The organism is Terriglobia bacterium, from assembly GCA_020072645.1.
Lineage (GTDB): Bacteria > Acidobacteriota > Terriglobia > Terriglobales > Acidobacteriaceae > Angelobacter.
The window spans coordinates 1-50849 of sequence record JAIQGK010000026.1 but is presented as its reverse complement, the minus strand read 5'-3'; the positions used below and the strand labels follow the sequence as shown (position 1 = coordinate 50849).

The window sequence follows — 50849 nt, the reverse complement described above, 5'->3', positions numbered from 1 at the left end:
CACGCCCGGCGTGGTGGTGATGCCAAAGCCCGGCAATGCGGACACTGGACCTCGATTTTCAGTTCCGGCCCGGGCGTGATCTTGTTGAGAAAAGCAGTGATCTCGGATCGGGTGCGCAGTGGCAGTTCACGCGCCGCGGCTTCACTGAGCGATTCGCGGCCCAGCTTCTTCACAATGCGCGCGAACAACTTTGTGTTGGCCATCGCCGGATTCACGTCTTTGCAATCCAGAATGGCTTCCAGGTCGAGTCCCGTAGGCAAACGCAGCGTGACGTGCCCCGATTTTGGATCGTCTTTCCGCAACGGCGTGGAAAGCTCGAACTCATACTGCTGCTGCACAGTCTTCAACCGCCGCACCGGAAGCTCGCTGATGAGGAATTCCACATCCGCTTTCTGCCCGCAGGCTGCGGCGGGGCACCGCATCACCTGGTGCACCTGGTCACCCAGGGAAATTTGCCGCAAGCGCAGCAGCAGGTAGTCGCGGTCGCCAATGAGCATCTCTGAGATCAGTTCCTTGCTCACCGGCTTGTCCAGCCCTGGCACTTCCACTAGCACCTGCGCCAGAAATTCCGAAACCTGTTGTGCGGCATTTCTGTACCGGCGGTCGGCGAGCAGTTCTTCGTCGCGCCCGGTCAGAGGCCGCACCATCACGGTCTTGAAACACTGGCCGCGGCTGTCAAGCACGCCGCCCGGCAGCTCCAGGCGGCCGGCCGCCCAGTCTTCACCGGGCAGCGCCGCTGCGGAAGTTATTTGCGGTTCCATGGCGATGGCTGCCATAAGCGATTACGCCGCGGCGCCTCCGATCGGTGTCAGCAACTGAATGCCTTCGTTCTGCAGTTCCAGCGTGTGGATCAGCACATCGTTGGAGTTGGCATCGAGGTCGCCCACCGAATATTTCGAAACCCAGCAGTTGTAAACGCGATAGGCTTTCACCATCTCGTTCTTCAGGTTGTAAATCTCTATGTCGATGTCTTTGCGGAAATCATCCGGCGTTTTCTCCGCATCGCTGCCCTTATTACCCAGGTAGTTGCTCATGGCAGTCGCCCATTTTTCAAAGACCGGGTTGTTCGTCATGCCCTGCTCGAGCGTGATGTGCTCGAATGAGACCTGGCCGGGCAGTTTCTGCTTGAAGCTGTCGATATCACCCGTGCGGAAGTCCTGGTTGGCAACACTGATCGTAATAGCCGAGCACTTGGTAAGCCCGGCGACTACTTTCTGGTCCACCTTGATGCGAAATTTGAACTTCCTAAACGGATCTGCTGATGATGCTCTTGGCGGCATTGAAACTCCTTTCTGGTTGTCTAAATCACCCGTTCCCAGCCTTCATGGCGTAGGGTGACACTTTGGATTCCAACGCCGCCTGAGCTTGCGTCCAGCTCGGGCAGCGCCGTGTACTTTGTGATCCAGCAGCGGTTCAGCTTGTAACTTGCGATTGGCTGGCTCTGCCGGTCTGTCGGATTTCCTTTCAGGTCGAACACATCGATAAAGATCGTGCGCTTGAAGCCTGAAACAGAACCCGGATCGGATTGCAACTGCACCACCGCGTTGGCCCATTCTTCAAACGAATTGTTCATGCTCAGGCCCTTTTCCAGCGTGACGTCTTCATATCGGACTCCGCCCGGGTTGTTGCGCGGCGACAACAGGTCGCCCGCCTCTTTCAACTCGTTGGGGGTCACGGTGCGGGTAAGCGCCGATACTTTGGTGATGCCCGCTACCGTGGTGTCTCCGAACCGCACGCGAAACTTGTATGTGCGATAGGGATCGAATTGTGACGCGCGCGCCATTGCTTACGACCCCGGTGTCTGCACTTTCTGGCTGATGCGGATGATCACGAACTCCGCCGGCTTTAAGGGCGCGAACTTCACTTCCATATTCACGCGGCCTGCGTTCACTTCCGAATCAGGATTCAGGTCGGCATCGCATTTCACTGCGAATGCCTGCTGTGGTGTTGTGCCCGCCAACGCGCCCTGCCGGAACTCACCCATCATGAAGTCTGAAATGTTGGCTGTCAGCGCAGCCCACAGCCGTTGATCGTTCGGTTCAAAAACGGCCCACTGCGTGCCCCGATAGATGCTTTGCTCCAGGTAAATCGCATAGCGCCGCACCGGGATATACCGCCATTCCGGATCAGAGAGCGTACCCATCGTGCGCGCGCCCCAGATAATGAGGCCCGATGCCGGGAAGTGTCGGATGCAGTTCACGCCGATAGGGTTGAGAATGTCCTGCTCGGAATCAGTGACTGAATATTCGAGGTCCAACGGCCCGATCACGTTCGCTTCAGTGCCTGCCGGCGCTTTCCAGACGCCGCGCGTGTTATCGATGCGCGCATACATGCCGGCCACAAATCCTGAAGGCGGTACAAAGCGTGTGGGATTCTTTCCCGCTCCCACCGGATCATTCACCAGCATCCACGGGTAATAGAAAGCGCCGTAGCTGGTTTTTGTGGTGATCTTGTTTGAGAGGAAATCCGCGACGTGCGAAGGATCAGTGATGGGTGTATCTTTCGTGGTTTTGCCTGGTGAGTCGGCAATCATCACGCAATCGCGCCGGATGCTGCAATAGCCCACCGCTTGGCTGATCACTCCCGGACTGGCAATGCCGGGAATTGCTACAAAATTCACGTCCGTAACATCATCAAGAGCATGTAGTCCGGTTTTCAGGTCTGCGCTGCCAATGTAATCTGTATCGCCGACTGGCGGACCGTCGTCGCCGCCAAGCAGCTGCCATGGCTGGATCACGCCCAGGCCATCAATGTTCGACGCTGGCCGCAGATACGGCGAACCTTCATCGCCCTCTGCATATCCCGAGTTTCTTGACGCGTCAAACTTCAGGCGGATGTTGGGAGATTTCAATCCATCTGCAACTTGCAGAGTATAGAAGTTGCCCTTGCGTGGCTGGGTAATCACTACGCGATTGGCCACCACGGTAGCGATAGTGCCCTGAGGCGTGACGGTATTGGGCGGTAGCTGCAGGATCGCGTTTGCACTGGCTGCATTGATCGCCGCCGCGATCTCAGTGGCCGTGGCCTGAGCCAGGTTGGCGATATTCGCTGCGCCCAGTGGTACCGTCACAACTACATTCGGGTTCGTCAGCGTTCCATTGTTCAATGTAATGGTGAAATTCGATCCGTCGGCCAGCGCAAACGGACCGGGTGCGCTCTGCACGAAAGCCGCTTCACTGCGGCCCTGGCCAGTGGTTGTGGCCGCCGTACGGTCCAGATTCAGGAATTGCAACTGGGCCGCTGCGGTTCCGCTCAATGCCAGTGAAGTGTCAGCGGCGCCCCTGTTCACCGTGGAAATCACCACGCGGTTGCCTTGTGTGCTTACCGCAAGCAGGCCGTTGGCGGTGGAAGCGAGAGCAGTATTGATTTCAGACGCCAGCGTGGTCGCGGTATGCGTGGCGCTCGGCGTGAGCGTGATGACAGGTAGAGCGTCACCGTGCGCGCTTATGTTGAGAAGGTTGTTGCCACCGGTTGTATCGAAGGTTGCTTGCGCCGCACTCTTCACCGTGGCCCCAATGGCCGGGCCCGTGCCCGCGGCAAAACCTGCCAGGCCCACCAGCGGACGCGCCGCCGCCGTGGCTGCGCCTCCCAGAATGAAATATTTGTCGAAGCCCGCGCTGATGCTCTTGACCACCAGGTGATTGGTAGCATCAAGCGAAGCCGAAACATTGAATGCCGCCCAGGCTGTGTTGAGCTGCGTGAGCACCGTCGCCCGGGGGACATTGCCGGTAAACGTTACGGGGGTGACCGTGCCGTCAGGGGTTTCCAGGGTAATAGCTTCACCGCCGCCCGCAAACGGTACCGGATCGGCCAGGGGGTTGGTTGAGACTTTTTGCGCAAAACCTACGATCTCCGAAGCACCCAGATCTTTTACCGTAATGTAGTCTGAAATATCATTGATGGCCGTCTCTACGTAATCGGCGGACGTTGGATCCATCGAGAGACTGTCAAACAGCTCCACAACGTTTGCCGGATCATCCTGTGCGATCACCAGCTTGAATTCGGTGGTCGGGTTGTTGGTAGCGTTCTGCACCGTCACCAGCAGGCCATTGCCCCAGGAACCCGCACCCTTGGCCGTTACGCGCAGCGTGTTGCGCGGCGCCGCGGTTTCCTGGTCTGCCAGATCGCGGCTGGCCGCAATCGAGCTGACCACATTGAGCGCGCGCACGATGTAGCAGCGCTTGCCGCCATTGTTGAAGAACTGTGAGACCGCATAGGGCAGGTAGCTGCTCGGGATCAAGTCGCCGAATGCCCGGACGAACTGGGCCCAGCTGGTGATAAACGTCGCCTTATTGGGGACGCCTTTTGCGGTCACCCCAATAAAAGCTGCTGTCGAAGTTCCAACGCCTTCAATAGGGCGGACTCCGCTCGATTTTTCTTCAACAAATACTCCCGGATGCAGGTACTCTGCCATATTTCCTCCTGTTCACGATCTTTTTGATATTGCCAATTTCTAAATACCGCTCTGTTTCTTTTGCCGTGCGCCTTCTCGGGAGCACTCTGTTTCTGCCGCTCAAATGATGCTTGCCCCTCTCCTGCTCTTTTCTTCAAGGGCTTGTGCCCAGGGCTTTTCCACTCTTTACTTGGGCGCTTTTCGAGACCGCTTTGGACTCTTTTCTTCTTCGTCGCCGGCCTCATTTCCACCGTCGTCATCGTCTGTCGCTGCCTTTGCTGACTCTTCTTCTGCCGGCGCTTTTTCAGACGCAGCCGGTTTTACTTTTGCAGGATGTCCCGCGGCCCGCGCTTCGTGCTCCAGCACGTCCGCCATTTTGGCGTCGATGCGGCGCACCAACCCCTGGGCTTCCCATGCCGCCAGGTGTACGTTGTCGTAGAGCAGTTCTTCCCGCACTGGCGCAGAAATCTGGTTGGACTGCACATACATCACACCGCCGCCGCGCAGGTCCACAGCCAGCTTGTGTTTGCCCAGGTTTTGAATTCGACATGCCATCGTTGCTTCTCCTCTTCTTTCAGAACAGCCTGGTCGTTGCGATTCTCATTTCCGCTTCGGGACCCGGCTCCAGCAGTCCCGAATAGGCCCCAAATTCTTCTTTCATGCAGCGCCGCCCGATCTTTTCCAGTTCGCGGCGCGTGGCTCGTATGCAGTGCCGCATACAGATATCCGTGCCTTCTTCTGAAGCCAGCAGTGCCGCCCACAAAACGATGTTGGTGATGTGCCCGCCGGCCAGTTCGAATTGCCGCGCCAGGAAGTTGAAATCCACGTCTGGATCGAGCGGCGCTTTTTGCGGGAAACTCTGCCGCCAAATGGACACTCTGTCCTCGTAAGCCGGCATGGGGAATTCCACCACCACCTGGATGCGGCGGAGAAAAGCTTCGTCCAGATGCTGGCGCATGTTGGTGGCCAGCACCACCACGCCTTCAAAACTTTCAATTTGCTGCAGCAGATAGTTAATTTCTATGTTGGCGTAACGATCGTGCGCGTCTTTTACTTCTGACCGTTTACCGAACAGCGCGTCGGCCTCGTCAAAGAACAGGATCGCGTCAGAGTATTCCGCCTCGCGGAAGATGCGCGAAAGGTTTTTTTCCGTCTCGCCAATGTATTTACTGACCACGCCCGCCAGATCGATGCGATAGAGGTCCATCTGCAGCGCGTTGGCAATTACTTCAGCCGCCATGGTCTTACCCGTGCCCGGTGGGCCTGAGAACAATACAGTCAGGCCCTTGCCCCGGCTCATGAGCGAATTGAAATTCCACTCTTCCATCACCCGGCGGCGCTGTTGCACGTGGCGCACCACGTCACGCACCAGTTCCTTTTTCTTTTCCTGCAGCACCAGTTGCGGCCAGTGATACAGCGGTTTGATTTTTTTGGCCAGAGCGCCGAGCCTGGGCGCGGAAATCTGGGCTGCTTCCGTGTGCAGCTGCGCGCGCCATGTGGACGTGTCCGGATCTTTGCCGCCCAGCACGTGGGCGCAACGCCGGAATGCTATGGCGATCTGGCCCGCCGAGAGCCGGAATTTCACCGCCAGGGCTTCGGCGATTTCATCAACTTCCCCGGCGGCCAGCGGCGAGAACTCCGTCAGAAGCGCAGCCCAAAGGTTTTTGCGCGCATCATTCGAAAGTTCGGGGACATGGATGGCGACATGACGATGGCGCGGAAACCAGGCATTGCCTAATTCCTGTTCTTCACGCAATACAAAGACAATCCAGCCACGCTCTTCGATCTGCTGCTCCAGCGCGGTCCGGAATTCCGCGCCTCGCTCCACGTTTTGCAGCACGGCTTCAAAATTGCCCAGCACCAGCGGCGAAGCATGCAGGAGCGAATCCCGAAACGCCCGCCTGATCACCTGCTCCAGACGGGGATGTTTGATCACGCGTGCGCAATCGAGCGCAATCACTCCCAGGCCCGCCTGCCAGCAGGCTGATTCCACGGCATGGCGGCGGCCTGAGCCACTGCGCCCGATCACGGAAATCACCAGCCGCTCGCGCTTGATGGTTTCCTGCTGCCGATAGCGTGTGATATGAGAGTTTATGCTGCGCGCGGTATCGGTATGTGTTGACCACAGCGCGTTGGCTTCCGCCGGATAATCCCGCTCCAGCCACACTGATTCCAGTTCCGCATCCAGCTTGTAATCCTGAAACAAAAATTGCACGATCGCTGGATCAACTTTTAGGCAACGTGACAGCGGCGAACCAGAGGCTTGCTCTTCAACCCAGACCAGCAACCCATCGCGTAACAGGGGTGAGGCGGGCGTAAGCCGCGAACGGCAAGCGGCCGATTCATCCGGCGTGCTCAGCAGCCGAAGCAGCAGATCGACCGATGGATATTTCTGCGTGACGTCGTCATTCACGTAACCGAAAATTTTCTGGTAGCGCACTTCCAGTTCCGGGGCGATGCACACCAGCATGCACTCCACCTCGAACGGGCTCAAGCCAAACCGCTCCTGTACGGTGGCCAGCGGAAGGTTCGCGCTCTGAATCTGGCTGCCGGCTCTGCGTTCCTCTGTCGCCTGCCACAACAAGCCGGATCTAAACCGCGCGGATGTCTGCTCGCGCCGTCCCAGCAATTCCTTGGCTTCCTTGTCGGAGACCACCATTCCGCTCAGACTGAAATCGTTGCGCTGACGGGCCGCAGGCATTTCTTCCACAAGATCCATCAGACGCTCGTCCAGGAGCTGGCAGAGATGTTGCAGCAGTTCCATGCCGTTCGCGTAAGGGACCGCCCCGTTCTCCGCCATGTCTTTCTGCTCCTGTACCATCGTTGTGCTCATCGCAGTTGCCTCACCTTGAGGACTCGCTCGTCAACGCGAGTCACGTTGCGGGTCACCGCGCTATCCACCAGAGCTACGCAAACTTCATATGTCATCGAGAGGCGATAGTGTCTCTGCCCAAAAACCCGCGCCAGTTCAGTCATCAGATCGAGCGTGAGCATGTGTGGAATGACTTTGAGTTCCTCAATCACATTGGTCAGGCTGGGATCGTAATTTGCCGGCGGAATAAAAGGCGTGTCATTGAAAACCTTGATGACTTCTCCCAGCGTGACCTGAATATCGAGCTGGGTTGGGCCATACGGCGTGACCAGGTAGAAGAGATTCAAGCCCACTGGTGGCCCGGTAAGCACTGAAGGCGACGTTACGATCTCGTCGCCGTTGGTGAAAAACGGGTTGTACTCCACCCGGTAGAGATACAGGTGGATGAGCGGATTAGAGTCTGAAATAGTGTCCGACGGCGCTTTCTGGTTCTCGACATCGACACCCGTCTGCGCCTTCAAAAACGCAGCGAGACTTTTTGTTATTCCGCTGATAGCCCGGAAATCGCTCATGATTCTTGATCAGTCGTCCTTCTCAAAAACTCTTTGGCCCGATCCAGCACAGCTTCTGCAACTCCGTAGACCACTGTCTGCTTCACGAGCGCGTACTTCACCAGCCAGCCCCATCCTGTCAGTGTGTCCAGCGCTTCCTGCAACTCCACTGACGTATAGCTGCTGCCCGGGGGCAACCACCAATCGCGAATACCTGACACCGTGTCCCGTGCTTCCGGGTGCTGCGTCATGTATTGCACGATCTCGTGAATCGCCCGCCTGACCGTCTTCGGTAGGTCATGGAATTCGGGCATCGATTTCTGATTTAAGCAATCAGCGTTCCATCTGTTGCGCAGGCAAATGGGACGCTGCCATTCGCTCGCCAACAGCGGGCCTTTTGAATTTGTGATTGTTCGGGGATGGAGCCACGGCGGTGCAGGTGTGACAACTAGACCGCACCTGAGCAGGACAAGTCTGTGCGAAAACTGCAAAATGGCGTTCAGGCAGATGGTGCGGCAGACTTGTCGCAAGCGATGCGCGCACCTTAGGTTATAAAATCATTTGGTTTGAGCGATTGCTTTCCCTGTGGGGTTTGCAACTATGTTCAGCGGCTCCTGCTTACCTTCTCGAGCATTCCTGCTCTGGAAATATCTCTTGCCAACATTTTCTTAATTTTTCCAACAGGGAAAAATGATAAGATTGCGTCCTTCGCTACATAATGAAATCAGGTAAGCGGCGATGAAGCGCGAACGCGTTTTATTCATCGATCTGGGTCAACGCACCTGCTCCGGCGGTAATTGCGGCGTCTTGTCTTCCAGAGTCGGTAGATGGCTTGAAAGTGAGTGCCTCTCTGCGACCACGCCCAAACAAGCAAGCCAACCGCCTCATCTGGTAATCCTGCGCACCCTGGGCATTGAGCGCTTGCTCGAAAGCCTGCGCACGTTGCGCGCTAACTGGAAGCATGTACCAATTCTGGGAGTGCTCTGCGGCGCATCCAATACGCCGGGCCAGCTCCTGGAATGTTTTGCTGAAGGTCTTGACGATTTTGTGGAATGCCCCGTCCGCGAAACAGATATTGTGGTGCGCTCTCGGCGCCTGATGCTTAATACAAAACTGAATGAACAGGCATCGCCTCTGCCGAATTCCCGGCTGCATCTGGATTTCCTGGTGGGTGAGAGTGAACCATTCCTTCGTCTGCTCGCCAAAGTACCGCAAATCGCGCGCTCCATGATGACAGTGCTGCTTACGGGAGAAACCGGCACCGGCAAAGAGCTTTTCGCGCGGGCCATCCACTACAGCAGCCCACGCAAGGGACATCCATTCATTCCGGTGAATTGCGGCGGCCTGCCCGATCATCTGCTGGAAAATGAACTTTTCGGACACGCGCGGGGCGCCTACACGGATGCCCATAGCAGCCATGGCGGCCTGCTTTCAGTTGCCGAAGGCGGCACACTGTTTCTGGATGAAATCGACGCGCTCAGCCTGTCCGCCCAGGTCAAGTTGCTGCGCTTTCTTCAGGACCATGAATACCGCCCTCTAGGCTCAAGCACCACTGTGACCGCCGATATCCGCATTATTGCCGCGACCAACGCCAACCTGCGGGAGTTGGTACAAGCGCATCGTTTCCGCGAAGATCTCTTCCACCGTCTCAATGTCCTCCATCTCGTTATTCCGCCGTTGCATGAACGTCTCGACGATGTCCCGCTGTTTGCCGGACATTTTCTCCTGAAGATCGCCAAGCAGGAAGGACTGGAAGCAAAGACCTTGACCCTGGCCGGCTTGCGGAAATTGCAGAATTACAGCTGGCCCGGAAATGTGCGCGAACTTGAAGGCGTGATTCAGCGCGCTGTTGTCATGTCGACTGGTTCCGTGATCGACGCTGAAGATCTTGAGCTTCCCACAGATGCCTCTTCCTCATCAGCTGCAGCCGTGCCCATGGTTCGGTCTCTGCGCGAAATCAAGAATCAGATCATCGTTAAATTCGAGCGCGCTGAGATCGTGAGCCTGCTCCTCGCCCATCATGGCAACTTGAGCCGCGCTGCCCGCGAAGCAGGAACTAACCGCCGTACCCTGCAACGGTTAATGAGGAAATATGAGTTACAACGTATGCAATTTGAAACCCGGTGAGGAAGAAACCACTCTTCATTTGCATCACTGTCGTGTGGGCAGAACGCTATGCTGATCACCGTTTCGCCCATTGCACTAGTCATTGCCATTCTTGCAGTATGGCGAGTTACGCACCTGCTCTGGGGTGAAGACGGGCCGTGGGACTTGCTTGTGCGACTGCGTCGGCTGGCTGGAAACAGTGTCTTCGGCAGCGTGCTCGATTGTTTCTATTGTCTGAGCTTGTGGATAGCCGTGCCAATGGCCTGGCTGATGGGGCATGGATGGCAGGAACGGATATTGCTCTGGCTGGCTTTTTCCGCAGGGGCAATACTTCTGGAACGCGTTTCCGCGGAGCAGACTGAATTGGAAAAAGGGCATAGCATCCCGATGTGGAACCCTTCGGAATTGCAGTCACGGCCCAATGCTCCTCCGCCAGCTATCTGGCATGAGGAACCACTGTCCGCCCAGGCGCAAAAGGAGGATTAGAGGCCATGGCTTGCTGTGGAAAGAAAAGGGCTGCTGAGAGGCTGGCACGAACGGAAAGTCAAATTCCGGCTCGACTTTCTTCTGCACCCAGGTCAGTTCCGCATCCAATAGCGCATCCAGTAAAGCCACAGCCGGTGGCGAATCCAGTAAAGCCGCAGCCGCCGGCACCCAACCCGCAGCCGATACCCGGGTACTTCGTTTCACCCCTGCCGATTGCGCCCGCCCAATCTCCGTCCCCGCACCCTGAAGTTGCGCGGCCAGAACCGAGCCGATTGGAAGATCTTGTTGATGCCGAGTTTCAATACACCGGCAGCGGCCGGCTGACCGTCACTGGACCTATTACGGGTAAGATTTATTACTTCAGTCAGACCGGAGAAATCATTTCCGTGCATGGCGCGGACGCGGATTCGCTGATCTCGGTCCCGGGGCTCAAGATTGTCGTTTGAACGAGGGCGCACACGCGGACAGTTCGGGTTCTCAGATCGAGAGCTACTTCGACCACCGATCAGCGCAGCACCATCCAAAGAATGGCCGTTGCGCGTGAGCCAAAGCCAGTAGCTGCAAAACTAACTGCCGGTAATCTGAAAGCAATCATGGCGTAAGTATCGGGTATGTCTTCGCGGAGCTGATCGCCACGCAAGGATTTTTATCCCGTCGTAATTTATTTGACAACTACTCCAGAGAGTCAGTTAGAACAAGTTCCTGTAGGAAAGTCGCTCAGAAATGACGCTGTCAGAGCATATACACCTAACGATCCGAAAATCACGACGCCAGCCGTAATCAACGAAGCTGCCACGAGCCCGACTGGCGTGAAGGCCAAGGTTAGCCCTGCGGTAATGACCAAGCCACCCGCGGCTGATACAATGCCGGCTAGATCGCCACTATATCGCAAACCGCATGGAGGTGGTGGGTCTCCCGGACCGTTGCCTGGACCAGCACCAGGACCGTTTCCAGGACCATTGCCAGGGCCGTTGCCCGGACCGCCGCGCCCAGGGGATTTGGCGCTGGGATCCAGACCTAGCGGGTCTACGAAAGTAAGCGGATTATCTCTGGCGTATAAATAAGGATTTGGATCATCTTGATAGCCTTTTGGATCCTGGGACAAGAATCGCTGGAACTCCGGGCTGTAATAGCGGGCGCGGTATGCGTACAGTCCGTTCCCTTCATTTTCCCGTCCTGTGAACTGGAGAGCATTGGCGCCGCTCTGGCCGGAAACCAGCGTTGTTCCAAACGGATCGTATGTATAGGCAGCGGAAATGGAGCCGCTCACATCGGCAAGGGCAACAGTGCTGCCCAGTGCGTCTTTGAGCTGCGATAAGGAACCGGAAGAATCGGTACGACTGAAAATTTCATCGATGCCACCAGCCAGCAGGTTGGCTGTAACCGTCGATCCGGAAAGCTCCTGTACAGGGTTCAAACCGTCATAAACAAACGATGTTCCCTGAAGGTTTTGCGCGCGGCGTCCAACGGCGTCATAGGAAAGACTTGTTCCATTGGCACTGCTGAGCTGATTGCGCGCGTCCCAGCTAAAGGTATTCGCGCCGTCAGAGAGCACGTTTCCGTTCGCATCATAGCTAACAGGGGTTCCGTTCCAGTTCGTGACCTGGTTTGCGGCATCATAGGTGGCCGAAACCACGGTTGCGGGCAGCGCGGTGCGGGCAAAGCTGCCACTTACCTGCGTGCGATGTCCAAGCTGGTCATACGTATATGTGAGTCCGCCAAGATTATTGGCGCCAAGCTGATAGCTAATTCCAGCCACATGCGACGCCTGATCATAAGTGTATGAAACCGTCACGCCGTTGGGTAATACAAGTGAAGAGCGGCGATTGGCATCGTCATAGCTGAATCCAACACTGGAGGTGCCCTGGCTGATCTGCGTGAGGCGGTCGGCGTTGTCATAAGAATAAGAGATGGCAGGCTGGCCGTTGACCGTCATGCTTGTGCGGCGTCCTGCCAGATCATAGGTGTAGCCGATACTTCCCTGTGGCGTGGTTTCAGAAAGGAGACGATCGAGACCATCGTAGCTTCGCGTAATGTTACCGGCAAGGCTGTCACTGATTTGCGTAACGCGATTGCCCGCATCGCGAGTGTAAGCAACCGTGCTCTGGTAGCTGCTCACACCACCCGATACCGTCACGCCGAAACCGGCGAGGGTCCGGCGATTTAAACCGTCATAAGTAAAGGCTGTAACCTGGCCCTTACGGTCTGTGTGGCTCGAAAGATTCCCGTTCAGATCATAGGTGAATGTCTCATGCCGGTTCAGCGCATCTGTTTTGCCGGTCTTGCGGTCCAAGCTGTCATAGGTATAACTGGTTGTATGGCCCGCAGGATCAACCAGCGTGAGCAGGTTGCCGTTCCCGTCATAAGTATATGAGGTGCTATTTCCCTGAGCGTCAGTCGCCCCGGTTACAAGGTTATAGCCGTTGTATTGGAATTTCGTGGTGTTGCCCTGGGCATCAGTAGTTGAGGTCAGCCGTCCCGCAAGATCGACAAATCGTGTCGCCGTGTTCCCCAGAGGATCAGTAATACGGATAAGATCGCCGCTGAAGTAGCCCATCTCCACGGTATTGTTCAACGCATCTGCAATCGTGGCGATCTGGCCGTTCGCGTTATATGTTAAAGAAGTCTGATGATTTAGCGGATCGGTAACGGACGTTAGATTTCCGGATGCGTCATAGCCGAATGTGCTGGTGTGTCCCAGCGGGTCCGTGACCGTGGCCATCCCCTGAAACAATGGCTCATAAGTGAAGGTCGTTGTTGAAGCATCAGGAGTGCCATCCAGGCGGGTGGTCCGAATCCTGTTGCCGAGCGCGTCATAGTCATAGCTGGTCGTTCGTCCAAGGGCGTCCGTCACCGACTTGAGAGAATTGTCAGCATAATAGGAATAGGTGATTGTTTGCTGCTCCGGCTGGCCAAGGGCGTGCGTATCGCTGGTCTTATAGCCGGATGACCCGAACTGGACACGGCGAACATATCCGCGCGGGTCGGTTATATCCACCTGCGTTACAAGCGGCTGATAACCTTCCTGGCAGCCTGGATCATATCGATTGTAGCTGGTGCCGTTCCAGCAATTTGTCTGCTCAAATAGCGTGCCTGAGGTAACAGTGCCGTTCTCGTAATAATGGGTCTGGTTGGCATTGCTGGAAAGTACCCAGGAAAAGAGGTAGGTGCTTCCATCCCCCTGGGTTTGCTGCACCACCCGGCCATTGGCGTCATACTGATTGCTCAGATATGTGATGCCGCGCGCGTCGGTGATCGTGGCCAGCTCATTCTGGTCGGTATAGGTATAGGTGGTAACTCCGCCATTGAGATCAGTAACGGTGAAAAGCCTGCCCACAGGGTCATACGTGTATTGCGCTGTGCGCCCAATATTATCCGTGGCGCTGATGACGCGATTGGACGAGTCATACTGGAGCTGAATGTAACGCCCATTGGGAGAGGTGATCTGCGTCAGGTTACAGCCAGAGCGATCCAGAGTTACCTTGTTCCCATAGCGGTCCACAATCTGAATCACAGCCTGGCATTGCGCCTTTGTCTGACCAAAAGATTCCGGGAACACATACACCGTTCCATCTTTGCGCGTAATGGTCCAGGTGTTATTTGGATTGAAATGCAAAGTGGCCCCATAGAAAAGCGGATCAGGGCTTGTGCTGATATATACCGCATCGGTCCAACTGGTTCCGGCCGAGATGCGGTCAAAGCGAATGCGCGATCCACTGGGCAGAATCATCTCCTGATATGTATAAGGGAATGTGTCCCCGACGATGAAAATGTCATAGGACTGGGTGAAGCCAATGCCAAAGGCGCGAGAGAGACTGTCATTCGCGATATACGTGCGCGTCAAATTGATGGGCACAACGTCCGGAAGCGACATATCAGTCTTGCTGTAGATGAATTGCCCAGTTGAGAGGTCCACGGGATCACCATCCTGCGAGCCAGGTCCCGAGCCTGCGGGTGGACCAACCGGTGGAGCATCGCCCGGAGCGCCAACCATTGCGCCGGTAAATTCATACAGAACAACTCCGGGATCGGGAATTACGCTGATGCCATCCGGGCTTACAGTGCCGTTGCCGTAGACGAACCAGCCTTTCACATCTGCGTCATAGTTCCAGAAATTGAACGGTGTTCCCGGCTTAAAGTTGAATGTATTAGGATAGATAAGGCGCGCCCCCGCAGGGCCATTCCCTGCATTCAGCACCTTGATATAAGCTCCACCTGGCTGGACCGTAAAGTAGATTGGAACCCTGACTCCCGCGGGCAACGGGAAGGGCGGTTGATTCAGCGGAATGGGAGTGATGCTGATCTGGCGGACAGTCTTGCCTGCAGCATCGGTAATCACAGTGTTCGGCGGCAGATGCAGTTCCAGACCAGGCAACGCCGGGTTGGTAATGACCGTCTCCTTGCTTGTGGGAGATGGAATGGTAACCGCGTGGGCCATGTCCAGCTGCGTCATCCAAATCGTATAATTCAGAACATTGGTCTTGTTTGGCAACACGGTAATGCCCACTTCATAACGGCCATAAGCTGCATTGGAGCCGGTGGCGGTTTGTGCATCAATTACCAGCACGTGATGACCCGCGGCAAGACCCCTTAAAAGAAACCGCCCGGTGCCGTCGGTTTGGGCGCGCTTGTTGCCCATTTGTAATGTCACGTGCTCGAGCGGCCAGCCATTCAACTTCAACACCTGGCCGGACAAAGCAGTATCACCAGCAGCAGACTGCAAAGGCGGCATGCTCTGCCATTTGGTTGTGGATGGCCCGTTGTTGCTGGAGCCCTGGTCTAAGCCGGAATTAGCTTCGCCTTCCGTAGTAAAGGTAATGGACGATTCAACCACGGAATTTCCGCGAATATCCGATGCATTACGGATCTGCAAAGTGTAAGTGCTTCCTGCTTGCAGAGAGGCTGACGGCATCACGAAAACGAGCCTGCCCTGTTCGGCAGCAGTAACTCTGGCCGCCACCGTAACGCCGTTCAAATCTGTTAGCGTGAAACTGGCGCTGCTGGCAGTGGTAACGTTCAGGGGCACAGTCAAACGAACGGCAAGAATACTCTGAACATCCACGCCGCTTGCCCCGTCCTCGGGAATTGAAGCAGCAATCCGAGATATGCTTTGATCTTCTACCGTTGGTTCATTCGGAATTGCGGACCGAAACTGATTACTTGCGGGATCGAAAATCTCATCCACCTGCGCCGGCCTGCCGAATACATCAGTGCCGCCGGACAGACGCACCGTGCCATCTGATAGCAAGGCTGCGGTATGTCCCTCACGAGGAACTGCGAGAAGAGCATCAAAGCTTGTTACTGTTCCTTTCCGATAGTCCCATCTCTGGATATCAGCAGGAAACGCGTGGTTCTGCACAGCTCCGCCAGCAATCAGGAGCGTTCCATCCGTCAAGAGAGTCGCAGAATGGAAAGCGCGGGGTATCAGACGGGTTGAAATAGGAGCAAAAGTCCCGGCAATCGGATCGTACAGTTCTGATGTGCTTACAATGTCTCCGGAAGCATTCACGCCGCCAAAAACCAAAACGGTTCCATCCGGCAGGACAGTTGCTGTATGCCCTGCGCGCGGCACCTGCAGCTGCGCCGTGATTTTTTTTGTTTTTCCGGACCGATCTACCAGATATGCGTCCGCTACGGGCTTGCGGTCGGCGCCGAAGCCACCGAGCAGTAAAATTTGGCCGTCTGGCAAAAGCGTACTTGATTGCGATTGCTTCACGATCGACGGCGTCTCTTGCGTCCGCGAATTGGCCGTTGATGTTGGAGCTTGTGGTGGAGACTGAAGCCGGGCCGAGAGCTCAAGAATTCCAGAGGAGAGATTCCCTGTTGGAGCTTTTACGGGCATGGCTGAAGCATGCGGCGCGGATAGAGGGATTTGACCAGCAAAAGGCAGCGTGATGGGCGAAGATTGCGCCATGTCCGGCTTCTGCACCACGAGGTTCCCCAGATTGGATACCTGTGCCTGAAACTGGACAGTCAAGATCAATACGACAGAGACAACACCCTTTATATATCCTTGCGCTTTCACAAAAGATCTCCTTCTGCAACTTCACTCATGCTCTTGTCTGCCAAACAAATCCTTTTCACAGCAGTCCCCGCAAAACACTTGTTACTCGGCGGAGACATCAATTCAACGTCATCAATTCAACGTCAGCGCAACAGTAAGGCTACCGGTGGTTGTCCCTTGCGGATTCACCAACACGGTATATGTGCCGGTGGATGGAAGAGCGACGGACGCTATAGACCCGGAGCCGCCAGTACAGAGGCCCGTTGAACTTAATGTGCTTCCATCTGGCTTCAAAATGCTGACGACCACCGCATTGCAGCCGGAATATGTATTTCCCGTCAGGCTTGCACTCACTTGCTGGGCCGCTATCCCGCTGAATGTGTAACGCGCATTCTGCCCAGCAACAGTAGTAGTGGCAGTAAGCGGCGTTCCTGAGGCGATTGTGCCTGTGACGTCTGCAAAATTATTCAGCAGAACAGTAACGCTGCCGGTGGTTGTTCCCTGCGGATTGACCAGAACCGTATAAGTACCGGCCACCGGCAACGTAATGGAATCCATGAAACCTGTGCCGTTTGTGCAGGCGCCAGCCGAGCCCACAGTGGCTCCGCTGGGTTGCAGTATGCTCACCACAACCGCATTGCAGCCGACATAACTATTTCCAGTCAGATTCATGCTCATCTGCTGGCCAGCCGTTCCGCTGAATGTGTATGACGCGTTCTGCCCGGCCGTGGTGGTGGTTGTTGTAAACGGCGTTCCTGCTGTAACAGCTCCGCCAGCTATGTCAGTAAACGTATTCAACAGGATCGTCACACTGCCGGTGGTGGCGCCCTGGGGATTGACCAGTGTTGTGTAGGTTCCGGTGACCGGCAACGTAATGGAATCCATGAAACCTGTGCCGCTCGTGCAGGCGCCGGCTGAGCCAACGGTTGCTCCGCTGGGCTGCAATATACTCACCACCACTGCGTTGCACCCCGTATAAGTATTGCCGGTCAGGTTCATGCTGATCTGCTGGCCTGCCGTTCCGCTAAAGGTATAGCGTGCGTTTTGTCCGACGCCGGTTGTGGTAACCGTGAGCGGCGTTCCCACAGTCATCGTGCCGCTGAGATCTCCGAAAGTATTGATCAAGACAGTCACGCTGCCGGTGGTTGTTCCCTGAGGATTGACCAGCAAGGTATATGTTCCAGTGACCGGCAATGTAGTGGAATCCATAAAGCCTGTGCCGCCGGTGCAGGCGCCGGCGGAGCCCACCGTTGCTCCGCTGGGCTGCGATAGGCTCACCACCACCGCATTGCAACCCGTGTAGGTATTGCCGGTCAGGTTCATGCTTACCTGCTGGCCCGCTGTCCCGCTGAATGTGTACAACGCATTTTGTCCTGCCGTGGTGGTGGTTGCAGTGAATTGTGTTCCTGCAGTGACGGCCCCGCCAGCTATGTCTGTAAACGTATTCAGTAGAACTGTCACACTGCCAGTGGTGGCGCCCTGGGGATTTACCAGCACTGTATAAGTGTCGGAGGCTGGCAATGTAATAGAATCCATGAAGCCGGTACCGCTGGTGCAAGCGCCGGCAGAACCCACTGAGGTTCCATTTGACTTCAGTATGCTGACAACAACTGCATTGCAACCCGTGTAAGTATTGCCAGTCAGATTCATGCTCAACTGTTGGCCAGATGTTCCGCTGAACGTATAGCGCGCATTCTGCCCGGCAACCGTGGTAGTCGCCGTGAGCGATGTTCCAATAGTGATAGTCCCTGTTACATCAGCGAATGGGTTGAGCAGCAGCGTAACGCTGCCGGTGGTTGTCCCTTGCGGATCTACCAGCACCGTATAAGTGCCTGTGACCGGCAAAGTAATGGAGTCCATGAAGCCGGTGCTGCCATTGCAGATGCCGGTGGATCCCACTGAAGCCCCGCTCGGCTGCAACACGCTCACCACGACTGCATTGCAGCCAACATAAGTGTTGCCGCTCAAGCTCATGCTTAGCTGTTGGCCGGAAGTTCCGCTGAACGTATAGCGAGCGTTCTGTCCGGCAACTGTGGTGGTGGCGGTAAGCGGCGTGCCGATGCTGATGGTTCCCGTTACATCCGCAAAGTTATTGAGAAGCATTGTGACGCTGCCAGTAGTTGTTCCCTGCGGATCAACCAATATGGTGTAAGTGCCCGCGGTCGGCAGGGTAATGGAATTCAGAGATCCCGTGGTTGAGTTGCATATCCCGGCGGAGCCCACAGAAGCCCCACTAGGTTGCAACACGCTGATCACAACGGCATTGCATCCCACATAAGTGTTGCCGCTCAGATTCATGCTCATCTGCTGACCCGCGGTCCCGCTAAACGTGTAGCGAGCATTTTGTCCGGCAACCGTTGTAGTGGCTGTTACCGGTGTGCCGACGCTGATCGTTCCCGCGACGTCTGTAAACGTGTTGAGCAGAAGCGTAACGCTGCCTGTGGTAGTCCCCTGGGGATTGACCAACACTGTGTAAGTGTCGGCGGCCGGCAAGGTAAAGGAATCCATAAATCCGGTGCTGCCATTGCAGATTCCCGTGGAAGCCAGCGAACTTCCGTCCGATTTCAACACGCTCACCACAACCGCATTGCAGCCTGCGTATGTGTTGCCGCTCAGATTCATGCTTAACTGCTGTCCTAATGTTCCGCTGAACGTATAGCGGGCATTCTGTCCAGCCACTGTGGTGGTGGCCGTAAGCGAAGTTCCTACGCTGATTGTTCCCGATATGTCTGTAAACGTATTCAGTAGAAGCGTGACACTGCCCGTCGTAGTTCCCTGAGGATTGACCAGAACCGTATACGTACCGGCCGCAGGCAACGTGAACGAATCCATGAAGCCCGTCGCGCCATTGCAGATTCCCGTGGAAGCCAGAGAAGTCCCGTCAGACTTCAACACGCTCACCACAACTGCATTGCAGCCAACATACGTGTTGCCGCTCAGATTCATACTTAGCTGCTGTCCCAATGTTCCGCTGAATGTATAGCGCGCATTCTGGCCAACACCGGTGGTGGTAACCGTGAGCGGTACTCCCACCGTGATAGTCCCGCTAATATCTCCAAACGTATTAAGGAGCATTGTGACGCTGCCAGTCGTTGTTCCCTGCGGATTGACCAGCACTGTGTAAGTGCCGTCGGCCGGCAAGGTAAATGAATCCATGAAGCCCGTGGTCCCGTTGCAGATTCCTGTGGAAGCTAATGAGGTTCCGTTGGATTGCAGCACGCTCACTACAACTGCGTTGCAGCCTGTGTAGGTGTTGCCGCTCAGGTTCATACTCAACTGCTGTCCCGCTGTGCCGCTGAATGTGAACAACGCGTTTTGTCCCGCCGTAGTCGTAGTCGCCGTAACCGGCGTTCCCACGCTCATTGTTCCCGTTACATCCGCAAACGTGTTCAGTAGAAGCGTGACGCTGCCCGTCGTAGTTCCCTGAGGATTGACCAGCACCGTATACGTACCGGTCGCAGGCAACGTGAACGAATCCATGAATCCAGTGCTGCCGTTGCAAATTCCGGTCGAAGCCAGAGAACTCCCATCTGACTTCAAAACGTTGAGCACAACCGCATTGCAGCCTACATACGTGTTGCCGCTCAAATTCATGCTCAGTTGCTGGCCAGCGGTTCCGCTGAACGTGTACAGCGCATTTTGCCCGGCCGTAGTCGTGGTACTTGTAAGCGGCGTGCCCACGCTGATTGTTCCTGTCACGTCCGTAAATGTGTTCAGAAGCAGCGTGATGCTGCCCGTGGTAGTGCCCTGTGGACTGACCAGCACCGTATAGACACCAGTAGTCGGCAAGGTGATGGAGTCCATGAATCCCGTAGTGCCATTGCAGACCCCCGTTGAACCTACTGACGTCCCGCTGGATTGCAACACGCTCACCACAACCGCATTACAGCCGACGTAGGTGTTTCCACTCAGGTTCATGCTCAACTGTTGTCCCGCCGTCCCGCTGAAGATATAGCGCGCAACTTGACCAGGGACCGTGGTGGTAACGCTGAGCGGCGTTCCAATCACGATCGGGCCGGTTACATCGTTGAATGTAGTGAGTTGCACAGTTACATTTCCTGTTGCTCCACTCGATGGAAGAATGGCCAGAGTGTAGGTTCCTGTTGTCGCCAGGCTAACTCTCATAAAGCTCGGCGAGGAACACGAGGCGGTTGATCCCGCCAGCGAGGCATCAGGCGCATAAACCTGCATCTGGCAACCGCTGAAGGTAGGAGCGGAAGACACAATGCTCACGGCCTGTCCAGCCGCGCCGTCAAATAGCAATAATCCAATCCCATTCGCCGTCGGCACAGAAACCGTGGTGGCACTGCCTGAAACGGCACGCCCCGTATAAGCCAATTGCGAAACCGTGTAACCCGGCGGCGGAATGAATAGATCGTCCGTGCTCGACGTAGTTCCAGCCGGCGTGTTCAAAGAGATATGCCCGGAACCTGCCTTGCTCGGTACCGTCATGGTTAAGCTCGTAGGCTGTGCCGAATTCGGGACCGCTGCCGGTGTCACGTTCATAATCAGCCGGTCATTGGATGGTGCCGGATCGAAGTTCGCGCCCGCAATCGTAATCGCCGTTCCTGGTGCGGCCATTTGTGGAGTAAATGAATCGATGCGCGGCTTGCCGGAGGAACTTGTAACCGTGAACGGACTTGCGCTTGTAACGGACGCCGACGGAGAAGTAACTGTAATAGCTCCCGATGTGGCCCCCGCTGGCACAGTCACAACCAGTTGAGTAGACAACGCGGACGTAACCGTGGCGGATGTCCCGTTGAATGAAACCGTGTCCTGCGCTGGGTCTGAGCTGAAATTAGCGCCAAAGATCGTAACTTGGGTGCCCACAGGCCCAGACTTGGGACTGAATGTAAATAGGGATGGCTGGCTCGAAGTAGTGCGTGTAATCGCAAGTACGTTGCCTAGAGCATCGTAGGTGTACTGGGCCGCGTCACCGCTGGCCGCCACCACCCCCACCAGGCGGCCCAACTCGTCGTAGGCGTAGGAAACAGGGCCGGGGAAAATGGTTCCTTGAGCCACTGTAAATCCAGCTGCGTTGCTTGTGCTTCCACTCCCACTCGTCACCGTCACGCTTGCATTGCCAATCGTGACACCGTCAGGAACCGCGGCCGTGATCTGCGTATCAGACCAGTTTCCTATGGACGCGCTGATTCCTCCAATAGATACTGTTCCGCTGCTCTGTGCTCCACCGAAATTCGAACCACTGATGGTCACTAGCGTGCCTGCTGGTCCGCTCACTGGGCTAAGCTGTGCGATGTGCGGCACAGTCTGCGAAAACAGCGGGACATGAAACAGAAGGGCAAGAAGAAAGAGAGAGAGTACAGTCAGCTGGTTGCGCAACATAGAAATCCAATCGTGCTCTTGGCGTTCTTTACTGATTAGCAAACGACGGGGAGTCTAGAATGAGAGTACCTGCATTTGCAAATGAAAAGTGGTGAAATATTTTTAATTAGTTAATTCTTGCTCCGTTTTGGAATTTTGTTTCAAACTGGGAATAATTCTCTTCTAAGTGCAACTTTGAAGGTTGGATCATTGCTTCTTCTCGTTTGCCGATCCCACAAGACCACATCAGTTGCTTTCATCGGCAACATAGTTTATTGAAAAAGATTTAGTAAGCGCGGAAGGAATGAAATCTTCAACATACTGATTTAGGAGGCTATTCCATCGGGGATACAGGAATTTATTGAATTCACCTATTCATATCCGATTGGTGGTGAAGAATTTAGGTGTAGCTATCGGCATCGGCTGGGCTTTTCAGATTTCTACAGAGCCTTCTTGTAAAAATGGAGTTCGTGCTTACTTTTGGTGCTGAGATTTTCTAGAGACAGGCGGCGTCTCACCTGTCTTGATACCTAATCCGTTCCAGGTGGAACCCAGGCTTCTTGCCAAGGCGGTAGGTAAACTCGACCTCTTCACCGGGGCGCCAGCCATTCACCACAAGCGGATGTGTTAGACCCGACTCATACTCCCGCAGCAGGTGCACGCCGAACGTACGAATAGTGGTGGTCAGCACCAGTGAGTATTGCGCCGCGTCCACTGGTGGCATGGCGATTCGTGCGGGTGGCAAATGCAACGATGCTCCCGCCTCAGACCACGCACAGACGCGTTCGCGGTCAACCTCGAGAATCCGGCCAAGCGGAATGCGTCCGCTCCAGGGCTTCGCTACGTTGCCGTCAAGCTCCCGTGACAGATCGGTGAGAACCGCGTCCACAGCAATCATCTCAGGAACCATCAAGCCTCCGGGTGTAAGTTGGGGAACCGTGTTCATCAGGATAGCTATTTGCGGTTCTTCGCCCAGTGCTCTCTGCATCGTTTCACTAACGACAACATGCAAAGGGCGATGGTCCGGGGCGTGATAATGCGTGGCATCGCATGCCAGACAATCGACGTTCGCCTCTTCTAATCGCAAGGCTGCCATGATGGCCCGGACACTTTCGATTGCACGCGCATGCACGTCCAGCAGGGTAAAGTGGACCGCCTGTCCCGCAAGCAGCGGCAACAGAGGCAGACACAGCGGGGCAAATGGCCCGCAACCGGCATACAAGACATGGATGACCTCTCCTGGGAACCGCTGCTGCGCCTCCTGAATGGCGTGATAAACGCCGCGCAAATAGACGGCGGTTCGCCGCGCATCCAGCAGGCAACGCCCGGCATCCAGCGGAGAAATTGCCGCCCCCGCCGGCAACGAAGTGGCCGAACGGTCGCGCAGGTCGGCTGTGTTTTCGCGCAGGCCGGTAATGTCGCGAAACAACCGGTCCAGGAATGTTACAGCCGCCTCGATCTCGCGATCGTCGTCGCCGCCAAAAAGCAATATAGAAGTCGCATCAGCCAGCCGGGTTAGCCGCGTGTCGAACACATTAATTGCTCTCGTAGATTCTAAGCTTTGAAGAGATTTGGTGAGCGCGGAAGGAATCGAACCTTCAACCTGCTGATTAAGAGTCAGTTCCACCAACCAGAGAAACTGCTGAATCCTTCGCCCGGTTAACGTTGCAAGACTTGCATTATCGATCCTGAACGTTGTCGAAAATTGAGGATCGTTTCTGTTTTAACTAGCTGCATTTTCTTCAATAATCCAAGAGTATGCGGAACATCAAGCCATCACAAACAAGCGCGGCGGCTGCAGCTTACTGCGGCCATGTTCCAGGGCACACCTGCGTCAGGTGCCGGCAGTTCGCCGACGTTCCGCGAATGTTCGAAAATAATCCAGTACTTTTTTCCGAATACGACACGGTTGCTCGTTGTGCCCTTGCTTCCATCATGCCAACTCAGCTTCCCAGATTGAAACTAAATTTTTCTTTATTATTTTTCGGATTAGTCTGGCCATAGTTTCCAAATGCTAGACTGCATTTCTGTTTGTAACTTCACGTATGAATGGAGAACATGTGATGAACATTCAAAGGATAGTCTTACGGATTGCAATGGTCGGGGTATTGCTTGCCGGAGCCGGGATTTTTACGCATCCGGTAAAGGCCAGCGGCTGCGTGCGTGGAGCGTTCTGCATCACTAACACCAACTCTCGAGGGACATGTGGAGGGTTGAATAACTGCACGTGCTTCGGGAAGGACGGCTCCTCGAACTCAGATACTGTAGATTGCTCATTCCAGTAGCTGTGAATGGCGCCGGAGTTTTGCTTATCCTGTACGGCAGTAGTTGTGTTCAGAGTATCGTTGCCGTCGCCAATGAACGGTAAAATTGGACAGTGCTGCGGTGCGGACCAACCGTTCTGTATCGGGAAGAACAATGCGCCGGACTGCTTCTCAATCTGTGACTTCATGCTGCCGCCCCCACATGACGGCAGCATCATACTTGATCGAAGCACAGACGAGTTTTTTCTGGACGGCCTCATGCGGATTCTTGATATCTTGCTTTTCGGCGCTCTACTCTGCCTCGCGGTCTTCCTCATTCGTCTTGACATTGAGGACGCCCGGCAGTTGCGTGACTTAAGCAGCGCGTCCTTGTCGCCTTTTGAGAGGCCCGAGGCTTTCCAGTTTCTCGGAGCCCATGATGAAAAGGGGACGTTCATCTCCGCTCCGCCGGTGCGGTTTAGGAAGCTGGTTTTCTTCGTCCTGCACGGCCGCCGGTTCCAGACCGATGTAGATTTCTGGAACGCGGCTTTGGCGGACAAGGCAAATCCCGGCGACGTTGGCTTTGCGGGGGTGTGCGATGGGCCGGAGTGTTCCGCGCGCGTGCTGTCCGTCGGGTCCGAAATCCATTTTCTATTGATCGACTCTGCGGAGTATGCCGCCATGAAGGCGCTCCTGCGAGCCGACGCCCGAGGCCAGGTTCTAGTAATGGGACTTCCAGCCGGAAAAATGTACAAAGCCGCTTATCCAAAATCGCCCAGAAATCTCGCGGAACTGCGATTGGGAGCGGCACAATGAATATGGACCGAACCAACCGATGGTTCAGGCGGCTGATAATTCTGGCGCTGGCGCTGAACATGCTGGCAATGGGTGCTCATTATTGGCTTCGCTTCCAATATGAACGCCACATGGCTTCCGCTCCCGGCTCCACAGTTGGTCCCGTCTCCGGAATAAGCCCCGACGGAATTCCCGTGGTAGACAGCGGGTACGGGTGCCATACCATCCGTTATACGAGCATTCACTGTCCGTGGTGCGCGAAAGACCAGGAGACATGGCAAGATTTTGATGCCGCCCTGCGGGCCTACGGTTGCGACTCCATGATCCTTGCTCCTTCCGCCGCTGAATTCCCGAAAAACAGTCCGGCTTCTTCGAACCAGGAATTGATCATGGCCGTACCCGCCGACGTGGCCGCCAGGCTTGATTTGTTTGCCACGCCTACTACGATTGTTGCTGACCGCGCATGGAAAGTCGCGTGGTCAAAAGCCGGCATACTCAGCCCCGGAGATAAAGAGAAAGCCCTTTCCACTCTGGAGCGCCTCCACTAATCCCGGTGACAGGCGCCGACTTTACAGGTTCCCTGGAGCAAGCTGTTCGGGCAATCTTTTGTCCGCTTGTGCAGATGCGAGAACGATACATGGCATGAAAATATTGGTGAGCGCGGAAGGAATCGAACCTTCAACCTACTGATTAAGAGTCAGTTGCTCTGCCAGTTGAGCTACGCGCCCTTGCTGTGGAAACTCGATCAGATGAGGGACATCACAGGAAGCAATATCAGTGTAACACAAGGGCTTTTGCCGGGAGTTGCAGCTCACGATTGAGCGAAGCTTAAAATTCACGCCAATGGATCTCAGGTTTTAAATGGCCGCCTGCGGATTCACAGAGGCTTCATGTGACTTTCATCTGGCGTTAAAGTGGCGGGCGTAGAAGAACACTAGGCGCTTCACGAAGGAGAAAAGTCGAACCTGTCTTTTCTCTCTTCTTGGAGAAAAGCGGGCCCTACTCCGGGCCCATTTTTTATCTGCAAATTTTTAAGCTCGGAATGATCTGCGATTGAGCCGGAATTGGTCTTAAGCGCGAACATTGATTGTCGGCTGGGAACAATTGATTATCGGCCCGCGACAATCGATTTTCAGCCGGCAAAACTCCGATGGTCCGCAATCTTCATGGCGTCCTTGAGCAACCCACGCTTCAGGGCCTTAATAAAAGCCTGGTAATCCTTCTCCACTTGGTCCGCATACGCCACGGAATATTGCAGTAGTCCCTTCTCCGCCTTGCCCGGACGGCCCAGATAATCCGCCAGCAGTGCCGGATCTCCAGAGCGCGCATGCCCCTTGGCCAGAAGCTCCGCGCAGACTTTGCCATATTCCAGCAGGCGGTTGCCTTTCAACTCCTCCGGTGCGATGGAACTCTTGTGGTCGTTCATCTGGCGCACCAGATAGTCACGTCCGGCAATGGAGCACCAGCCCAGCAGCAAGTCAGAAAAAACCTGGAGCGCGCGCTGGCCGCGGACCACGCGTTCGCCCTGATGCGGTGGCGTGAAGCGGTCCTTATAGTAGCCGGCGTATGCGGATGGCGGTTCTTCTTTGATCTGCAAAAATAACGGATCGGTTTCACCACCATGCCGGCCCAGCAGCAACACAATGTAATCGCGCGTTCCCACGCTGCCGGTGCCAACGACTTTGAATCCCACATCAACCGGCGCGTAGCAGTCGAACAACATTTGGCGGTCAGGGGCCAGCGTGTGGCGATAGTCCGTGAGCGCGCGCAGCACGGCTTTTGCTTCGGCGCCCTCCACATCCCAGATGGAGTCGCGCTGGGAGATGAAGCTGCGACCGCCGCGACGGTCTTTGCGCGTCAATGTTCTTAGACTGTCAAGCGGGCTGGCGCGTTCCGCCTTTTTCAGCGCGGCGGCCATCACAGGATCACGCATGTTGCGCAGCGCGCGATGGCGCGCAACCGCAATCGCGGGCATGGTGGCGAATCGCCTGATCCATGCGCAATATTCGCCGATAAACACGCGCGTGGCGTCCTTGCAGCGGGAATCAGTATGGCCGGCGACGCGCCCAGCGAGAATAATGCTGGTGGCCATTCGCTTTACGTCCCATTCCCATGGGCCGCGCTGGGTTTCGTCAAAGTCATTGATGTCCAGCGCTATATGCTCGTCGGGCGTGGCAAAGAAGCCAAAATTCTTTACGTGCGCATCCCCGCACATCTGGACTTCAATCTTTGTGTGCCGCGCCTCGCCCAGATCGGCAGCCATGATTTCAACCGAGCCGCGGAAGAAAACGAACGGCGACTGACTCATCAGCTTGAATTTGATGGGCAGCAGCGCGGCGATGCGGTTTTTCGCGCTCTGCCGCAGCACATCGATAGGATCAAATTTGCGCGGCGCCAGTTTTGCCAGGGCGGAGCGGCCCAAGTGCGCGCGCATCGCCACTCCTGCATTCCGGTCTTGCTTGCCGCTCTTCATTGAATAAGTCTAGAGAAGCAAGCCTAGAGAATGCACAAGTGGAGGTCAAGGATGGAATGAGGATCGCGCTGCATATGTGGCAAACCGTTACTCGCTCCCGGGCGACCATCGCGAGGCCGTGCCGGTGGGTTCCAGTCGCGCCAGTTCCAGCAGGGCCATGCATCGCGCGTCTTCTTTGCGGGCCGTTTCATGCAGCACCACCACTTCACGTGAGTCTTCCTGCTCAATCACGCAGCGCCATAGGTTGGGCGCGCCTGCGCTCTGGGGAACAATTCGGGCCTGGTAGGGCGATTGGACGATTCGCATTATTTTCTCCTGGGCTGGGGATTCGCTGCGGAGTACGCTGCGAAAGACGCTGTTTTTACCTGTCTCTATTACACTCGCGCCAGGACGCGCCAAATGTTAAAAACGTGTTAAAAAATGACCTAGGGCTGTGGAATACGTGGAAAAGAACCCTCTTTCACAAGCCGAACTCATGCCCCATTTTGGCTTATGGGGGCCGTTTTTACCGTGAAACTTCAGCCCTCACTGGCTCTTTAGCATCGGATTCGCGCTCGGCGACAGCGGCTGCGGGTTTGATGTTCCATATGTCACGGGCATATTCGGCGATGGTTCGGTCACTGGAAAAGAAGCCGGTGCGCGCCACATTTAGGATGGATTTGGCGGTCCACACGTCGGGTTCGCGATAATCTTTTTCCGCGCGATGACTGGCTTCAATGTAAGAAGACAAATCGGCCAGATGAAAATAGCGGTCGCCGCGATCCAGCAATTCATCCACGATCCAGCGGAACAGGCCGGGCTCGTCTGGGCAAAGGAGGTTTGAAGCCAGGCAATCCACCACTCGTCGCACCGTGGCGTCTTTTTGATAGATCTCGCGCGGATTGTAGCTGCGCGATTCCTGGTACCAGCTCACGTCTTCACGCGTTAGGCCAAAGGTATAAATATTGGCCTCACCCACGGCTTGCATGATTTCTATATTTGCTCCGTCAAGCGTGCCCAGCGTAAGAGCGCCGTTCATGGCCAGCTTCATGTTGCCGGTCCCGGAAGCTTCCATTCCCGCCGTGGAGATCTGCTGGCTGAGATCAGCGGCAGGCATGATGATTTCCGCCAGCGAGACGCGATAGTCGGGAACAAACACAACCTTGATGCGGTCTTTTACCCGCGGATCAGAGTTCACCACCTGGGCAACGTTGTTGATGAGCTTGATGATCTGCTTCGCTGCCCAATATCCCGGAGCGGCCTTGCCGGCAAAAATATAGCTACGCTGCATCTGCGGTTCCACGCCATCTTCCACCACGCTCAGGTATTCATGAATCACGCGCATCACGTTCAAGAGCTGGCGCTTGTATTCATGAATGCGCTTCACGTGGACATCAAACATCGATTGCGGATCGATGGCAACGGCCGTGGTGTTAAACACTTCGCGCGCCAGCTTTTCTTTATTGCGACGTTTGATGGCGCGGAATTCCTCGCGGAACGCGGGATCGCCTGCGCCTTTTTCAATCGCGCGCACGCGCTCCAGGTCTGTGATCCATTCTTCGCCCACTGTGCGGGTAAGCAGCGCTGAAAGGCCCGGATTCGCTTTCAATAACCAACGCCTCGGTGCAACTCCGTTGGTCTTGTTGCTAAAACGTTCCGGCCAGAGCTGGGCAAAGTCCGGCACCAGCGCGCTCTTGATCAGGTCACTATGCAACCGTGAAACGCCGTTAATCGCATGGCTTCCGACGATCGCCAGATTGGCCATGCGCACCTGCTTTTCCGGACCTTCTTCAATGATCGACATGCGGCGTTGCCGGTCAATGTCCCCCGGCCAACTGCGCGCGACGGTACGCAGGAACTGATGGTTGATGCCAAAGATAATTTCCGTGTGCCGGGGCAGCACGCGCTCAATCAGCGAGACAGGCCATTTTTCCAGCGCTTCAGGCAGCAGCGTGTGGTTGGTGTAGCCAAGCGTGGCCACGGTAAGCTCCCAGGCATGGTCCCAATCGAGCAAGTTCTCATCCACCAGAAAGCGCATCAGCTCAGCCACGCACAGGCTGGGATGCGTATCATTCATCTGGATGGCGACCTTGGAAGGTAGATCGTCAAAGCTCGCGTGGGTGGACATGTAATTGCGCAGGATGTCGCGTAGCGCGCATGCCACCAGAAAATATTCCTGATTCAGCCGCAGCTCTTTGCCGGAGAGCACAGAATCAGAGGGATAGAGAACGCGCGAAATATTTTCCGAGGCAATCTTCTGCTCAACGGCGCGAATGTAGTCGCCGCGATTGAAAATTTCAATATCAAAATCTTCTGACGCGCGCGCCGTAAACAGGCGCAGGAAGTTTACGGTGTCGCCACCGTAGCCGGCCACCGGCAGATCATTGGGCACGCCGACGACAATTTTGCTATCGACCCAGCTCTGCCGCCGGTTGCCGTGCGAATCACGCGAAGACTGCAGCCGTCCATACATGGGCACGGTGCAGAAATCCTGAGGACGCTCAATGTAAAACGGCGTGCCCTCAGACTTCCACTGGTCCGGCTTTTCCCGCTGGAAGCCGCCAACAATCTCCTGCTTGAACATGCCGTACTCGTAGTCGATACCGTAACCAAAGCCTGGCATGCCCATGGTGGCCAGCGACTCCAGAAAGCACGCGGCCAAACGGCCCAGACCGCCATTTCCAAGGCCAGCATCGGGCTCCACTTCCAGAACGTCTTCCAGCTTCACGCCAAATTCCGCCAGCACGGAACGGCACTGCTCGCCCAGGCCAAGATTGCACAGATTGTCACTGAGCCAGCGCCCCATCAGAAATTCCATGGAGAGATAGCCAAGGCGCTTGACCTTCCCTTCACGATAGCGTCGCTCGGTCTTGAGCAGACCATCGATCAGGTAATCGCGGATGGTCAGCGAGAGAGGCTTGAAAAGCTCGCGCGGAACAAGACTCCCTCCGGGGCGAGCGAGCGCGTAATGAATGTGCCGCAGGATGGATTCACGCAGCGGTTCCGGATTAAACCGTGTTCCGGTCAAAAAATCAGCGGACATTCTGGATCATTGGATGCACGCCCCCAGCACTCGAGGCTACGCGGCAACCCATTTAGTATTGCACAGTGCGCGCTGGAAACGCACTCAGTGAAATACCCTGATCATATTGATCCCACTGGCAGTTAGCTAAGGCTGGGGTGCTTGCGGTGCCAATCTGTCTGGCGCTGGAAAATGCGCGCCGCCTGAACGATTTTTGCGTCGTCGAGGGCGCGGCCAATAAACTGGATGCCCGCTGGCAAGCCGTGCTGGCCGAAGCCGCAAGGTACGCTGATGGCGGGCAGACCGCAGATATTGCCGATGCCGCCAATGGGATCGGCAAAGGTTAACGCCTCGTCCAGGTTGGCGTCGAGTTTGCTGGCGGTCACGGGCAATGAGGCCGTGGCCAGAACGTCAACGTGCTGGAAAATCTCATCTATCTTTACCTGCAGAATGGCGCGGATGCGCTGGGCCAGAATGAAGTCTGAAGCGCTGATCTCTTCATTCATGTAGCCGCCGATTTTCCCCAGTGGATCAGTCAGCTCAGCCACGCGACCCGATTGAATCAATGTTCGAAATGCAGTTGCGCCTTCCACGGAAACAACAAGTCCCGCGGCGGTCTCCCAGGGACCGTCGGGAAGAGTGGTGTTACTTAGCTCGATGGAAGGGCTCTTTTCCAGAACTTGCCGCGCGGCCATCACGGGCCCGTTCACGTCCGGCTTGATTTCTTTCCATTGGTTCACCAGCCAGCCCACGCGCAGCTTGCCTTTTACCTCAGGCGCGCCGGAATACTTTGCGGCCGCCTCCGGCAGTGAGCCCAGATCTTCGGCGTCATGGCCGGAAATAACTTTCAGAACCAGGTCGCAATCATCGGCGCTACGCGTAATGGGGCCGATTTTATCCATGGTGTAAGAGAGGGCCATGGCGCCGCTGCGGCTCACGCGTCCGTAAGTCGGACGCAGGCCGCTGAGCCCACAAAATCCGGAAGGACAGATGATCGATCCCCAGGTTTCAGTGCCAATGGCAAAGGCCGCGAGTCCTGCGCCGGTGATGGCGGCAGAGCCGCTCGAAGAGCCGCAGGTCCAGTAATCGGTGTTCCAGGGATTTCTGGCCGCGCCGGTGGCGGACGCCGAGGCAAAACGGTATCCCATGCCGCCAGCCAGCTCGATCATAGCTGCCTTGCCCAGAAGCACCGCGCCGGCAGCTTCCAGCTTTTTGATGACTGTGGCGTCATAATCAAAGCGCTGGTCAGAGTATGGCCGCGCGCCCCAGCCAGTGGGATAGCCTTTGACCGCGAGCAGGTCTTTGGCGGCGTAAGGAATACCGTGGAGCGGGCCGCGATACTTCCCTGCCGCGATTTCCTTTTCCGCCGCATGCGCCTGCTGCAACGCCAAGTCGGGCGTGAGCGTGGCATACGCATTCAGTTTTTTGCCGATCGAGCGGCTGCGATCCAGATAGCTTTCTGTGAGTTCAACGGGGGAAAGCTTGCGCGCTTGAATGCGCTTTGAAAGTTCATTGACCGGGAGAAAGAGAATGTCTTCGCTGAGCATTTATTTGGTCTCTTTCCGGGACTTGGATTGAGCAGGCTTCGTCGTCCGGGGCTTCTCTTTTGCTCCGCCTAACTTCTCTTTTGCTGCGCCGGGCTTTGCTTCGGCCCGATAGGCGCGGAACGCGTCAGCAGGCTGGTTGCTGTTTTCCAGTTTGAAGGCGCGCATTTTTTCCAGGCCTTCCTGCGATTCGGCCATGATGCGGCGGATGTCGGCTTTCTGCTCTTCACTCAGCCGCTCACCATATTTGCGGAAGATCGACGCCACTTTCATCTCCACTTCGGCCTGGGCGGAGGCGGAAAGCTTGGCCATAGCGGCCCGGGTCTTGCCTTCAAGGGACTGGGGATCAAAAGAGGCCGCCGGGCTTGCAGCGGCCTGGGCCAGCGCATCGATCGTCAGCGCGTTTCCCTTTGGAATCAGTGCAGTAGTGGCGGCCGCTGCCGCGCCAAGGGCAAACTGGCGCCGGCCAAGCAGGAATTTGGACATCCCGTGTTCTCCGGTTAAGAAGTTTCCAATCGGGGAGAGTAAATGAAGCGCGTCTTGATCGTCAAACAGCGCGCGCCAAACGCGATCTTCAAACATAGCGCGGAAACAGGCCATCAAACGCGGGGCGAGCAGCTTGCATCCAATTAAAAGCCGCTTGTCTCAGTTCAAATTCACGGATGGTTTGCCCATGGCACGCTGGATCGCTTTTGACCAGAAAACGACTTCCATTCTTCGTTCAACGCTGGCGCAGGGAACAAGAATTGACACGCTTCTTCGCGGGCCAATCGATTATGCGCTGGCCCGGCCAAGCGCTGTAATTGCCGTGCTGCCGGCGGGCGGTGGAGACAGTTTGGGGATTGCCACGTTCCGCCGAGCGCGGGCCGCAGTGGCGCAGCGTGCCGCGACGGAGCAGCTACGAAGCAGTCTTCCCCCGCGACCTGCCGCGCAACATGCGTCCACGCGTGCCGGAGGATTTCTTGGCCTCAGCGACGAGCCGGTATTTGAGGACGAAGCACCCGAAGAGAAAAAAGGCTGGTGGCGGAAGTTTTGGGATGAGTAGGATTTTAGCCGCGAATCTTCGCGAATCTTTTCTGATATCTCGACGCTGAAATTGGCCGAAGCACACAGATCGCCACGACGAACAAAATCTCTAATGAATACCGAAATATTGGTTCGCCACTTGCAAGAGATCTGCGTCGGTCATGACGCCATACTCAATACGTGGCTTCTTGCCGGGTGCGACTAAGTAATATCCAACATCTGCTTTGACGGGCCTGAACGTGGTCAATTTCTTTCCCTCACGCAATTGAAAAGAGCGCGTGTACAGTTCATGAAATTCGATTCCCTCTTTCCTGAACGGCTCCCGGACATTTCTTGCATAGAACTGGAAGTCCGCCGATGCCTCGTTAGCATCAGGGTCTTTTTCCCCTTTCCCGGGATTGGCTGGTTCAAAAAATGCCACTACAGTGGGGCCACGCACAACGACAACAGGTTGCCTTTCTGCCGCGCGTGGCGCGACGGTAATGACGCAGAAAGCAGCACAGGCGATCGCTGATCTGAACCGTTTCACACCGCAAATGTACGCTGATAAGGAACGGAATTCCAACCAGTGGCTAAAGCCAACGATATTATCGACCTATACGGCACGGCTGAAGCCGTGCCCTGACACTTGTTTCGCTTTGGGACACACTTGGCGGCTGAAAATATTTTTTGAAAAATATGTCCCGGAAGTTGTCGCAAACGACACTATATAAGTAGAGGGAGTGGCGGTGGCGTGAGGTAGAAATATCCGCTCGGCTCTGATAGGGATCTGTCGCTACGCTCGAGACTTCGGACTTCCTGAGAACGCCTTGATGCGGCATTTCAGGATGGAAAGATCCTCGGGATCCTTCGGCTCCGCGCCACTCCATGGAAGCGTCCGAAGCGAGTTTGCGGCGCTCCGCTCAGGACGACAGTTCGAAACTTTTTGAAACGTTACCAACTTCAGAATGACAGTGAAAACATCACTAAGGCTTCGGGATTGAATAAGCGGGTAGGGATCCCTCTCTACGCTTCGGGATTGCAGAAACAGTTAGGCTTCGGGACTCAATGACCAGATAGGGTTCCCTCGCGGCGCTCGGGATTTTAGAAGGTAAACGCCAGCCCGCCACGCAGCGAGCGGGCGGACTGGACCATGTACACGGTGCGTCCGTCCTGGCCCATTACAGGGACGTAGCCCTGGGCGAGCAGGTTGCGCAGGTCAAGAAGTGCGTCCATTTTGGCGGGGATGAAGGACGTTCCGGGAATTGGCTGGCGGATAAAGACGCTCAGGTAAGGATCGGTTTGGCCGGGCGAGGCGTTGAACGCATCGACGGCAGAGAGCGTGTTGCCGCTGGTCCATTTATAGGAAGCAATCCAGCGCGTGCCGGTGGAGGGGATATGGCCGTAAAGCTTTGTCCCGACGGAATGCTGGCGTCGGGTGCTGAGCGTCTGAGCCAGGGCCTGCCAATCGGCGGCAGAGTCAGACACAATGGCCTGGCCAGTGGAATAGTCCACTGTGGCCGTAAGGTCATCAGAAACTTTGCGCTGCACCACCACGCGCGCTCCGGTGCTGCTCACGCCCGGGCTGTAGCCATAAGAGAATGTGCCGGAATAAACGTCTGGAAGCACGTCATCAGAATAGCTGGAAGGATCGCCTGCGCCAGTGAGGATGGCGTTTTGCACGTGGTCAAAAAACGCTGCTACCTGAACGCTGGTATCGCCCATGCGACGCGAGACGGAAAGCTCATGGTGCGCGGCTTTTTCCACTTCAGGCTCACCGTTGAGCAGCGCCATGCGCGGACCGGACTCGCTCAGGTCGGCGGGAGCGGAATCAAAGCCCTTGGCCGCGCGTGTATCAGGCTCAGCGGTGGCATAACGATATTCCACCAGCATGTTGGGCGAGAGATGGACATCGACGGAGCCATGCGGACGGAGCGCGATCACGCGGTTGGCAAACTCAGTGGATTGCAGATCAGCGCCGTAGCTCAGGTCAATAAAGCCAGCAATGGTTGTGCTGTCAGAGCTGCTCATGGTTACGGCAGCGTACGGCGAATTCTGGACAGCAACTCCGGGCGCGGCAAAATGCCGGTAAGTCACGGTAAAAGTGGGACGAGAAGAATCGCCTATGTCATGCGCGTAGGAGGCGCGAAGCACGCCCGTGGGATCGCCCGACGACGCGCCGATATTGCCATTGAAGGAGAGCGTGCCGGAGGAAAACAGCGATTTTTCCAGCGCAAATGCGGTGGTAACGTCGCCTGCACTGCCAAAGCCATCTGCGCCGGCGCCGGCGATGAAAGCGACGCTGGCTTTGAGCGCATCGTCACTGCCTCCACGCTCAGATTTATTGTGCGTGACCACAACCAGAGATCCGCTGTCACTACTGTCTTTGTCTTTTTCCAGAACGCGAAGGATCGGACGGTTGGCGGCTGAGCGCAGCGTCCAATGCCAATCGTCGGCATCTTCAGCGTCAGAGCGGCGAGTCGGCATCAGCTTGAGCGCGTCCGCCAAGGTATTGACCGTGAGATTGATGATGACATGCGCGCCGGAGTGCAGGGGAATATTTTCCCGCAACGAGGGCAGAAAAGACGCGGCTGTTACCTTTACATAATAATTGCCAGCCGGCAGATTGTTGGCCAGGTAATAACCGCGCGAATCTGTGAAGACGGTTGTGCCCACTCTGGCGGCGGAGACAAAAACCTCCACCACCGCGCCCATTTGGGGCGCTCCGGAACTGTCTTTGACGTATCCCGCAATGGCTCCAACGCTGGCCGCATGAAGCGGCGCCCATGCCAACAGGAACACCAATAAACATCCGAATTTGCGGGTCATATCCACCACCTCAGTTAAAGTGGAGCCCTCGTGCAGCTATTGCTGTACGGCGAACTTGGCCGTGGGTGAAATCGTCTGTTTGGAAATCTGGTCGTTCACTTTAATGGTTACCTGGTAAATGCCGGGGTCAAGCTGGCTCAATTGCAGGCTCTTGCCGAGGGTCACCTGCTCGCCAACGTTTCCCATTTGGGCCGTCGATTCCGTGAAGTCTAACACATGCTGGTTGGTTGCGGTGTTTACCACTTGGTACTCCACCGTGGCAGAAGGCTTGTTGGTCTTCTGGTCAACGCCCAGATTGTAAACCTGGAGCCAGAAATTGACCTTCTCTTTCTTGGTGAATGAGGCCGGCTTGCCGTCAGAAGAGCTGACCTTGGGCCGGACTTTGTTGGTTCCGATGACGAAATTGCCGGTACCGACTTCGCGGGCCGGGACAGGCTCCATCTGGTCAGCAAGGATCAGCGTGGAAGACGTAAGCTTTTCATCGCCGAAATCGGGAACGGTATAGCTGCGGCTGAAAATGCCGGTTTTGTCGCCGTTGACGTCTTTCATCACTACATCAAGCCGGTAAAGCCCCGGACGCATGGGCAGCGCCTTCCAATACAGCGAAACGTTGTTGATTTCCTTTTCCAGCAGCTCGGCCGGAATGTCGCGATGCAGCGTTTCTTCAAAGGTCTGCACGATCTGGCCGGAAAGCTTGGTCAGCTGGCCATAAACATTGACCACGGCGCGCTGCACGCCATCTTTGTTGGCGAAGGTGAGGCCCTTGAGCGGGACTTGGAGCGTGATCGGGACGAGGACTGTGTCTGAAGTCAGTTTGACGAAGTCAACCTGCACGTCGAACGGCAGCAGGTTGGTGCGGAATTTGTGGGTGACCAGCTCATTTTGCAGGTCTTTAAACTTCACGTCCGGAGCGCGGTTCAGCTTGGCGAAAGTCTCCATGCGATCAAACTGCTTGGACTGATTGTTCCTGTTGAAAGGACCTTCACCAATGTTTTCCAGGCCACCGCGAAAACGGTCAGCTTTGTTGGCCTGGCCCATTTCTTCCAGGGTGGTTAGGCCGGCATTGGGGACGTGCAGAAGGGCGTCTTTCTTGGAGCGGTCCAGCGTCATTTCATAGGCGCCGCAGCCGCAATCGTCAACAAATTCGATTTCGATTTCCTGGCCAATACCTTCCAGATAGCGGTAACGCCACACCTCAAACGGGAAGGTTTCAGTTTGGCCGCCGCCTTCTTCCGGCGATCTCTGGTATGGGCCGCCCATGGGGTGGGAATCAATCGAGGTGGGCGGACCATACATGATATAAATTCTTCCGCGGTCGGTGCGCCAGCCCGGCATGCCCGCGGCGTAATGCTCGTTGGCATAGGCTATGCGCCGGTAGTGCTCTTCTTTGTATTCGTTTTCAGCGGTATCAGGCGTAGGGTCGCGACGTTGCCAGAATCCTTCAATAAACGTGTCGCGTTCGGCGTTATTTGAGAGCTTCTTGAACGCTGAAAGCTCTTCATCGGTGATGATCCAGCGGACATCTTCATCCAGCCATTTTTTGTATACACCGCCTAGTTTTTCTTTGGTCGCGTCTTGATTGTCCTTTTTCCGCTCGCGTTTCAGCGGGTCCTGCTGTCCATCCGCCTGCGCCGACTTACCAGCCTTATCCGACTTCGCATCTTTTTCCTGGGCCTGCACTACGAAACAGCCTGAACCAACCAACACAGCCGATAAAAGCACGGTATAAAAACGGGGGTGACGGGATAACACTAGGGAGCCCTCCTTCAAACGGGCAGATATTTGGATTTTAAGTCTTTTGCAACCCCATAATCAAGGATGGAAAGCCGATTCCGCCCTTTTCTTATCGACCTTAGAATGCAATTTGGGACATTTCTTGCTAACAATTTTAAGGTTTTTGCTTTATCAAATTATGTAAAGCTACCCTGCTAACCCGTTATAATCATAGACTGGTACCCGCCCACCGCCAATTCAACGCCCAGCGCAGTGCTCCTGCCTTGACGAAGGAACTTTCACAGTCCCTTCGGCGTATATATGGTGGACGTATTCCGCGTTTTATTCCGGAAGGTTAATTCATGAACGTAAAGAAAATTTTAATTATCTTAGGTGTTGTTTTATTGCTGGGCGCGATTGTCGGCTTCACCGTCAATCAGAGCCAAAAGAACGTTGTCACGGTCCAAACGGGCAAGGTTTATAAGCAGGATATTTCCTCTGTGGTCACGGCTTCCGGCCAGATCAAGCCTAAGACTCTGGTCAATGTGGGCGCCAACGCCATGGGCCGGATCGTCCGCCTGTTTGTGCGCGAAGGCGACACCGTGAAGAAGAACCAGGTCCTGGCCCAGCTTGAAAACGTGCAGTCCGCCGCCGATGTTGCCATGACGCGCGCCACCCTCTCCAGTTCCCAGACTGACGCCGTTGCCGCTGAGGCTGCGTTGAACACCGCGCAGGCCCAGCTCAAGAGCAGCACTGCCGATCTTGCCCGCGCCAAGCTTGATTACGACCGCGCAGAGAAACTTTACAAGGACAGCCTGATCTCCAAGGCCGACTACGACGCCAAGAAAGCTGCTTATGAAGTGGCCGACGCCGTTCATGCCCAGGACATCGCTCGCGTGGCGCAAAGCAAGGCGCAGGTTGATTCCGCTGAAGGCCGCGTTGGCCAGTCCAAAGCGCAATTAACCCGAGTAAATGACGTTCTCAGCAAGACCACATACACCGCGCCTTTTGACGGCACGGTAACGAATCTTCCCGTGCATGAAGGCGAGACCGTGGTCATGGGTATTCAAAATTCTCCGGGCAGCACTCTTATGACAGTGGCAGATATGTCGATCATCACGGCGGAAGTGCAGGTGGATGAAACCGACATCGTCAACGTAAAACTCGATCAGCCGGCGGAAGTCACGATTGACGCGATTCCCAACCAGACTTTCAAGGGCAAAGTAAGCGAGATCGGCGACAACGCCATCATCCGCTCCACCGGTGTTTCCACGTCGCAAAGCCTTTCCGGCGGGCAGGAAGCCAAGGATTTCAAGGTCGTTATCACGCTCACTGATCCGCCGCCCAACCTTCGTCCCGGACTTTCCGCCACCGCCAAAATCACTACCGGCGTGGCGCGCGATGCCGTCACAATTCCTATCCAGGCGCTCACCATGCGTGACAAGAATGATCTTGATGCGCAGAAGAACCCCAAAAAGCCCGTGGACAAGACCGCTCCAGCCGGGCCAGTGAAGAAAGAAAACACTGATATTCAGGGCGTCTTTGTGGTCAAGAACAAGAAAGCTGAGTTCCATGAAGTTGTGACCGGCCTCACCGGAAGCACAGAAATCCAGGTAAAGAGCGGCCTCCAGCCCGGCGATGAAATCATTACCGGCAGCTATAAAGTCCTCAAGACCCTGCGCAATGGCGCCGGAGTGAAAGTGGATAATTCCGTGGTCAAGCTGGGAGAGTCGTAAACTCCTGCGTCTTTTTAGCGTCTAAACGTTTATACGACTAAAGTATGGAGTGGGGTACGCGGTGGCAACAGACCAGGAGAAATTGATGTCAACACAAGTCGCCGACATTTCTGACAAGATCATTGCACCGCCTTCTGAATGCATCATCTGCACGGAAGACCTGTGGAAGACCTACCAGATGGGGCAGGAACAGGTGCATGCGCTGCGCGGCGTCAACTTGCGCATTGATCGCGGTGAATACGTTGCCATCATGGGCCCTTCAGGCTCGGGCAAGTCCACGCTCATGAACCTGATCGGCTGCCTGGATACGCCCACCAAAGGCCGTTACTGGCTCAACAGCAATCTTGTGAGCGAACTTGATGACGACGAGCTTGCCCGCATTCGCAACAAAGAAATCGGCTTCGTTTTCCAGACGTTCAACCTTCTGGCCCGCGCCACCGCGCTGCACAACGTCGAGCTTCCGCTCATCTATAGCGGCACGCCTTCTGACGAACGCATTGCCCGCGCCAAGGCGGCGCTTGAGGCCGTGGACCTGGGCGAGCGCATGAACCACAAGCCCAATGAGCTTTCCGGCGGACAGCGCCAGCGCGTCGCCATTGCCCGCGCTCTCGTCAATAATCCCTCAATCATCCTGGCCGACGAGCCTACCGGCAACCTTGACTCGCAAACTGGAAATGAAATCATGAAGCTGATGGAAGAGCTTCACCTCAAGGGCAATACCATTGTGCTGGTAACGCATGAAGCCGATATCGCCGAGCACGCTTATCGCGTCGTCCATATCAAGGACGGCATCGTCGCCAGCGACGAACGCAAAAGCAGAGTCGCGCCGCAGCAATAGCCGCGATTTTCGCCGGAGAGCAGAGGATTTTTCGCCGCAGATCGGGCGGATAAACGCAGATCAGAAACAGAGACAATTGGCGAGAGGCGCATAAATGCGCCTCTTTTGCGTTTGCGGTAACGGGGAAAGAATGGCCCGGTGGAAAAGCGGCCATCACCCGCTTCGCATGACGCTTCAGCGTCATGGCCGGTGGAGGAGCGGCCATTCATGGCCGCATAAAAAACTCTAAACCCTTGTCAATCCTGAGCGCCGCCCGAAGGAGCTGTACGACCGAGGGCAAGTCGAAGGACCCCGAGAATATATCGGTCGCCCATGCCGCTTCGGGGAGTTCTCTCGACAAAAAAGAAAGCGCTTGCGTGGATTGCCATCATCCCGCTAACCTTTCCCGCAATGCTCGCCACGCCACAACTAAAGTCTATCGAACTGCGCCATCCTATCATCAGCAAAATCAGGTTTGCCTGGCTTCTGCCGTCCGCACAACTCTTGCTTTGTGCCGCGCTCCTCTGGCCCATAAGGCTCACAATCGTTCATGCGCTGCACATTCCTCTTCCTCACGTCATTGAGCAGACCATGGTGGCGGACTGTCAGCGCTGGTCACCCAAACAAGACTTCTTTCTTTCGTCAGTTGTAGCGCTCGATATTCCCGGCGGATTAATCCAACTGCCCTACGCCATGAACACCCCGACCAAACGAGAGTGGTCACCTGAGGGAATGAACGATCTACTATGGCGGGCCGTTACATGGCCGTTCCTGTGTATTCCATTCTGGTGGATTGCGGGCAGGGCGATTGACGCGCTAACCGTTGTGAAACACCAATTGGTTCGGCCAAGGATTGGCTTGCTGGAAACTGTCATCGGCTCATTTTGGATGGCGGCCGGTGCGCTCATCTTCGTGGGTTTTCTGGTAATGGCAGGCATCAAGAAGGACCTGGAGTCGACTCGCATCGCTGCTGCCGGCGGACTGTGGGCTTTACTTGGCGCATTATCGCTGATCGCTCGATTCCGCCAAAAGCGCTTGCCCATATTGCAAAATGCTGCGGCGACAGCCACTACTGCATGACGCTTCAGCGTCATGCCCGGTGTAAGAACGGCCCTTTAGGGCCGTGAAAAAAACTCTAAACCCCTGTCAATCCTGAGCGCCGCCCGAAGGAGCTGTGCGACCGAGGGCAAGCCGAAGGACCCCGAGAATATATCAGGCGCCCATGCCGCGTCAGGGAGTTCTCTCGACAAAACCAAGCCAATGATGCCTAAAAATATTTTTCCAAAAACATGTCCCCAGAAACCTAAAAAACTGCATATGGTAATAGGAGATGAATTTTCCGGGCCACCCCCGCAGGCGAGGGCGGCCACGCCCCAAAAAATATTTTTTTCAAAAAATGTCCCAGCCCCCCTCAAATTCCCACACTAGTAAGTAGAGGGAGAATTTTCATTTCCCGCCACAATCTCTCCGGCTGCACCATCCTCCAGTTCTAACTCTCTGAATTAAAAGCAACTAACTCCGCCACCCGCATCTGGGTTCACTCAAAGACGCGTGGCTTTTTCTTTTGCCGAAAGGAAACAAAATGCCCAAAACTCCGCTTGCCGCTCAATGTATCCCCATGTCCAAACCACAGGTCCTCAAGGCCATCCGTCTTTCCGCCAAGAAGCTTGGCCGCAATCCCAGCCTCCGCGATCTCCGCCTCATTGGCCGTGTCTCGGAGCAGGTCATTTATAAGCGCTTCGGCGGCCTCGGTCGCGCCCTGGCTGCCGCCGGACTTGAAGCCACTGGCCCCGGCTTCAGCCTGCCTGAATCCACTCTGCTGCTTGACTGGGCCGCCGTCGCCCGCAAGCTGGGCAAGGTTCCCAGCGTGCATGAATATGAAAGCGCCGGACGCTTCAGCAACATGCCCTTTCACACCCGCTACCGCCATTGGACGCGCATTCCTGAGGCCTTCCGCAAATTCGCGCGCCAGTCAAAACTAGAGCGCGACTGGCAGGACGTGCTCAAGCTCGGTGATGCCAAAGTAACGAACCAGCGCAAAGCCGCAAAAGCTTTTGTCCGCCCGCGCGTCCGCAAAGGCCCCATTCATCGCGATCGCCCGGTTTATGGCCGACCCATGATGCTGCCGGAACTCGCCCATGAACCAACCAACGAGCTCGGCGTAGTCTTCGTCTTTGGCATCCTGGCGCGCAAACTCGGGTTCGTCGTTCTCCGCATCCAGCCGGATTTCCCCGACTGCGAAGCCATGTTCGAGGTGTCCCGCGGCGTGTGGCAGCGCGTCCGCATTGAGTTTGAATTTGAGAGCCGCAACTTCCTCCGCCATCGCCACAAAAAAGACGGCTGCGACATGATCATCTGCTGGCGTCATAACTGGCCTGAATGTCCGCCCAACCTTGAAGTGCTGGAACTCTCAAAAGTCTTGGAAGGCATGATCTAAGTCGCCCAGCGTCCCAAAGACTTCGTCTTTGCGCTCGCCCACTAGGTCCCTGTCTGCTTGCTGCCATTGCCCTTATTGTGCCTAACGACCCACTCTTTCCAGTTGAAACCGTCCGCCGAGAGGTTCACAATCTTGGTAATAGCTGGCCCAGGTTCCGCAAAATCGGACAGAAACTGAGAAGGTTCCCTTGGATTATTGTCGCGGCAAAGAAACCATTCTTGTAGTGGATGACGAAGAGTCTCTGCGTACGGTCATCGTGGATCTGCTTGGCCATCTGGGATATTGCACGCTCTCAGCGGCCAGTGCCCACGATGCCATGAAGGTGGCGCTGGAATATCCGGGAAAGATTGACCTGCTGCTGACCGACGTGGTCATGCATCCGCTGACCGGCCCCATGCTGGCGGAAAAGCTGATGCGCTCACGGCCGGAGATGAAAGTGGTCTATATCTCGGGCTATGCCAATGCATCACTGGCGCCGGACGGCGTTTTGAAGCCCGGCACCGTGCTGGTGCATAAGCCCTTTACCATGAAAATCCTTTCCGCCAAACTGCGGGAAGTGCTGGGAAATCCCGTAATTTAACGATTTTGTAAGGCCTGGATCACGCCGCCCTGGGATGTGTGCGCCAGAACACGCACCCAGAGATTTTCTGACACACATGGCGGCTTATCTTCGCCTCTAAGCTATTGATAATAAAAGACAAGATACGCTTGGCCCCGCAGTTGCACTATCTCTTGCCAGCAACAGCATTTGAAAGGGGCTCACCGTGAATACTGGAGAGATGGCTGGAACCAAAAACTTCCTGATCTGGATGGGATTGTGGATCGCCGCGTTGATGGTCCTGCTGCCTGCGCTGGCCGGCAGCTAAGCGGATCAATTTTCCTTGACCAGTTCCTGGGCCGACTTTTCTTTTTGGGGCTTTTCTTTTTCAACCTTGGATTTGAAGTCGGTCGGCGTTCCAAACGGCAAGAATACCCTGAAGCAGGTTCCACGGCCGCCGCTGGCGCGTCGTGAGCGAAAACGCAGGCTTCCCCGATGTTTGATGACCAGGCTGTTCGCCAGCCACAGTCCCAGCCCGGTGCCTTTGAGCTCTTTGGTGGTAAAAAACGGTTCCAGCACGCGGTTGCGCAGCTCTTTTGGTATGCCCGGACCTTCATCGTGAATGGTGAAGACCACGCCCGGAACGCCATGCGAAGTTCCTTTCCGGATGCGAAGACAAAGGCTGCCCTGATCGGGTGACGCGTCAATCGCATTGCCGATAATGTTGGCAAAAACCTGGCGCAGCTCGCCGGGAAATCCATGGATGCAGAACGCCGGGCCTTTTTTGAAATCGACCGTGATGCGCTTGGCTTCCATCTGCACCACGTATAACGCCAGCACGGACTGCACCATGTCCTGAAAGTCCAGCTCCACGGCAATCTTGGTTTCACGATGGAAAGACAAAATCTGTTTCGTGATTTTGGCAACGCGCTCCAGCTCTCTGGTCGCCTGCTTCAGGAAATCCCTGACTTGCTCCTGATCGTCCGTGTGCGTGGAAAGATAAATCAGGTTGGTCAATGCTTCCAGCGGGTTGTTGATTTCATGCGCGATGGTCTGCGCCAGCCTGCCGGTAGCCGCCAGCTTTTCCGTGTGGCGCAAAGTTTCTTCCGCCAGCTTGCGCTCAGTAATGTTGGTCAGGACCACAATGGAGCCAAAGCGCTGCGTGCCGGTCATTACGGCGTCTGCTGTAACCAGAAACCAATGCTGCCCCTGCTGTTGTTCGGCCACATAACGCGAGGTTTCAGTATGCGTGAGAAAATCCGCGCTGCCCAGCACCTGCTCCAGGATTGCGACGCCATCGTGCCCAATTACTTCACTGAAAGTTTTCCCGCTCAGCTCCACAAACGCCCGATTACAGCGCACGACTTTGTTTTCCGTATCCAGCAGCACCAGATATTCCGGCAGCGCGTCCACCGTGGATTGCCATTGTTGCGCCGACTGCCGCGAGATTAATTCTGCCTGCTTCAGCCGCAGCAGAGACTTGACCGTCGCCACCAGCACCGTGGCGTCAATCGGATGAGTAAGATATCCGTCCGCGCCGCCCTCAAGCGCCTGGACTTTGCTTTCATTGCTCACGAATGACGCGGAAATTTGCAGCACCGGCACGGAACGCGTGACTGGATCAGTCTTGATGCGGCGGCAAACTTCATAGCCGGAAAGATCAGGCAGCTTTACGTCCAGAATCACCAGGTCCGGGCAGGATTTCACGCGCTCCAGCGCTTCTTTGCCGGTGGTGCACTGCTCAACTTCCAGGCCCGCGCGCGCCAGGATTCGCGAAAGCACGTAGCGATTTTGCTCCGTGTCGTCAACCAGCAGGACCCGCGATGTCTGGCGCTCTGTCATCTCTGGTTTATTTTTCCTCTGGTCCCGCAATGTCCATCTTGGCCAGTGAACTTAACAACGATTCAGGAGAAAGCGAAGTTGTTACGTCACTCTTGGCGATCAATCCTGCGGCCAGATCAGTCAGCCGCTTCTTCTCTTCGCCGGTCAGCAACTTTGACGTGTACACAATCACCGGCAGACGGCGTGTCTGTTCCTGGTCACGCAGCTTCTGCAACACTTCAAATCCGCCCATCCCGGGCATCACCAGGTCAAGAATCACCGCATCCGGCTGTTCGCGATCAATCATATCCAGCGCTTCCTGCCCATTATGCGCTTCCACCAGGTTCAGCCACGGACGGTCCAGCAGTTCGCGCAAAATATACAACGACAGATCATTGTCGTCCACCAGCAGAAGTTTTTTCGGCTTTTCCTGCCGTGTGACTCGGCGGACATCTTGTAATACGCTCGCTGCTTCCAGTGGCTTGCTGATGGCCAGCGCCGCGCCGGAATCCAAAGCGTGGCCGGAATCCCGTGGCTTCGTCACGGCGATCACCGGAATCTGTTCGCTCGAATCATCCGACTTGGGAAAAAACCGCAGGAAATCCCATCCCGGATTTTCCAGTTCCTCGATATCAAGCACCACGGCGCGCGGCTGGTGGCGTTGCAGCCATGTCTCCGCGCGCTCCAGGCTCTCCACGTGAATGAGCTGAAATTCTGAAACCTTAAACGCAGGATCAATCAACGAGAACACCTGCGCTTCCGGCGTGATCAGCAAAACCGTGGGCCGTGAAAATTCCGGCGCAGGCATCTCCTCGCGCGATCCGGCCACATCGGCTTCACCTTTATAAACGATAGGCAGTTCCACAAAGAAGCTCGACCCACGGCCCAGTTCGCTCTTTACCCAAACCTTGCCGCCCAGCAACAACGCCATTTTTTTGCACAACGGCAATCCCAAACCCGTACCGCGATAGCGCTCTTGCAATGGATTTTCTATCTGGGAAAATTCCTGAAACACGGTCTCCAGATGTTCCGGCGGAATGCCGATTCCCGTGTCCGTCACCTCAAACAACATTGAGCCGCTGCCGCGTAGTTCGGCGCAAATCTTTATCTCGCCCTGCGGCGTAAACTTGATGGCGTTGGAAATGAAGTTTCTCAATATCTGGGAAACCTTGCCTTCATCTGTCCGCATGGGCGGCAGGTTTGCGCCTTCACTAAAAACCAGGTCCACGGAACTGTTGTCCGCCAGCAACGGCTTCAGCATGCCCTTCAGAGCGCTGAACAGCTCCATCACCTCAAACGTCTTCACCCTGATCCGGACTTTCCCTGCTTCCACCTTGGCCAGATCAAGCAGGTCATTCACCATCTCAGATAATGTTTTTGCTGACTCCAGGATGAATCCGACTTGCGTCTCCTGATCGTCCGTCAGGTCGCCATCCAGCCGGTCCAGCAGTATCCGCGCCAACGACATAATGGAATTCAGCGGCGTGCGAAATTCATGCGAGATGTTGGAAAGAAAACTGGTCTTCAGGTCTGAAGCGCGCCGCAAATAATCCGCTCGTTCATCCAGCTCAGCGTACAGCGCAACCACGCCGCGATTGGTGTCTTCCAGTTCGCGATTCAGCAAAGCCAGCTCTTCCTGGCGTGCGCGCAGCTCCTGCAAGGTCTTCAGTAACTCTCGGTTTTGCCGGTCAATTTCCTCGTACGGGCTCTCCGGCGTCTTGCTGTTGATCTTATCGGTCACGTCCTTCAAGCGCGCTGGGGTAAGCACCGGCACTGCGAATGGCAGGTCTTTGCCCATCGTCACCACAGTCCCGGAAGGGCTGCTGGTAATCTCAAAATTGTCCATGAGCCGTTTGGTGCCTACAATTCCCAAACCCATTCCAGTAGTGGAACGGTAACGACCTTCAAAAATTTCATTCAGATTATCGATACCCGGGCCGGTATCAGAAACCGTGATCTCCAGAGTCTGTGTCCGTCCAATCTCCACATCAAAATTTACTTTTCCCCCGCGAGCGTAACGGTAGGCGTTCCGCGCCATCTCTGAAGTTGCTGTAGCCAGCCGGATTTGCTCCTGGTTATCGAATCCCAGCAGGGCGGCGATCTCACGCGCTCGCTGGCGGGCCTGCACCACGTCGCGTTCATTCCGTAATGTGATCGTCGAAAGCCGGTTGCTCATCTGGTTCACTGGATTCGGACTAGATCGCTGCCGCTCCCTTCAGCACCAGCACGCTGGCATCATCACGTTCCCGGCGAAAATCGCGTAATAGTACGCCTGCAATCAACGCGGGTTGCCGCCCAAGAAGGCCGGGATAACGCGAGAGGTCCCAGCGCGACTGCAACCCGTCAGAATGCATCACCAAGACGCCGTCTTTGGGCCATTCCACTTTGAACTCCTGCACTCTGGCCATCACGTGTCCCAAGGTGCCGTTGTGTGAGACCAAACTGCGGCTCAGCGTACTACTTAGGATGCTTCCTGAGATGTTGCCAACTCCCGCATAGGTCAATGTTCCGGCCAGCGGGCGCACTTCCGCTATAGCCGCTGCCGCGCCGCGGGTTTTTTTCAGCGCATCATGCACGCGGGAGATCAAGCTTGCCGGCGATTCACTGCTATGGGCGCGAAATACCCGCACCGCTTCATCCGCGGCCTCGGCTGCCTGGATTCCATGGCCCAATCCATCCGCCGCAATCACCATGCATCGATCGCCATTGATTTCCCAGGCAAGGTTGTCGCCAGATGCCGTCTCTCCCGTAATCGGCGAAACCAGCCCAGCAATCTCCACGGAAGATTTGCGCGCATGGTGCTCGTTTTCTGATTGTTCTATGCGCGCGAAAATAGCTGTGCCTTTGGCGTTGCTGAAAACGTCAAAGGCCTCAGCCATTCGCTTGATCGCGCCCAATCCAGTCCCCGGAGTACCGCCGGTGGAGTATCCATCCTGCAAAGCGCGTGAGAGATCGGCGATACCCGGCCCGCGATCCAGGGCCACGATTTCCATTCTTGTCCCGTTTTTGGATTTGATTCCGGAGAGCAGCAGCTGGCCACCGCCGCCATAGACCACCGCATTGCGGGCAGCTTCAGTAATCAATATCGCAGCTTCGCCCGATTTTGTTTCATTCAGGCCAAGTGAAGCGGCCATGCGCGCGCCGGCGCGGCGGGCCTCAGCCGTGGAACTGAAATCGGACAACGAGACCGTTTGAGAGAGAAACATTATTTCCAGCGGACCACGGTTACGCGCGTCCCTTTACCCAGCTCTGATTCAATTTGAAAGTCGTTGACGAGTCTCTTGCTCCCGCCCAGTCCCAGTCCCATACCGCCCCCGGTGGTGAAACCGTCACGCAAAGCAGCATCCACATCGCTTATGCCCGGCCCGCGGTCTTCAAATACCAGCTTCAAACCACTCTTGATGGAGTTCTCTACCTGCTCAATCATCATGTGGCCGCCCTTGCCGTGTTCCAGGGCGTTGCGGGCCAGTTCACTCGCGGCGGTCACCAGTTTGGTCTGGTCCACCAGCGTGAACTTCATTTCAATGGCCCATTGCCGCACCTTCTGTCTTGCCACCACTACATCCGCGGAAGTGGCAATCGGCACGGTCTCCTGCTTTGTCGACTTCATCCACCCATCTCCGAATGGAAATCTCCGCGCAGTTCGTACAGCAGTTCCATTCCCGTTTCCACATTCAGCGCGGTACGCACTCCGCTCAGTGACATGCCCAGCTCAACCAGCGTGATGGCCACGGCCGGTTGCATGCCCACCACCACGGTTTCGGCGTCCAGCACGCGCGCCATGGCTGCAATATTGGCCAGCATCCTGCCGATGAATGAATCCACGATCTCCAGCGTTGAAATATCAATTAAGACGCCGCGGGAGCTGCACTCTGAAATTTTTTCTGTCAGATCGTCCTGAAGCTGCACCGCCAGCCGGTCATGCATGTCCACCTGGATTGTGACGAGCAGGAACTGCCCCATGCGCAGGATTGGAATACGTTCCATTTACTCCTCCCGCCTGAGAAGCGTGCGTTTGCCGGCGTTGTCGCCGTTCACTTTTGTCACCACCTGGCCGGTGCGCTGGAGTGCCAGTGCAAAAGCGTCTGAGAGCTTCGCTTTGGTAATCACGCCCGCCAGGTCAATGCCAAGATGAACAATGGTCTGCGCAATCTGTGGACGCACGCCGCTGATGATGCAGTCCGCGCCCATCAACCGCGCGGCTGTAATCGTTTTCAGCAGATGCTGCGCCACCAGTGTGTCCACTGTGGGAACGCCAGTGATATCGATAATCGCAACTCGTGAGTTCGTTTGCACCACGGCTTGCAGTAATGACTCCATCACCACCTGGGTCCGGGCGCTGTCCAGCGTGCCGATGATCGGCAGGGCAAGAATTCCATCCCACAGCTTGACGACTGGTGTGGACAACTCCATCAGTTCTTCTTGCTGCCGCGCGATGAACTTCTCTCGCGTGGCCTGGAAAGCATCGGCCGTGATCAGCGCCAGCTTATCGACGAGTTGGGTTGATTTCCAGATGTCATCGAACAGCGCGGCAGGATCGGACGGGTTCTCCCGGCGCACCGCGTTAAAGATCGGCTGTTTGAGTGAAAGCACAAAAGTGGCGGTTTCACTGGTGGTAAAGCCCTGTTTCGCCCGCGATGCGGAGATTGCGCTCAGCGTGTCCCGTGCCTGTCCCCAGGCGGGCCCATCGAGGTTGGTTACGTCGCCGGACCTGGCGCCCATGGCGATGGCATCCATCAGTTCACGGGATTGCGATTCCACTTCCTCATTGCTGATCAGGTCGGCGCGGCGCACCGCGGTGCTCATCTGCCTCACCCAGTCCGCGCGTATTTCCTCGTGATGCTTGTTGATCATCTCGGGCAATTTGCTCATCGATAGGTCCTCCAGATATTTTTCAGGTGCTTTCATAAAATCCGTTTACAGGGTGCTGGATGCTATTTAGGTGGGCAGGAAAAATACAACGCGGCAAAATCGCCCCAAGATGCAGCGGCTAAATTTGATGCAGATGGAAGCTGATATGCTGTCCGGCCTCAGGCCTGCGCCGAATCGGAATCCTGCACAAAAGTCTTCAGGGCTGCTTCCAGTTCCTTGGGGCCTGCCCACTTGGGTATCACGTGCTCTACCCCAAAAAACTGGCATAATTTCTTTTCCGTGTCGCCCATCACCGTCCATACGACTACAGGAATTCCATTGAGCTTGGCATTGGACTTCCAATATCGCAGTACTTCGAATCCACTCTCTCTGGGGAAGGAAAGATCCAGCAGGATGAGGTCAGGCGCCGGCTTGGTACCCTCCACCACGTCCTGCAAAAACAGGATGGCCGCAGCAATATTATTCAGCGCGATAACATCCGGTGCCCCGAGCTTTTTCACTACAGCCGTGGACTGCCGCATATCTGCCGGCGTATCTTCAACGATCAAAACTCGACGCATACCTTTTTCCAAGGAAACTGCCTGTCCCATATATGGCCCTAATCCGTCGCGGAGGCGGATTTTAGCTCAGCACGCAAGATTTAACACTCTTGCGGAAGCATAAAATTCTAAGTAGTCTCCAGAGCAGAAAGCAAGTCTTCAACCCTGAATTTTATAAAGAACCTTATCGGATGCGCCGGCAAATGTCCCGAAACGGCCGCCAAAAGACGCCATCTAGCTGTTTTTTGATCTTTTAGCGAGTGCGCAAAAAAATACACTTTTCAGCGAACCAACCAGCCCAATGCGGCATCTATTCTCAAGACAAAGAGTCCCTGCTGTACCCGAGGGTTCGGGTGTGCCGATAAACAAGGAGTAAGCTATGCTCGCAAAATGCGCCAATCCATCCTGTTCTACTCCGCTGGTTTATTTGCGTGAAGGCAAGATCTTCATGGTTGAATCGCCACAACCGCAGTTTGAATTGCTGAATGCCAATCCAACAAAGCCCAAACCGTCGAATCGTGTGGAACACTTCTGGCTCTGCGGCCCCTGCTCCGTTGAGATGACAATCACTTATGATCGGCAGCGCGGGGTTGAAATAGTCCGCAAGACGGCCGCCAAAGTGACATTAACGCGACGCGCCGCCGCGTCCTGATTTGCTTTTTTGCGCAAAGCTAACTGTGACATTTCAAGAGGTTGTCCATTCGAGCAAAACCAGAGAAGCTGATTGTGATGAGCAGTCAACTCAAATCTGGAGGCCCGAATGGACATTCATAAGAATGCACGACTTACCTTTATCCGTCGAGAGCAGT

The 50849-nt window shown here is 55.7% G+C and carries 39 protein-coding genes and 1 tRNA gene; 12 read left to right on the top strand and 28 right to left on the bottom strand.

Going from position 1 to position 50849, the window contains the following annotated elements:
* The 8 genes from LAO76_26220 to LAO76_26185 all read right to left on the bottom strand — a co-directional run.
* Window positions 1–776 (bottom strand): hypothetical protein (locus LAO76_26220; protein ID MBZ5494435.1); only part of this gene is annotated, 776 nt, incomplete at its 3' end.
* A 6-nt stretch (window positions 777–782) separates the two neighbouring features.
* The gene (locus LAO76_26215) at window positions 783–1280 is read right to left on the bottom strand and encodes a phage tail protein (protein ID MBZ5494434.1); all 498 of its coding nucleotides are present in this window, start codon (window positions 1278–1280) and stop codon (window positions 783–785) included.
* A gap of 20 nt (window positions 1281–1300) precedes the next feature.
* Window positions 1301–1783, bottom strand: coding sequence for a phage tail protein (locus LAO76_26210; protein ID MBZ5494433.1), 483 nt, complete (start codon window positions 1781–1783; stop codon window positions 1301–1303).
* A 3-nt stretch (window positions 1784–1786) separates the two neighbouring features.
* The gene (locus LAO76_26205; protein ID MBZ5494432.1) at window positions 1787–4414 is read right to left on the bottom strand and encodes a phage tail sheath subtilisin-like domain-containing protein; all 2628 of its coding nucleotides are present in this window, start codon (window positions 4412–4414) and stop codon (window positions 1787–1789) included.
* A gap of 165 nt (window positions 4415–4579) precedes the next feature.
* Window positions 4580–4948 carry a hypothetical protein gene (locus tag LAO76_26200; protein ID MBZ5494431.1) on the bottom strand — a complete coding sequence of 123 codons (369 nt, stop codon included), beginning with the start codon at window positions 4946–4948 and terminating at the stop codon, window positions 4580–4582.
* 19 nt (window positions 4949–4967) lie between these two features.
* A complete protein-coding gene (locus LAO76_26195) occupies window positions 4968–7226 on the bottom strand; it encodes an ATP-binding protein (protein MBZ5494430.1) in 2259 nt (752 codons plus the stop codon).
* A complete protein-coding gene (locus LAO76_26190; protein ID MBZ5494429.1) occupies window positions 7223–7777 on the bottom strand; it encodes a DUF4255 domain-containing protein in 555 nt (184 codons plus the stop codon). The genes LAO76_26195 and LAO76_26190 overlap by 4 nt, the downstream gene beginning before the upstream one ends.
* Window positions 7774–8070, bottom strand: coding sequence for a hypothetical protein (locus tag LAO76_26185; protein ID MBZ5494428.1), 297 nt, complete (start codon window positions 8068–8070; stop codon window positions 7774–7776). The genes LAO76_26190 and LAO76_26185 overlap by 4 nt, the downstream gene beginning before the upstream one ends.
* A 424-nt stretch (window positions 8071–8494) precedes the next feature.
* Here LAO76_26185 and LAO76_26180 point away from each other — a divergent pair, with 424 nt between their 5' ends.
* The 3 genes from LAO76_26180 to LAO76_26170 all read left to right on the top strand — a co-directional run bounded on the left by LAO76_26180 (window position 8495) and on the right by LAO76_26170 (window position 10794).
* The gene (locus LAO76_26180; protein ID MBZ5494427.1) at window positions 8495–9883 is read left to right on the top strand and encodes a sigma-54 dependent transcriptional regulator; all 1389 of its coding nucleotides are present in this window, start codon (window positions 8495–8497) and stop codon (window positions 9881–9883) included.
* Window positions 9884–9931: 48 nt separating this feature from the next.
* A complete protein-coding gene (locus LAO76_26175) occupies window positions 9932–10348 on the top strand; it encodes a hypothetical protein (protein ID MBZ5494426.1) in 417 nt (138 codons plus the stop codon).
* 134 nt (window positions 10349–10482) lie between these two features.
* Window positions 10483–10794: a hypothetical protein gene (locus tag LAO76_26170; GenBank protein MBZ5494425.1), complete on the top strand. Its 312-nt coding sequence runs from the start codon at window positions 10483–10485 to the stop codon at window positions 10792–10794.
* A 239-nt stretch (window positions 10795–11033) separates the two neighbouring features.
* On the opposite strand, the gene LAO76_26165 is transcribed toward LAO76_26170, so the two are convergent.
* From LAO76_26165 to LAO76_26150, 4 genes are all read right to left on the bottom strand, one after another.
* On the bottom strand, window positions 11034–16373 hold the full coding sequence (locus LAO76_26165; protein MBZ5494424.1) for a DUF6531 domain-containing protein: 5340 nt from the start codon (window positions 16371–16373) through the stop codon (window positions 11034–11036).
* Between the two features lie 111 nt (window positions 16374–16484).
* Window positions 16485–21698 (bottom strand): IPT/TIG domain-containing protein, encoded by a 5214-nt coding sequence (locus tag LAO76_26160; protein MBZ5494423.1) that lies wholly within the window; start codon window positions 21696–21698, stop codon window positions 16485–16487.
* A gap of 493 nt (window positions 21699–22191) precedes the next feature.
* Complete coding sequence (locus LAO76_26155) at window positions 22192–23211, bottom strand: hypothetical protein (GenBank protein ID MBZ5494422.1); 1020 nt, start codon at window positions 23209–23211, stop codon at window positions 22192–22194.
* Window positions 23212–23748: 537 nt separating this feature from the next.
* Window positions 23749–24129, bottom strand: a complete 381-nt coding sequence (locus tag LAO76_26150; GenBank protein MBZ5494421.1) for a hypothetical protein — start codon at window positions 24127–24129, stop codon at window positions 23749–23751.
* Here LAO76_26150 and LAO76_26145 point away from each other — a divergent pair.
* Together LAO76_26145 and LAO76_26140 are read left to right on the top strand one after the other, a co-directional pair.
* Complete coding sequence (locus LAO76_26145; protein MBZ5494420.1) at window positions 24128–24736, top strand: hypothetical protein; 609 nt, start codon at window positions 24128–24130, stop codon at window positions 24734–24736. The genes LAO76_26150 and LAO76_26145 overlap by 2 nt on opposite strands.
* Before the next feature lie 2 nt (window positions 24737–24738).
* Window positions 24739–25263 carry a hypothetical protein gene (locus LAO76_26140; protein ID MBZ5494419.1) on the top strand — a complete coding sequence of 175 codons (525 nt, stop codon included), beginning with the start codon at window positions 24739–24741 and terminating at the stop codon, window positions 25261–25263.
* Window positions 25264–25367: 104 nt separating this feature from the next.
* Here LAO76_26140 and LAO76_26135 read toward each other — a convergent pair.
* From LAO76_26135 to LAO76_26110, 6 genes are all read right to left on the bottom strand, one after another.
* A tRNA-Lys gene (locus LAO76_26135) sits at window positions 25368–25443 on the bottom strand.
* 404 nt (window positions 25444–25847) lie between these two features.
* A complete protein-coding gene (locus LAO76_26130; protein MBZ5494418.1) occupies window positions 25848–27149 on the bottom strand; it encodes a DUF2252 domain-containing protein in 1302 nt (433 codons plus the stop codon).
* A 126-nt stretch (window positions 27150–27275) separates the two neighbouring features.
* Window positions 27276–27494 carry a hypothetical protein gene (locus LAO76_26125; protein ID MBZ5494417.1) on the bottom strand — a complete coding sequence of 73 codons (219 nt, stop codon included), beginning with the start codon at window positions 27492–27494 and terminating at the stop codon, window positions 27276–27278.
* Window positions 27495–27693: 199 nt separating this feature from the next.
* Window positions 27694–30210, bottom strand: a complete 2517-nt coding sequence (locus LAO76_26120; GenBank protein ID MBZ5494416.1) for a glycogen/starch/alpha-glucan phosphorylase — start codon at window positions 30208–30210, stop codon at window positions 27694–27696.
* A gap of 122 nt (window positions 30211–30332) precedes the next feature.
* A complete protein-coding gene (locus LAO76_26115) occupies window positions 30333–31736 on the bottom strand; it encodes an amidase (protein ID MBZ5494415.1) in 1404 nt (467 codons plus the stop codon).
* A complete protein-coding gene (locus tag LAO76_26110) occupies window positions 31737–32219 on the bottom strand; it encodes a hypothetical protein (protein ID MBZ5494414.1) in 483 nt (160 codons plus the stop codon).
* A gap of 187 nt (window positions 32220–32406) precedes the next feature.
* Between LAO76_26110 and LAO76_26105 the strand changes: the two genes are divergently transcribed.
* Window positions 32407–32778: a hypothetical protein gene (locus LAO76_26105; protein MBZ5494413.1), complete on the top strand. Its 372-nt coding sequence runs from the start codon at window positions 32407–32409 to the stop codon at window positions 32776–32778.
* 90 nt (window positions 32779–32868) lie between these two features.
* Here the strand turns inward: LAO76_26105 and LAO76_26100 are convergent, their stop codons facing one another.
* The 3 genes from LAO76_26100 to LAO76_26090 all read right to left on the bottom strand — a co-directional run bounded on the left by LAO76_26100 (window position 32869) and on the right by LAO76_26090 (window position 37319).
* Window positions 32869–33288 carry a hypothetical protein gene (locus LAO76_26100; protein MBZ5494412.1) on the bottom strand — a complete coding sequence of 140 codons (420 nt, stop codon included), beginning with the start codon at window positions 33286–33288 and terminating at the stop codon, window positions 32869–32871.
* 554 nt (window positions 33289–33842) lie between these two features.
* Window positions 33843–35567, bottom strand: coding sequence for a carboxypeptidase-like regulatory domain-containing protein (locus tag LAO76_26095; protein ID MBZ5494411.1), 1725 nt, complete (start codon window positions 35565–35567; stop codon window positions 33843–33845).
* Window positions 35568–35603: 36 nt separating this feature from the next.
* On the bottom strand, window positions 35604–37319 hold the full coding sequence (locus LAO76_26090; GenBank protein MBZ5494410.1) for a GWxTD domain-containing protein: 1716 nt from the start codon (window positions 37317–37319) through the stop codon (window positions 35604–35606).
* Window positions 37320–37642: 323 nt separating this feature from the next.
* On the opposite strand from LAO76_26090, the gene LAO76_26085 reads away from it, so the two are divergent.
* The 5 genes from LAO76_26085 (at window position 37643) to LAO76_26065 (ending at window position 42850) form a co-directional block, all read left to right on the top strand.
* Entirely contained in the window at window positions 37643–39016 is a 1374-nt protein-coding gene (locus tag LAO76_26085; GenBank protein ID MBZ5494409.1) for an efflux RND transporter periplasmic adaptor subunit, read from the top strand.
* 142 nt (window positions 39017–39158) lie between these two features.
* The gene (locus LAO76_26080) at window positions 39159–39854 is read left to right on the top strand and encodes an ABC transporter ATP-binding protein (protein ID MBZ5494408.1); all 696 of its coding nucleotides are present in this window, start codon (window positions 39159–39161) and stop codon (window positions 39852–39854) included.
* 312 nt (window positions 39855–40166) lie between these two features.
* Window positions 40167–40913, top strand: coding sequence for a hypothetical protein (locus tag LAO76_26075; protein MBZ5494407.1), 747 nt, complete (start codon window positions 40167–40169; stop codon window positions 40911–40913).
* Window positions 40914–41415: 502 nt separating this feature from the next.
* Window positions 41416–42270 (top strand): hypothetical protein, encoded by an 855-nt coding sequence (locus LAO76_26070; protein MBZ5494406.1) that lies wholly within the window; start codon window positions 41416–41418, stop codon window positions 42268–42270.
* 187 nt (window positions 42271–42457) lie between these two features.
* Window positions 42458–42850, top strand: coding sequence for a response regulator (locus tag LAO76_26065; protein MBZ5494405.1), 393 nt, complete (start codon window positions 42458–42460; stop codon window positions 42848–42850).
* A gap of 291 nt (window positions 42851–43141) precedes the next feature.
* On the opposite strand, the gene LAO76_26060 is transcribed toward LAO76_26065, so the two are convergent.
* The 7 genes from LAO76_26060 to LAO76_26030 all read right to left on the bottom strand — a co-directional run bounded on the left by LAO76_26060 (window position 43142) and on the right by LAO76_26030 (window position 50061).
* Window positions 43142–44650 (bottom strand): response regulator, encoded by a 1509-nt coding sequence (locus LAO76_26060; GenBank protein ID MBZ5494404.1) that lies wholly within the window; start codon window positions 44648–44650, stop codon window positions 43142–43144.
* Window positions 44651–44657: 7 nt separating this feature from the next.
* A complete protein-coding gene (locus LAO76_26055; GenBank protein MBZ5494403.1) occupies window positions 44658–46805 on the bottom strand; it encodes a response regulator in 2148 nt (715 codons plus the stop codon).
* A 19-nt stretch (window positions 46806–46824) separates the two neighbouring features.
* Window positions 46825–47835 (bottom strand): SpoIIE family protein phosphatase, encoded by a 1011-nt coding sequence (locus tag LAO76_26050; GenBank protein MBZ5494402.1) that lies wholly within the window; start codon window positions 47833–47835, stop codon window positions 46825–46827.
* Window positions 47835–48239, bottom strand: coding sequence for an anti-sigma regulatory factor (locus LAO76_26045; GenBank protein MBZ5494401.1), 405 nt, complete (start codon window positions 48237–48239; stop codon window positions 47835–47837). The genes LAO76_26050 and LAO76_26045 overlap by 1 nt, the downstream gene beginning before the upstream one ends.
* The gene (locus LAO76_26040; protein MBZ5494400.1) at window positions 48236–48616 is read right to left on the bottom strand and encodes an STAS domain-containing protein; all 381 of its coding nucleotides are present in this window, start codon (window positions 48614–48616) and stop codon (window positions 48236–48238) included. Before LAO76_26040 ends, LAO76_26045 begins: the two co-directional genes overlap by 4 nt.
* A complete protein-coding gene (locus LAO76_26035; protein MBZ5494399.1) occupies window positions 48617–49501 on the bottom strand; it encodes an STAS domain-containing protein in 885 nt (294 codons plus the stop codon).
* Between the two features lie 158 nt (window positions 49502–49659).
* Complete coding sequence (locus tag LAO76_26030) at window positions 49660–50061, bottom strand: response regulator (protein MBZ5494398.1); 402 nt, start codon at window positions 50059–50061, stop codon at window positions 49660–49662.
* Between the two features lie 358 nt (window positions 50062–50419).
* Between LAO76_26030 and LAO76_26025 the strand changes: the two genes are divergently transcribed.
* Window positions 50420–50692 (top strand): hypothetical protein, encoded by a 273-nt coding sequence (locus LAO76_26025; protein ID MBZ5494397.1) that lies wholly within the window; start codon window positions 50420–50422, stop codon window positions 50690–50692.
* Window positions 50693–50849 lie beyond the last annotated feature (157 nt).

What these genes read in the sequence shown, in the direction of transcription:
- LAO76_26030 (MBZ5494398.1), bottom strand. Translation starts at nt 50,061, where the DNA reads ATGCGTCGAGTTTTGATCGTTGAAGATACGCCGGCAGATATGCGGCAG.
- LAO76_26095 (MBZ5494411.1), bottom strand. Translation starts at nt 35,567, where the DNA reads ATGACCCGCAAATTCGGATGTTTATTGGTGTTCCTGTTGGCATGGGCG.
- LAO76_26045 (MBZ5494401.1), bottom strand. Translation starts at nt 48,239, where the DNA reads ATGAAGTCGACAAAGCAGGAGACCGTGCCGATTGCCACTTCCGCGGAT.
- LAO76_26130 (MBZ5494418.1), bottom strand. Translation starts at nt 27,149, where the DNA reads ATGCGCGCGCACTTGGGCCGCTCCGCCCTGGCAAAACTGGCGCCGCGC.
- LAO76_26160 (MBZ5494423.1), bottom strand. Translation starts at nt 21,698, where the DNA reads ATGTTGCGCAACCAGCTGACTGTACTCTCTCTCTTTCTTCTTGCCCTT.
- LAO76_26040 (MBZ5494400.1), bottom strand. Translation starts at nt 48,616, where the DNA reads ATGGAACGTATTCCAATCCTGCGCATGGGGCAGTTCCTGCTCGTCACA.
- LAO76_26025 (MBZ5494397.1), top strand. Translation starts at nt 50,420, where the DNA reads ATGCTCGCAAAATGCGCCAATCCATCCTGTTCTACTCCGCTGGTTTAT.
- LAO76_26205 (MBZ5494432.1), bottom strand. Translation starts at nt 4,414, where the DNA reads ATGGCAGAGTACCTGCATCCGGGAGTATTTGTTGAAGAAAAATCGAGC.
- LAO76_26060 (MBZ5494404.1), bottom strand. Translation starts at nt 44,650, where the DNA reads ATGACAGAGCGCCAGACATCGCGGGTCCTGCTGGTTGACGACACGGAG.
- LAO76_26105 (MBZ5494413.1), top strand. Translation starts at nt 32,407, where the DNA reads ATGGCACGCTGGATCGCTTTTGACCAGAAAACGACTTCCATTCTTCGT.
- LAO76_26125 (MBZ5494417.1), bottom strand. Translation starts at nt 27,494, where the DNA reads ATGCGAATCGTCCAATCGCCCTACCAGGCCCGAATTGTTCCCCAGAGC.
- LAO76_26175 (MBZ5494426.1), top strand. Translation starts at nt 9,932, where the DNA reads ATGCTGATCACCGTTTCGCCCATTGCACTAGTCATTGCCATTCTTGCA.
- LAO76_26070 (MBZ5494406.1), top strand. Translation starts at nt 41,416, where the DNA reads ATGCCCAAAACTCCGCTTGCCGCTCAATGTATCCCCATGTCCAAACCA.
- LAO76_26120 (MBZ5494416.1), bottom strand. Translation starts at nt 30,210, where the DNA reads ATGTCCGCTGATTTTTTGACCGGAACACGGTTTAATCCGGAACCGCTG.
- LAO76_26180 (MBZ5494427.1), top strand. Translation starts at nt 8,495, where the DNA reads ATGAAGCGCGAACGCGTTTTATTCATCGATCTGGGTCAACGCACCTGC.
- LAO76_26035 (MBZ5494399.1), bottom strand. Translation starts at nt 49,501, where the DNA reads ATGAGCAAATTGCCCGAGATGATCAACAAGCATCACGAGGAAATACGC.
- LAO76_26185 (MBZ5494428.1), bottom strand. Translation starts at nt 8,070, where the DNA reads ATGCCCGAATTCCATGACCTACCGAAGACGGTCAGGCGGGCGATTCAC.
- LAO76_26110 (MBZ5494414.1), bottom strand. Translation starts at nt 32,219, where the DNA reads ATGTCCAAATTCCTGCTTGGCCGGCGCCAGTTTGCCCTTGGCGCGGCA.
- LAO76_26200 (MBZ5494431.1), bottom strand. Translation starts at nt 4,948, where the DNA reads ATGGCATGTCGAATTCAAAACCTGGGCAAACACAAGCTGGCTGTGGAC.
- LAO76_26055 (MBZ5494403.1), bottom strand. Translation starts at nt 46,805, where the DNA reads ATGAGCAACCGGCTTTCGACGATCACATTACGGAATGAACGCGACGTG.
- LAO76_26215 (MBZ5494434.1), bottom strand. Translation starts at nt 1,280, where the DNA reads ATGCCGCCAAGAGCATCATCAGCAGATCCGTTTAGGAAGTTCAAATTT.
- LAO76_26210 (MBZ5494433.1), bottom strand. Translation starts at nt 1,783, where the DNA reads ATGGCGCGCGCGTCACAATTCGATCCCTATCGCACATACAAGTTTCGC.
- LAO76_26085 (MBZ5494409.1), top strand. Translation starts at nt 37,643, where the DNA reads ATGAACGTAAAGAAAATTTTAATTATCTTAGGTGTTGTTTTATTGCTG.
- LAO76_26195 (MBZ5494430.1), bottom strand. Translation starts at nt 7,226, where the DNA reads ATGAGCACAACGATGGTACAGGAGCAGAAAGACATGGCGGAGAACGGG.
- LAO76_26115 (MBZ5494415.1), bottom strand. Translation starts at nt 31,736, where the DNA reads ATGCTCAGCGAAGACATTCTCTTTCTCCCGGTCAATGAACTTTCAAAG.
- LAO76_26140 (MBZ5494419.1), top strand. Translation starts at nt 24,739, where the DNA reads ATGGACCGAACCAACCGATGGTTCAGGCGGCTGATAATTCTGGCGCTG.
- LAO76_26050 (MBZ5494402.1), bottom strand. Translation starts at nt 47,835, where the DNA reads ATGTTTCTCTCTCAAACGGTCTCGTTGTCCGATTTCAGTTCCACGGCT.
- LAO76_26075 (MBZ5494407.1), top strand. Translation starts at nt 40,167, where the DNA reads ATGCCGCTTCGGGGAGTTCTCTCGACAAAAAAGAAAGCGCTTGCGTGG.
- LAO76_26190 (MBZ5494429.1), bottom strand. Translation starts at nt 7,777, where the DNA reads ATGAGCGATTTCCGGGCTATCAGCGGAATAACAAAAAGTCTCGCTGCG.
- LAO76_26145 (MBZ5494420.1), top strand. Translation starts at nt 24,128, where the DNA reads ATGCTGCCGCCCCCACATGACGGCAGCATCATACTTGATCGAAGCACA.
- LAO76_26150 (MBZ5494421.1), bottom strand. Translation starts at nt 24,129, where the DNA reads ATGAAGTCACAGATTGAGAAGCAGTCCGGCGCATTGTTCTTCCCGATA.